We start from the raw sequence: 54416 nt of genomic DNA, 5'->3' as shown, positions 1-54416 counted from the left end.
CACGACCCTGGTGTTGGGCTTGATCAGCGCCGCAATGGCGGCGCCGATGCGGGGATCGTAATATTCGACCTCGACGCCCAGCCGCTTCAGCATCGTGTCGGCGAAGTTGCGGGTCGGGTGATAGACGGAATCGACGATCAGCAGATGGTCGCCGGCCGACAGGAAGGCGAGCAGCGGCAGCACCACTGCCGCCAGGCCGGACGGCACAGCGACCGTGCCGGCGGAGCCTTCCAGCGCGTCGATCGCGCTGGTCAGCGCATCGGTGGTCGGCGTGCCGCGCGTGCCGTAGGTGTATTTCTGGCCGCGTGCCGCCATCGTCGCCGCGTTGGGATAGAGCACGGTCGAGGCATGCACGACCGGCGGATTGACGAAGCCGAAATAGTCATGCGGGTTGTTGCCGGAATGGGCGAGCCGCGTGTTGATGCCCATCTCGCTGCCGTCTTTTGCCATTGCTTTTCGTCCCATGGGTAGGTCGTTAGCCATAGTGCGGCGGCATTGGCCACGCAACCGCGCGGCGCCCGCCAGGCCAAGGTCTCGAATATGCCAATTCAGCAATGCGCCGTAGATCCTCTGGACGGCTGCCAGGTGCGCTTGGCAAGTCACGGTCCGACTTTGCCGGCTTTATTGGCGCGCTGACCAATTTGCGAGCGCGTTTGTCTGCAATTTCAGGCATTTCAGGCGGTTGGTTTTCAAAGTCTTTCGGATTTGGTCATTTCCCTTGACCTCACAGGAATAATCGCCTTCGATGTTGTTCGTGAATGGGAGGCAGCGCGTCGGTTACGATGCGGGATTCCGGTAATGGGCCGGGATACATAGCTGCGTTCACACGGGAAAAAGTCAGGTTCGCCTGGAAAAACAGAAAAGGGTCTGTGGGTCATGAAACACATTGCAATCGGCGTTTTGGGCGCCGCCGCGTTTGGATTCGCGGCTTCGGCGGCTTCGGCGGCCACGCTCGACGATGTCAAGGCGAAGGGCTTCATCCAATGCGGCGTCTCGACCGGCCTGGCCGGCTTCTCGGCGCCGGACGACAAGGGTGAGTGGCAAGGCATCGATGCGGATTTCTGCCGCGCGGTCGCGGCCGCCGTGTTCGGCGACGGCACCAAGGTGAAGTTCACGCCGCTCAGCGCCAAGGAACGGTTTACCGCTTTGCAGTCGGGCGAGATCGACATCCTGTCGCGCAACACCACCTGGACCATCAATCGCGACACCGCACTCGGCCTGAACTTCATCGGCACCACTTATTATGACGGCCAGGGCTTCATGATCAACGCCAAGAAGCTTCCGGGCGTGAACTCGGCGCTGCAGCTTTCTGGCGCGGCGGTCTGCGTGCAGAGCGGCACCACGACCGAGCTCAACCTTGCCGACTATTTCAAGTCGAACAAGATGGAGTACAACCCGGTCGTCTTCGAAAAGCTCGAAGAGGTCAACGCCGCCTATGACGCCGGCCGCTGCGACGTCTACACCACCGATCAGTCCGGCCTCTATGGCATCCGTCTGACGCTCGGCGCGCCGGCCGACCACGTCGTGTTGCCCGAGATCATCTCCAAGGAACCGCTTGGGCCGGCCGTGCGCCAGGGCGACGACCAGTGGTACCACATCGTCAAGTGGACCTATTTCGCGCTGCTCGACGCCGAGGAACTCGGCATCACCAAGGCTAATGTCGACGAGATGAAGAACTCGGACAATCCCGAGATCAAGCGCGTGCTCGGCCAGGAAGCCGACACCAAGATCGGCACCGATCTCGGCGTCTCCAACGACTGGGTCGTCAACATCGTCAAGGCAGTTGGCAATTACGGCGAGATGTTCGAACGCAATGTCGGTTCGGGCAGCCCGCTGAAGATCGCGCGCGGCATCAACGCGTTGTGGACCAAGGGCGGCCTGCAATACGCTCCGCCGATCCGCTGATCGAAAATTGATCCGGAAGGCAGATCGCCTGCCTTCCGGTTTCTCTTTCAGAGGACGGTCGAATGGCATCGCAGGAAGTTCTTCGCGAGGAGCCAAGCCGCGGTTCCTTCATCAATGATCCTCGCGTCCGCGGTATATTCTTTCAAGCAGTGGTCCTCGTCCTGCTGGTAGCGGGGGTCTGGTGGGTTACCCACAACGTCATCGTCAATCTGACGCGCCTGCACATCGCTTCCGGCTTCGGCTTCCTCAAGGGCCGCGCCGGCTTCGACATCAGCGAAAGCGCGATCGCTTATTCGTCGGATTCGACCTATGGCCGCGCCATTTTGGTTGGCTTTATCAACACCGTGATCGTTGCTGTCGTCGGCATCATCACCGCCACCATCATCGGTTTCATCGTCGGCATCGGCCGGCTGTCGCAGAACTGGCTGATCAGGAAGATCTGCACGGTCTATGTCGAGGTCTTTCGCAACATCCCGCCGCTGCTGGTCATCTTCTTCTGGTATTCCGGCGTGCTTGCCGTGCTGCCGCCGCCGCGCGAGAGCATCAATTTGCCGTTCGGCTCCTTCCTCAACCAGCGCGGCTTCTATTTTCCGCGCGCTATGTGGGGCCAGGGCTCCTGGCTGATCTTGGTCGCGCTGCTCCTTGGCATCGCCATGGCCTGGTTCGTCGCCCATAAGGCGCGGCAGCGGCAGATGGCGACGGGTCAGCCATTCCCGGTGCTCTGGACATCCATAGCGTTGATCGTCGGCCTGCCGCTGCTGGCTTACGCGCTGAGTGGCTTTCCGCTGAGCTTCGAATTCCCAAAGCAGTCGACCTTCAACCTGGTTGGTGGCTTTCAGGTCAGGCCGGAGTTCCTGTCGCTCTATCTGGCGCTGTCCTGCTATACGGCAGCCTTCATCGCCGAGATCGTGCGTGCCGGCATCAGGGGGGTCAGCAAGGGCCAGACCGAGGCGGCCGCGGCACTCGGGCTGCGCTCGGGATCGATCCTCAGGCTTGTCGTCGTTCCGCAGGCGATGCGCATCGTCATTCCGCCGTTGACCAGCCAATATCTCAACTTGACCAAGAACTCCTCGCTGGCCATCGCCATCGGCTATCCGGACCTGACGGCGACCGCCGGCACTGTCTTGAACCAGACCGGGCAGGCGGTCGAAGGCGTAGTGATCATGATGGCTGTCTATCTCGCGCTCAGCCTGATCACGTCGGCGATCATGAACGTCGTCAACGCCAGGATGGCGCTGGTGGAGAGGTAGGGCCATGCAGGAGCACGACATGTCCTGGGTACGGACGGAGATGGCGCTGGCGCAGCCGGCGCCGTCGAGCGAGCGTGGCCTCACCGCCTGGATCCGCAAGAACCTGATCGCCACCACGGGCGACACCATCCTGACCATCGTCGGCATCGCGCTGGTCGCTATGATCCTGCCGCAAATCGTCAATTGGGCCTTCATCAACGCCCAGTGGACCGGACCCGACCGCTCGGTCTGCGCCACCGTGGCGCAAGGCGGCGTCCAGCCGGACGGCTGGACCGGCGCCTGCTGGGCGTTCGTCAACGCCAAGTTCGGCCAGTTCATGTTCGGCACCTATCCTATCGAGGAGCGTTGGCGGCCGATCCTGGTGGCCATCCTGTTTGTGGCTCTGCTGGTGCCTTTGCTTATCCCACGCGTGCCGCGCAAAGGGCTGAACGCCATTCTTCTCTTCCTGGTGCTGCCGGTCGTCGCCTTCGTTCTGCTGGTCGGCGGCATGTTCGGCCTGCCGCATGTCGAAACGTCGCGGTGGGGTGGACTGCTGGTGACGCTCAGCCTGTCGTTCGTCGGCATAGCCGTGTCGCTGCCGATCGGCATTATGCTGGCGCTCGGCCGGCGCTCGAAGATGCCCATCGTCAAGACGCTGTGCGTGGTCTTCATCGAGACGGTACGCGGCATTCCGCTGATCACCGTGCTGTTCTTTGCCAGCGTCATGCTGCCGCTGTTCCTGCCGGCCGGTGTCAGCTTCGACAAGTTCCTGCGCGCGCTGATCGGTGTGTCGTTGTTTGCCGCTGCCTACATGGCCGAAGTGGTGCGCGGCGGCCTGCAGGCGATCCCCAAGGGCCAGTATGAAGGCGCCGATTCGCTCGGCCTCGGCTATTGGCAGAAGATGGGCCTGGTCGTCATGCCGCAGGCGCTGAAGCTGGTCATTCCCGGCATCGTCAACACCTTCATCGGCATGTTCAAAGACACCAGCCTGGTCATCGTCATCTCGATGTTCGACCTGCTCGGCATCGTCAAGCAGAACTTCTCTGACGCCAACTGGGCGACGCCGCAGACGGCCAGGTCCGGCCTGGTGTTCGCGGCCTTCATCTTCTGGCTGTTCTGCTTCGGCATGTCGCGCTATTCGATGTACACGGAACGCCGCCTCGACACCGGCCACAAACGCTAAAAAAGGGATCTTGCCATGGCCATAGAAAACGCCGTCAGCGCGGAAGAGATCAAGGTCAATGCCGCCAAGATGCATATTTCCACCACCGATGTCGCCATCGACATCATCGCCATGCACAAATGGTACGGCGAATTCCATGTGCTGAAGGACATCAATCTGAAGGTGATGCGCGGCGAGCGGATCGTCATCTGCGGTCCGTCGGGCTCCGGCAAATCGACGATGATCCGCTGCATAAACCGACTGGAGGAACACCAGAAGGGCAAAATCATCGTCGACGGCAAGGAACTGACCAATGATCTGAAGAAGATCGACGAGGTGCGCCGCGAGGTCGGCATGGTGTTCCAGCACTTCAACCTGTTCCCGCATTTGACCATCCTGGAGAACTGCACGCTGGCGCCGATCTGGGTGCGCAAGACGCCCAAGAAGCAGGCCGAGGAAATCGCCATGCATTTCCTCAAGCGCGTCAAGATCCCCGAACAGGCCAACAAATATCCCGGCCAGCTTTCGGGCGGCCAGCAGCAGCGCGTGGCGATCGCCCGCTCGCTGTGCATGAACCCGCGCATCATGCTGTTCGACGAACCGACCTCGGCGCTCGACCCGGAAATGATCAAGGAAGTGCTGGAGACGATGGTCGGGCTGGCGGAGGAGGGCATGACCATGCTCTGCGTCACCCACGAGATGGGCTTTGCGCGCAAAGTCGCCAACCGCGTGATCTTCATGGACCAAGGCCAGATCGTCGAGCAGAACACGCCGGCCGAGTTCTTCGACAACCCGCGCCATGAACGCACGAAACTGTTTCTGTCTCAGATCCTGCACTGATCCTGTACGCCGGTTTGGACAAGACCGGCAGACCGGGCTCTCTGTCTTGCTCGGGCCTTGCGCGTATTCGACGAGCGGTGATGCTCGGGAGATGAACCAGCGCCTGCGCTGGACGTGTTTGGGCTCATTGGCGCTCATCCCGGGCGCGCTGGTGCATATCGTGCGGCTGCGTGATGGGATCATGCGTGGCATGTTCTTTGGGCGGTCGGGCGCTGCGCCCAGAAGATAGCAAGGTCGCGTGCGACCGCATCGCCGTCCCTGCAACTCGCACGTACGGCCGGCGCGGATCATAAGCGCGCCGGCCGCGTTCATTGCCATTGGGAGTTGTATAACAAGCCGCGTGGGCGAGTGCGGCGGCAGGTCAAGGGTTCATCCTGATGCTCATACAACCGATCGATTATTTTCTTGTCGTTTGGTTCGCGCTGGCGCTGGCTTCGACGCTTTATGTCGGCTTCGACCAATATCGCAACAACCCCGAGCCGGTGGTGATGAAATGGGGTTTCATCCTGGTCACCCTCTATATGGGTCCACTCGGCTTGCTGCTCTACGTGCTCACCGACAAGGAACCCCGACCGGGCGAGCATGAGGTCTTCACCCGGCCGCTCTGGAAGCAGGGCGTCGGCTCCACCATCCACTGCGTCGCAGGCGATGCCACCGGCATCATTCTCGCCGCCGCCATCACGGCGGCGCTCGGCCTGCCGATGTGGATCGACCTGATCGTCGAATATCTCGCCGGCTTTGCCTTCGGCCTGTTCATCTTCCAATCGCTGTTCATGAAATCGATGATGGGCGGCACCTATTGGGAGAACGTGCGCAAGAGCTTCCTGCCCGAGTTCATCTCGATGAACTTCATGATGGCCGGCATGGCACCCGTCATGAGCTTCCTGATGATGGGCCGCGACATGCGCGCGATGGAACCGACGGAGCTTTTGTTCTGGGGTGTGATGTCGATCGGCGTCATCGCCGGCTTTGCGCTTGCCTACCCGGCCAATGTCTGGCTGGTCGCCCGCGGCTTGAAACATGGGCTGATGACACAGCGCCAGCAGACAGCCGGCACGAACGGTCGGGAGCAGGCCGGCCATGGGCAGCACGCGCAGATGCAAATGCAGCAGGCCGACGCCAGTGGCCGCGGCCATCACGGGCGAGGCCACGATATGGCTTCCCACAAAGGCAAAGGCAGCGGCGGTCATCACATGGAGACGGATGCCACGACCCCGCAGGTCGCTGCCCTTGGTGCCGTCTCCCTGCTGGCGCTCGCCATCGGCATGATCGCGCCGGCGAATTGGCTGAACCTGACGCTGTCGGCGCGCGACGTCGGCGGGGTGATCATGCCGCAAGGCATGATCATGGACCGCGACACTCCGGCCGACGCGATGCGCGACATGGCCGCCACCGATCCGCGCCTTGTGGCCGCCTCTTATGATCTGACGACAAAGGGTGACCAGGACCTGCCGTTTCGAATGGAGAACGGCATCAAGGTGTTCGAGCTCAGGCCTTCGGTGGTCCGCTGGCAAATCCTGCCGGACGTTGCGGTCGACGCCTATGCCTATAATGGCCAGATTCCCGGCCCGCGAATTCACATTCGCCAGGGCGACCGGGTCAGGATCAACGTCACCAACGGCCTGCCTGAGGAAACGACGGTGCATTGGCATGGCCTGATCCTGCCGAACCAGATGGATGGGCCAGCCGAAATCACCCAGGCGCCGATCGAGCCCGGGCAATCCTATTCATACGAGTTCACCGCAACCCAGCACGGAACTTATTTCTACCACCCTCATGCCAAGCCCGACCGGACCCAGGCGCTCGGTCTATATGGTGCACTGATCATCGATCCGGCCAATCCCGCCGATGAGGTCGCGGCCGACCATGATTACGTCATCGAGCTTCAGGAATGGCTGGTGCGGGAAGGGCTGACCTACCCGTCGATGCCGATGGACGGCGGCATGCCGAATTTCTTCACCATCAACGGCAAGGCCTATCCCTCGACCGAGACGATCCAGATGAAGGTCGGCGAGACGCTCAAGGTGCGGTTCATCGGCACCAATAACGGCTTCATCCATCCGATGCATATCCATGGTGGACCGTTCGAGGTCGTCGCCCGTGACGGCGAGACGCTTCCCGCATCGGCTCGGTTTCTTGCCGATACGATCAATGTCGGGCCGGGTCAGCGATACGACGTGATCTGGAAGGCGCAGCGTCCGGGCAAATGGCTGATCCACTGCCACATCCCGCATCACACCACGAACAACAATGTCGAGGAGAAGGGCGGTGGCGGGCTCATGGTCGTCATCGACGTCACGTGACCCGCTAGCCGCCTACAAAGGAGCGTCAACGCTCGTGGCCGTGGTTTTCGGCAGCCGCGTGCTCGTGAGGGTGCGGATGGTCGTTCTCTCCACGTTCGGTTGAAAACCGCACGTTCGCCGCAGCCAAGGCTGGCATATACTGGAACAGTTTGTCTTTCAGCGCTGCCGCGATCTTGTTCGCTTCCGACAGCGGCAGAGTTTCGTCTGCGGCAATTGCGATGTCGGCGTGTAATCTATGACCGATCCAGCGCGCTTTGGCATCGACAATATGCGCGCCCGGAACACGCTCGGCGGCATGATGGATTTCCTCAATTACCCTAGGGTCGACGCCGTCCAGCATGCGGGTCAACACCGAGCGAGCCGACTGCCACACGATGCCGAAGATCGCGATCGTGATCAGCAGGCCGACGATCGGGTCAGCCAGCGGAAAACCGAGCCAGACGCCAAACGCACCGAGGACCACGGCAAGGCTGGTAAGGCCCGTCGGTGCGGGCGTGGTAGCCGTCGGCGATCAGCGCCGCGCTGTTGATTTCCCGACCGACCCGAATGCGGAACACCGCGACAGCCTCATTGCCGAGAAACCCGACAATACCCGCCGCGGTCAGCCAGCCGAGATGTGTCACACCTAGCGGATTGAACAGCCTGTCAGTCGCCTGGTAACCGGCGACAATGGCGCTGAACAGGATGATCAGGACGATGATGATCCCGGCCAGATCCTCGACCCGGCCAAGGCCGTAGGTGAAGGTCCGCGATGGCTTGCGCCGGGCCAGCATGAACGCGATCCACAGCGGAATCGCCGTAGTGGCATCCCCGATATTGTGGATCGTATCGGCCAGCAGCGCCACGCTGCCCGACAGCACGACCACGACCATCTGCAATGCCGCCGTGACTGCCAGAATGACGAACGACCATTTTATGGCCCAGATGCCACGATCGGTGGTGGCGATCGTTGCATCGATGACGCCGTGGGTGTGAGCGTGCGAACGGTGATCGCCATGGCTATGGTTATGGGTGGCGGGATCGTGCGAGCCGAAACCAAACCAGTCCAGAATCCGCACTACAATGTCGTTCATAGATACTTCGCCAGCTGCTTGAGCTCCGCCAGCGAATTGCCGCCGGTTTCCGCGCTGTCAGTAAAGGCAATGTTCGATGTGATCGTGGATCAGCTCGCGCTTGGCGCTGCTGATGGCCCTTTCGACGGCATGGAGCTGCTGCGCCAGATCAACGCAAGGGCGATGCGCCTCGATCATGGACAGCACCGCCGCAAGGTGGCCTTGCGCGCGCTTCAGGCGCTTTATGATGGAAGGATGCGAAGCATGGAGGTGATCTGACATGCTTGACGCATATCCTCCGGGGGAGGATATGCGTCAAGCGCTTTTATCAGCCGGTACAACTTCCACAGACACTTCACCTTGAGCATTGCTTGCTCTATGCCTTCCCCATGAAGAAGCTTGCTCGTTTTCTTGGCCTGCTGGTCGTCGCAATAGTCGTTGCGGTGGCGCTTGGCACGCTGCTGCCGCGCCCGCTCTGGCCGGCGGCCGTTGCCGATCCGATCGGCGCAAGCCACCGCATCCTGGTGCTGCAAAATCCGATCCACACCGACATCGCCATCCCGGTCGACGACAATGTGCGCCGGCGCTTCCATTTCCTGGTCGATGCCGGCATTCCGGCCGACATGGCGGAGGTCCGCTACATCGTCTTCGGCTGGGGCGGCCGCGCCTTCTATCTGGAGACGCCGACCTGGTCGGAGCTGAAGGCGGTGCCGGTGCTCAAGGCGCTGACCGTCGACGCCTCGGTGATGCATGTCGACGTTTCCGGCGACATCGCCGAGCTGCATCCCGACGTCGCCGGCTTCGCCATCGGCGATGAGCGCTTTGCGGCGCTGCTCGATTACATTGCAGCAAGCTTCCAGCAGGGACCCAACGGGGCCATGCCGATCGAGAACGCCGCCTATTCCCGCTTCGATCGTTTTTTCGAAGCCAACGGCCATTTCAACGCGCTGGTCGGCTGCAACACCTGGACGGCGGCGGCGTTACGCATAGCCGGGCTGCGCACAGGCTGGTGGAACCCGCTGCCGGCCTCGCTCGGCCTGTCGATGCGGCTTTATGATTGACAGGTGTTCCGGCTGATCAGCGCCGCGATTCTTCGCGCCCCCTCTGTCCTGCCGGACATCTTCCCCACAGGGAGGGAGATTGGCAGCTTCGGCGCTGCGCTTCATCCTGCAACGTTGCAAATTGGCGAAAGCCGAGGTGACGGCCGATTCTCCCCCCAAGTGGGGGAGATGTCCGGCAGGACAGAGAGGGGCGCTGTCCCGCCGGCCTGTCGAGCGTATCATCGCGCGCCACCATCCGGCATCCGCCAGCCATAGAGCCAGTCGAGATCAGCGGTTAGCTTTTCGGACGAGCGCATCGCCAGGAACAGGTTGCGGGCCATCGCCACCGGCCCGGCCGCATGCCAGGCGAGGCGGTTGATGGCGCCGCGGCGGGCGACCTGGGCGACGCGCGGCCGCCGTGCCTGTTCCCAAGCGGCAAGCGCCCCCTCAAGATCGGCTGGCGAAGCGGCAACGAAGCCGGCAAGCGTCGCGGCGTCCTCGATCGCCATCGCCGCGCCCTGTGCGGCAAAGGGCGTCATCGCATGCGCCGCATCGCCGATCAGGGCGATCCCTTCCCGCGTCGTCCACCGCCGCTGCTCGACGGTGTGGATCGGCCATGCCGTCCACGGCGCCGCCTCGCCCGCCAGCCGGACCAGCGCCGGCGCGGTACCGCGCATGGCGCTGGCGAAACTGGCGGGGTTGGCATGCCCCGACCAGCCTTCGGCGATGCGCTCGCCCTTGGTGAAGGCAGCGAGGTTGAAGGCAGTGCCACGTCTGACCGGATAGGCGACCATATGGAAGCCGGGATGGAGGAATGCAGTAACGCAATAGGGCGCGCCGACCGCTGCAAAGGCTTGCCCAGCAGGGCTGCCGGCACCCACGGTGGCGCGCCAGGCAAGCTCGCCCGAGAAGCGGCTTCTGACAAAATCGGCCTCCTTGCGGGCCAGCTTTTCTCGCACCGACGACCAGACGCCATCGGCGCCGATCAGCAAGAATGCCGCGGTTTCGACGGTCGTGCCGGCGCTCTCGATCGTCGCCGTGATGCCATGCGGTCCGGTGGCGGCACTGCCGACGCGGGCACCGGTGACAAGCTCGATCTCAGGCCGCTCGGCTGCTCGCTGCATCAGCGCGGCTTGCAGATCGGCACGGTGGGCGACGAGATAGGGCGCCCCCCAGCGCGTTTCGGCGGCGTGGCCAAGCGGTACGCGCGCCAGCTCGCGCAGCGTGGCGGCATCCTTGAGTACGACCGCCTCGGGCCGCACCGCATTGGGCATCAGCCGATCGAGTACGCCGAGTTGTCGAAGAATGCGCGTCGCGTTGGGCGAAAGCTGGATGCCGGCGCCGACAGCCTCGAGGTGCTGCGCTTGTTCGAACAATTTTACCGAATAGCCGCGCTCGGCGAAGGCCAATGCCGCGGTCAGCCCGGCGACGCCCGCCCCGGCGATGACCACCTGCCGGGACTGCGTTTCTCGCATCAGGCTTGTCGCGGAAGAATCAGGCGGCCTGGTCGATATAGAGGCAGCCCGGCGGCTGCGTTTCCAATGCCTTCAGCTTCGGCGAATAGCGATAGAGCGTCGAGCAATAGGGGCAGACTTTTTCATTGTCGTCGCCCATGTCGAGAAACACATGCGGATGGTCGAAAGGTGGGTTGGCGCCGGTGCACATGAATTCCTTGACGCCGATGTCGATCGCCGGATAGCCCGCATCGTTCTGGAAATGGGGAATGGAACCGCCTGCCATCGTCGTCTCCTGATCTTGTCGATTGCATCTGGATTATAACCCGTCTCTTTGCAAGATCGATGAAATGAAACTGTCGCAAAAGCCTGTCAGAGGATAAGTTAAGCCGGTTAACGCCGTAATCGGCGGACGGGTGTGGGAAGAGCAGGAATCATGAACGAACTGAAGCCGGTCCAGAACGAATTCATCACCGTCGAGGTGGCGAGCCCCGAAGGCGGCAATCCCGACCGCTTCGTCAATCGCGAGTTTTCCTGGCTGCAATTCAATCGGCGCGTGCTTGAGGAATCGCTGAACGCCAATCATCCGCTGCTCGAGCGCGTTCGCTTCCTGTCGATATCGGCCGCCAACCTCGACGAGTTCTTCATGGTCCGCGTCGCCGGTCTTGCCGGCCAGGTGCGAGAAGGCATAGTGCTGAAGAGCCCGGACGGCCGCACCCCCGAACAGCAGCTCGAACAATTGCTGCGCGAGGTCGAACGTCTGCAGGAGGACCAGCAGAACAGTCTTTCGGCGCTGATGCTGCTGCTCAACAAGGAAGGCATCGAGAGCATCACCCGTGATGCGCTGACCAAGGACGAGAAGGTCTGGCTCGAGGACCATTTCCAGGAGCAGGTGTTTCCGGTCCTGACGCCGCTGTCGATCGACCCGGCGCATCCGTTTCCGTTCATTCCCAATCTCGGTTTCTCGATGGCGTTGCAATTGCGCCATCGCAAGAACGGCGAGGAAATGAGCGCGCTTTTGCGCCTGCCGGTGGCGCTGAGGCGCTTCATCCGCTTGCCGGATCGCAAGCACCATGTCCGCTTCATCCCGCTCGAAGAGGCGGTCAGTCTCTACATCGGCAAGCTGTTCCCCGGCTATGAGGTCAAGGGCTCCGGTACGTTCCGCATCATCCGCGACAGCGATATCGAGGTCGAGGAAGAATCCGAGGACCTGGTGCGGCTGTTCGAGACGGCACTGAAGCGGCGGCGCCGCGGCTCGGTCATCCGGATCGAATTCGACCGGCTGATGCCGCCCGAGCTGCGCGACTTCGTCGCCGGCGAGCTTGGCGTCTCGGCAAGCCGCATCAGCGTGCTCACCGGTCCGCTGGCGCTCAGCCAGATTTCGGAGATCGTCGCCGTCGCCCGCGACGATCTGAAATTCACGCCCTACAACCCGCGCTTCCCCGAGCGCATCCGCGAGCATGGCGGCGATTGTTTTGCCGCGATCCGCGAGAAGGACATCATCGTCCACCACCCCTACGAATCCTTCGACGTGGTGGTGCAGTTCCTGCGCCAGGCGATGGCCGACCCGGAAGTGGTGGCAATCAAGCAGACGCTCTACCGCACCTCCAACGACAGCCCGATCGTGCGCGCTTTGGTCGACGCCGCCGAGGCCGGCAAGTCGGTGACGGCGCTGGTCGAGCTCAAGGCGCGTTTCGACGAAGAAGCCAACATCCGCTGGGCCCGCGACCTCGAGCGCGCCGGCGTCCAGGTCGTCTTCGGCTTCCTCGAGCTGAAGACCCACGCGAAAATGTCGCTGGTGGTGCGGCGCGAGGATGGCAGGCTACGCAATTACGTGCATCTCGGCACCGGCAACTACCACCCTGTCACCGCGCGCATCTACACCGACCTGTCCTTCTTCACCACCGCCCCGACGATCGCGCGCGATGTCGCCCAGCTGTTCAACTTCATCACCGGCTATGCCGAGCCGGCCGAGCAGATGCGGCTGGCCATCTCGCCGTTTACGCTGCGCGACCGCATCCTCAAGCACATTTCGGACGAGATCAGTCACGCGCTGGAGAGCAGGCCGGCCCGCATCTGGATGAAGATGAACGCCTTGGTCGACCCGATCATCATCGATGCTCTCTATGATGCCAGCCGCGCCGGCGTCGAGATCGATCTCGTCGTGCGCGGCATCTGCTGCCTGAGGCCGCAGGTGCCCGGCCTGTCGGAGAACATCAGGGTGAAGTCGATCGTCGGCCGCTTCCTCGAGCACAGCCGCATCTATTGCTTCGGCAACGGCCACGGCCTGCCCTCGGACGGGGCGATCGTCTACATCTCCTCAGCCGACCTGATGCCGCGCAATCTCGACCGCCGCGTCGAGACCATGGTGCCGATCACCAATCCAACTGTGCATGAACAGGTGCTCGGCCAGATCATGCTCGGCAACATCATGGACAACCAGCAAAGTTTCGACGTATTGGCTGACGGAACTTCCCGGCGCGTTGTGCTGGAGGAGGGCGAGGAACCGTTCAACGCGCAGGAATATTTCATGACCAATCCGAGCCTGTCCGGACGGGGCGATGCGTTGAAGTCGCATGCGCCCAAGCGCATCGCGCAGTTCAAGCGCCGCAAGAAACAGAACGCAGCGACGGGCTGATGATTTCAGCATCCCAGGGCCGGCTTCAGGACCGCCGACCGCTGTCCATCATCGATATCGGGTCGAACTCGATCCGTCTTGTCATCTATGAGGGGCTGGCGCGCTCGCCGACCTTGCTGTTCAACGAAAAGATGCTGGCCGGCCTCGGCCGAGGCATCGTTTCGACCGGAAAGCTCGATCCCGAGGCGGTGACGCGCTCCATGGAAGAGTTCCGCCGCTTCCGCGCGCTGTCCGACCAGGCCGGCGCCGAGCGCATGTATGTGCTGGCGACCGCCGCCGCTCGTGAGGCGGTCAACGGCCCCGACTTCATCCACCGCGCCGAGGATGTGCTCAAGACCGAGATCCAGGTACTGAGCGGCCGCGAGGAAGCCCATTATTCGGCGCTCGGCGTCATCTCCGGTTTCCACCCGGCCAACGGCATTGCCGGCGATCTTGGCGGCGGCAGCCTCGAACTGATCGACATCGACGGTGAGACGATCGGTGACGGCATCACGCTGCCGTTGGGCGGCCTGCGCCTGCAGGACATGGCGAAGAACTCGCTGGCCCAGGCGGCAAAGATCACGCGCGAGCAACTGGCGCGGGCGAAATTGCTGAAAGCCGGGCAGGGCAGGGCCTTCTACACGGTTGGCGGCACCTGGCGAAACCTCGCCCGACTGCACATGGAAATGACCAACTACCCGCTCGGCGTCATGCATCATTACGAGATCGGCATCGAAAGCGCCGCGAACTTCCTCCGGCAGGTCGCGAAAGCAGAGATCGATAAGGTCAAGGGCATCGAGGGCATCTCCAAGAACCGCCGCTCGCTGCTGCCCTATGGCGCCATCGTGCTGCAGGAGATCATGGCGGCGATGCAGCCGTCGAAGATCATCGTCTCGGCGCTGGGCGTGCGCGAGGGCTTTCTCTACTCGCTGCTCGACAAGGCCGAGCAGAAGGCCGATCCACTGATCTCGGCGGCCGAAGAGCTTGCCCGCCTGCGCTCGCGCTCGGTCGACCACGCGCATGAGCTTGTCGAATGGACCGGCAAGGCCTTCGCTGCCTTCGGCATCAACGAAACCAGGGATGAGGCGCGCTACCGCCACGCCGCCTGCCTGCTCGCCGATATCGGCTGGCGCGCCCATCCCGAATATCGCGGCAAGCAATCGCTCAACATCATCGCCCACGCCTCGTTCATTGGCGTCGACCATCCCGGCCGCGCCTTCCTGGCGCTTGTCAGCCTGTTTCGCCACGAGGGCGTGTTCAATGAAGCCGCTCCGGAAATCCGCGGACTGGCGACACCGCGCTATCTCGAGCGCGCCCGTGTGCTGGCCGCGCTGCTGCGCGTCGTCTATTTGCTGACCGCGGCAATGCCGGGCGTCATGCCGCGGCTGAAATGGGAAAACCGCGGCAATGGCGTGCTGGCGCTGGTCCTGCCGGCGCCGCTGGCCGATCTTTACGGCGAGCGGCCGGCCGGCCGGCTGGCACAGCTGGCAAGGGTCACCAACCGCCGGCTGGTGCTGGCGGTCGAGGGCGGGCCAAGCGTTTCGGTGAAGTAGCTTCAGGCCCGGCGCTGAATTGGATACCAATCGCGACGACTGCACGCTAGGGGGAAGAAGATCGTGAAATCCAGTCAAATCCTGCCGCTGCTGCTTTCCATCCTGCCATTGTTGATTTTCGACGCGGCCAGAGCTCAGACGGTTTCCAAGGTTTCCGTTGCTGCAACAGGCGCGTTTGAGTTTGAGAAGAGTTATCCAAAAGGCGCAGACGGCAAAACACCATTCAATTTGCTCAAAGGTTTTTTAGAACCTAAAAATGGGCAAAAGATAAATTACTTTGTATTTAGAATAAGCGACGAAATGATCAAATTTCAAAGATCGATTTCGATGAACACGTTTTATGCGGACGTTAATCTCTGTCCTGGCGCTGTCGATCGAACCGTGTCCGTTCATCAGCCCCTCGGCAACTTTCTTGAGCCTATCGTGGGCCGAACCGACCTGTTGCCATACGTTAAGAGGGCAAGCCTGATCCAATTGCGCAACTACCTGTATGTCGCGATTGACAGCAATCTTCGGAGCTACTCCCCCAAGGGCGCAGATCAATATGGATATGAATGGCTGCCGATCGCGGTGGAAAGCAGACAGGTTTGCCTGACCATCAGCGTCGGTCGAATGGGGCATGGCGCCTTTCTCTCTCAGCCCATAAACATAACCAGGCTTGCGGAGTTCGTCTTTCTCGACAGCAAATGGGCCGAGCCGGGCGGCAGCTTAGCCAGTCCCTGCAGCCATCCCGCCGTCGGCCGACCATGCACCCGCGCCAGCCATCGCCAGCGCCAGAAAACCGCCTGATATCGCGATGTCCTTCATCAGCATCTGCGAATGCATGAAGGTCAGCGTCGGATCGCCGCCGCCCTGGCCATAGTGGCCGATGAACGCTGTCGCGACGCAAAAGGCGGCGAGCAGCAGCGCCACGATCGGCGTCTTGAAGCCGACGAGGATGAGCAGCCCGGCGATCAGTTCGAACAGCCCCGTGCCCCAGGCAGCGAGCGTTGGCAGCGGCAGGCCGAGGCCGGCGAAATAGCCCGATGTGCCGGCGATGTCGGCAAGCGCATGGAAGCCGGACGGCACGAACAGTGCGGCAAACAGCAGCCGGGAAAGCAAAAGCAGCGCATTGCGGGGCATCTTCACCTCCGTTGTCGACGGCCGCTTGGCCTGGCGCCCGATCTTAGCAGGTTTTCCGTCAGCGGACCGAAGGGCACAAACCGACAACGAAAAAGGGGCGCGGAAAATTCCGCACCCCTTTTGTCCAAGCAATGCTGGACTGCTTCAGCCGCGCTTGGCGTCGATCGAGTAGGCTCCGGGGCCCGAGGAGGCGAGCACGAGGAAGCCGCCGGCAATCGCGACGTTCTTCAGGAAATTGATCATCTGCATCTGATCGGCCCAGCCGGTGTGGGCAACCAGTGCGGTGGCGACGGTGAAGATCGCCATCACCCAGCCCACGATCCGGGTCTGGAAGCCGACGAGGATGGCGAGACCGCCAAGCAGTTCGATCAGGCCGACGACAATGGCGGTCACCATCGGCAGCGGCAGGCCGAGGCTGCCGAAATAGCCGGCCGTGCCGGCAATCGCCGTCAGCTTGCCGAAACCGGAAAGCAGGAAGATGACCGACAGCAGGATGCGGCCGAGCAGGATCGTGCCCGAGGCGCCGGCGGCGGTGCCGGAACCGGCAAACGAAGTGTTGGTGGACGTGTTGGTGGACATGGCGGTTACTCTCTCCAGAAGGGTTTGGAATACCCGTCCAGTTAGCGCAGGCCGACTGTTCACCAAAGACGCCGGATTGGTTACGGATTGTTCACCGAGGTAACGTTTTCGCGATCAACATAGGTGTGTTGAGATTCAGGGATATCAACATACCTTAGCCCGGATGCGTCATGTCCTCCGGCCGCACCAGCCGCTCATAGTCGGCTTCGCTGACCAGCCCGGTGGCCAAGGCTTCCTGGCGCAGCGTCGTGCCGTTCTTGTGCGCCGCCTTGGCGATCTTGGCCGCGTTGTCGTAGCCGATCGTCGGCGCCAGCGCGGTCACCAGCATCAGCGAACGGTCGAGCGCCGCCTTGATGTTGTCTTCGCGGGCCTCGATGCCGACGACGCAATTGTCGGTGAAAGAGATGGAGGCGTCGGCGAGCAGCTGCACCGACTGCAGGAAACAATAGGCCATCAGCGGATTGTAGACGTTGAGCTCGAAATGGCCCTGGCTGCCGGCGAAGCTGATAGCCGCATTGTTGCCGAACACCTGCACGCAAACCTGCGTCATCGCTTCGCACTGGGTCGGGTTGACCTTGCCCGGCATGATCGAGGAGCCCGGTTCGTTTTCCGGCAGCGACAATTCGCCGAGGCCCGAACGCGGGCCGGAACCGAGCAGACGGATGTCGTTGGCGATCTTGAACAGCGCCGCCGCGCAGGCATTGATGGCGCCGTGCGAGAACACCATGGAATCATGGGCGGCGAGCGCCTCGAACTTGTTCGGCGCAGTGACGAAATCGATGCCGGTGATCGCGGCGATACGCGCCGCCACCTTTTCGGCAAAACCGACCGGCGCGTTGAGGCCGGTGCCGACCGCGGTGCCGCCTTGCGCCAATTCCTGCAGGCCGGGCAGCGTCATCTCGATGCGCTTGATCGACGAGGCGACCTGCGCCGCATAGCCGGAGAACTCCTGGCCGAGCGTCAGCGGCGTCGCGTCCTGCGTGTGGGTGCGGCCGATCTTGACGATGTGGGCGAAAGCCTCGGTTTTGGCCTCGAGCGCCGCGTGCAAATGCCTCAGCGCCGGCAGCAGATCGTGGATGATGCGCTCGGCGCAGGCGATGTGCATGGCCGTCGGATAGGTGTCATTCGATGACTGGCTCATATTGACGTGGTCGTTGGGATGCACCGGCTTCTTCGACCCCATAATGCCGCCCAAAAGCTGGATCGCCCGGTTGGAGATCACCTCATTGGCGTTCATGTTGGACTGGGTGCCCGAGCCGGTCTGCCAGACGACCAGCGGGAAATGGTCGTTGAGCTTGCCGTCGCTGACCTCCTGGGAGGCCTCGACAATGGCCTTGCCGATCGCCGGATCGAGCCGCTTCAGCTCCATGTTGGCTTCGGCGGCCGCCCGCTTGACGATGCCCAGCGCCCGCACGATCGAGGCCGGCTGCTTTTCCCAGCCGATCTTGAAATTGGCCAGCGAACGCTGCGCCTGCGCGCCCCAATAGCGGTCGGCGGCGACCTCGATGGGACCGAACGTGTCGGTTTCGGTTCTTGTCTCTGGCGCGCTCACGAGGTCTCTCCGGTTTGCAATTTGCAAACGGCGTATCGCGTTGCACAAATGCCTTCAAGCGGAGATTGCGGGTGGGAGCGATGCAAATCGGTTGAAGGAGTGGCGCCTTTCCTTCTCCCCTTGTGGGAGAAGGTGGATCGGCGCGTAGCGCCGAGCCGGATGAGGGGTGTTGGACGGAATGCGGTGGTGTCAAGCTGGAACACCCCTCATCCGACCGAGCTTCGCTCGGCCACCTTCTCCCACAGGGGGAGAAGGAAGAGGCGCTCCTCTCACCCCGCCGTGTACCCGCCGTCGATGGCAAAGATGCCGCCGCTGGTCCACGCCGCCTCGTCGCTGGCGAGATAGACCGCGATGCCGGCAAGGTCGGTGGTCCGGCCGATGCGGCCGAGCGGATAGCTGCGCTCGACATAGGCCTTGAGCTCGGCTTGCGCGGCTTCCGGCAGGTTTTCGATCGACCTGCGCCGCATCGCTGTGTCGACCGTGCCGGGCGCGATGGCATTGACCCTTATGCCGCGCGGCCCGAGCTCGAAGGCGAGCGACTTGGTCAGCGAATTGAGCGCGCCTTTCGACAGCGAATAGAGGCTGGACGGCCGCTTCGGGATCATCTTGTGCGCAAAATAGGACGAGATGTTGATCACCGAAGCCCCGCTTGGCGCGAGATGCGGCAGCAATCCCTGGGTGAGGAAAAACACCGCCGTCACATTGAGCGCGAACGACTGCTGGAACTGGTCCTCGCTGACGGTTTCGAACGGCACCAGGAACGCCACGCCGGCATTGTTGACGAGGATATCGAGAGGTGGGCCGCGCTTGACATGCTCGACCACGGCGTCGATGCCGGCGCTGGCCGACAGGTCGGCCGACAGCGTTTCGACGTCATCCCCGAGCTGCTTGCGGGCGGCCTTGAGCTTCCCGGCATCGCGGCCGACGATCAGCACGTCCGCGCCTTCGCGCAAGAAAGCTTCGGCGATCGCCAGCCCGATCCCGTCAGAGCCGCCGGTGACCAGCGCCCGTTTACCGTGAAGTCTCATTCAACGCTCCCGCGCGCGTGCCGCTTCCGCCGGCGGCATGCACCCCAGAGCAGCGCTGCCTGCACTCCGGGTCAAGTCGCCTGCCTATCCCAGCGTATGAAACTTCGCCTCGTGTCACCGCCCAAGCAGCGACTGTGAGGTTGGCGACAGCCGCAAAGTCTCAGTCGGCTTGGCCATGCGTGACTGGACGCTTTGCCGGAAGGCCTGCCACTCCGGGGATGCGGCCAAGGCTGCCTCGTGGCGGGCATGGGCGTCCGCGCTGTCGAAACCCGTGACGCTGATGAAGACGTTTTCACTGGCCCGCACCGGCAGCCGCGGAAAGCTGTTTTCGGCATGTTCGCTGACGAAGGCGGCGAGTGGCCGTGCGCCAGATGCGGCGAGCACTGGAAGAGCTCCGGTCTGGAAGTCGTTGGCGAAGCCGGCTTCCAGGCCCGGTCGCAAATGATGAATCCTGATGACAATGATTGCCTGCAAATCACTGCTTGCGCTCGGCTTTTCGAGATCCTGCAAGGCTGTCCGGCGCAGTCCCGAGAGGTCGAAGCCGGCGTCCGGCCAAGCCGGCCTCAGCATCAGCACGTCGTCGGATGAGATCATCGTGGCGTTGGCGGCGTCGCGCCAGGCAGCCCATACCGGCCCATCATAGAAGGCGCCCAGCGCGTGCTTCCGCGCTTCCATGTCATCGAAGCCGCGCAGCCAGACGAACATGTCCGGCCGATCGAGATCGCGGAACTGGCCGATGATGGTCATGCCTGCCGTTTCCTGGCCCTCGATCAAATGATTGTCGAAGATGCCGATCAGCGTCTCGCGCCGGCCGGGTTTCAGCGTGTATTGCCGGAGTTCGACGATGGGCGAGGCGAGCAGGTTGGGCACGGCGTTCAAAGGCAGGTTCATCGCTCGATCTCCAAAACAGGGCAGTCATCCTGTTTTGCAAAACAGACCAGTTGTCCTGTTTTGTCAATCTGCTATCGTGTGAAAGATTGGTGCTCGCCCGAGCGGGCTCGAAAACGCGCCAATGATCTGAGGCATGCGCAAGAAAGTGCTCGGTGTGAAGCAGCCAAAAGCGCCGGCAAGAGGCCTCGAAGAAGAATACGTTGAGGCTGCCATATTGCACCGTCAGCTACTTGAAATGGGGGATGTCAAAGGATCGAATGCGGCTCACGACCGCTTGATCCGCGCAATAAGGGAGATCAGGAACCGAACTGATCGCGGGCGATCTTTTCTATTGGGAATCCTGAGGCATACAGACGAAAATGTCAGGCTCTGGAGTGCCGGGCACCTTTTGCCGCTCGAGGAAAAACTGGCTCTTGCTGAAATGAAGCGACTCTCAAGAGACGCGAAATCGTGGGTGGTTAGTTCAAGCGCCGATGTGACCGCAACGGAGTGGCGAAAAGGCACGTTGGATATTGATTGGTTCATGAAAGAGTAGAAGCTCAGTATCTGCCATCATAAGCATAATCCGACGTGAACATCCCTTATGATTCTAAGCCGGCGGCCGGCCATGCGGCCTCAGCAGCGCGTCGTCCGAATCCGATCACCGTGGCGTTGGCGGCGTCGCGCCAGGCAGCTCCCAAATCGGCTATTTGACAAAACAGACCGGTTGTCCTGTTTTGTCAATCTGCTATCGTGTGAAAATGTCAGCTGAGATTGCCGCTCGCGCAAAGGCGCGGCCTCAAAAACGCACCAACAACCCCGAAGGCATGCGCAAAAAGGTGCTCGATGTCGCCGAGGAGGCGTTTCAGGCGCGCGGCTACCACGCCTCAAGCATGGGCGACCTGATGGCGACGGCGGGCGTCACCGGCGGTGCGCTGCACCACCATTTCCCGACCAAGAAGGCGCTGGCGCTTGCAGTGATCGAGGAGCGGGTCGCCGCCGCCGTCGAAGAGACATGGATCGCGCCGGTGCGGATGGCCGGCTCGGCGCGGGAGGGCGTGCGCTCCGTGTTTGCGGCCGTCGCGGCGGAGCTGGAGCAGCAGGGTTTCGTGCGCGGTTGCCCGCTCAACAATCTGGCGCATGAATTGTCGCTTGCCGATCCGGATTTCCGCACGGCCCTTGCCGGCATTTTTTCGGCCTGGCGTCAGGCGATCGCCGACAAGCTCAGGGTCGACCAGCAGGCGGGCCGGGAGCAGGGCACCGATCCGCAGCGCTTCGCAGCGCTCGCCGTCGCCATCTATTCCGGCGCCATGTCGATGGCCAAGACCGCACAGGACGCAAGCGTGCTGCGCGACTGCCTGGTGGCGTTGGAGCAGGGAGCTACATCGTCCAAGACAGGAGCGAGGCGACGTCGCAGGATACTGCACAGAGCCCTTTGACGCCGGCAGGACAGAGGCGCCGCCGCCGCTGATGTCACGACCAAGGCCGGAAGGCCGGTGTCCTAATTCGGCAGCGGCTTGATCAGCTCGTAGCCGACCACGCTTTCGGCACTGGTGCCCTCGTCATAGCGCCTGGCCACAACCGCCTGCAGGTCGGGTGCGTAAAGCGCGGTAAACTCGTCCTGCGTCTCGCCGGCTTCGCTCCTGATCGTCTGCTTGACCGTGAGCACGGAGTATTTGCAGTCGCCGAGGCTGAACGTCTCTTTGCCCTTGACGTTGATCTCCAGCGTCTCGGTGCCCTTCGGCGGCTTGTTCGGCGCGAGGCGAGCAAACACGGTCTTGCTCTTTGCCCCCGGCTTCAGCGGAAACAGCTTTCTGAGATCGGAATACGGGATCATCGCCAGCTCGCCCGTGCTGCTGTCGCGAAACACCTCGATCAGCCCGCCGAACAGGAACTGCGACTGTGGCGATTGCGACTGGTATTTGTTGGCGACGGCCACCATTCCGCCTGCCGCCGGACGAAATTCGCTGTGGATGCCAGGCCTTTCGAGAATGAAGCCGGCCTTGGCTGATTTGGCGTCGATGCATTCGGCGCCATGCGCTGCGCTCGTCACCGCCAGAATGGCCAATATCATGCCGATGGTTACAGTTTTCATGGCGTCCTCCTCTGCCCGCGCAGGTTGAATGCTGAAAGCAATGCCAGACCGAAGGCAGCGTGTCGACATGCCGTGCGAGAGAACTGGACTGCAGGCGTCTGTCATGCTGAACTTTGATGCATGATGAACCGTATCCCGGCTCGACCGGTCTCCCGGCGCAGGTTCCTGATGCACGTAGCGGGCCTTGCCGCGGCCGGCGCCGTTTCGCGTCCGGCCTTCGGCCAGACCGGGCAGCGCATCCCGCCCATCGACGCTACCTTCCTGTTCATTGCCGATGTCCATGCTTGCCGCACGGAGAGCGGGTTGAGCCCGCATTGCGAGCAGGAAGGCAAGACCGACGCCGCCCTGCTGCGCAATGTCGCTGCACTCAACGGCATCGCCGACAGACAATGGCCGGCTGAAATCAACGGCGTCGCCACCGACCTGCGCTCAAAAGGCAGCATCGGCACGCCGCTCGGCCTCGTCGTTGGCGGTGACATCACCGATGATGGCGGTGGCCAGATCACCCAGCCCAGCGAGGGCACGCAGCTGCTCCAGTTCAGCCAGCGCTACCAGCAAGGCGTCGGCCCCGACCGCGTGCACATGCCGGTCTATGTCGGCCTCGGCAACCACGACCTCGACCAGAACGGCCCGCGCTCGCATGTCGACTGGTACCGCCGCGAAATGCGCGACTACGTCGAGGTCAACCACCGCCCCGGCGTGTTCTTCAAGCCGCCCGCGCCGGCGACCGACTACAACGTCGAGACCGACTGCTATTCATGGGACTGGGGCGGTCTGCATCTTGTCCAGACGCACCGCTTTGCCGGCGACACCGGCCATGGCGCCGCCAGCAGCCTGCCATGGCTGAAGCAGGATCTGGCGACCTATGCCGGCGACGGCCGCCCGGTTATCCTGTTCCAGCATTATGGCTGGGATACTTTCTCGATTGAAAGATGGGACGCCGCGGAGAGAACCTTCGACGACAGCGGCACGGGTCCGCCGCATTGGTGGAGCGAGGCGGACAGGCAGGCGCTGCTGGCTGTTCTGAAAGGCTACAATGTCGTCGGCATTTTCCATGGCCATCAGCACGCGACGCCGATGATCTATCATCGTGGCGGGCTCGATTTGTTCAAGCCGAAGGCCGCCTTCATGGGCGGCTTCGCGTTGGCGCGGGTGACCGGCAACAGCATGGATGTGGTACTGGGCGAAGCCGCCGGAGATCATGGCGAGGTCACCTTCACCAACGCGTACAGCAAAAATCTGACTTTCTGACGGGTAAGAGACGGCGCAAAAAAAGGCGGCCGAGCCGCCTTTTTCCTGGTTTGCGAAGGGCCAGCATCAAAGCGCCTTCTTCACCTTGTCCTTCACGTCGCCGTAAGCCTTCTGTATCTTGCCGGTGGCCTTGTCGACATCGCCTTCAGCCTCGGTGCGCCTGTTGCCGGTGGCCTTGCCGGCGGCCTGTTTGACCGAGCCCTTGGCTTGCTTGGCGACGCCCGCAACCTGATCCTTGTTCACCATCGCGCATCTCCTGAACCGTTCGCCTAAAGAAACGGTCGCCGATCGCTTAGGTTCCGGCTTCGGCCGGTCGATTTGGGCCGGCTTCCGGCCGCGAAGCGGACAGGATAGGGTGCGCCAGAAAGCCCGAGCAGGCAGGGCCGGAGAGGGACAATGGCTGAATTCACGCTCTTCATCGGCAACAAGTGTTTTTCGTCGTGGTCGCTGAGGCCATGGCTGGCGATGAAGCATCTGGAGATCCCGTTCGAAGAGGGTTTTGTGCGCCTGCGCACGCCCGAGACCGCCGCCAATCTGGCCAGGATATCGCCGACCGGCCAGGTGCCGGTGCTGAACCATCGGCTGTCGAATGGCGAGGTCCTGATCGTCTGGGAAACCCTCGCCATCCTTGAATATCTTGCCGACCTGTTTCCCAAGAAGCAGCTCTGGCCGGCCGATATCGGCGCCCGCGCGCTGGCCCGCTCGGCGGCGACCGAGATGCATTCCGGCTTTCGCGAGGTCCGCTACGGCTGGCCGATGAATTTGCGCCGGCCGAAAGGCCACAAGCCGCTCGACGCCGACGGTGAGGCGCAACGGGCGCGCATCGAGGAGCTGTGGCGGCAATGCCGTGAAAAATACGGCAAAGGCGGGCCGTTCCTGTTTGGCCATTTCACCGCGGCCGACGCCATGTATGCGCCGGTCGTCACCCGCTTCGACACCTATGGCGGCACGCTGGCGCCCGACACCCGCGCCTATGTCGACGCCGTGCTTTCAATGCCGGCGATGCGCCACTGGTATGCCGAGGCGGCAAAGGAGCCATGGCCGGAGCCCGGCCCCGACGAATAGAGCCGGGTAACCGACAGCCGGTCTTTCACATCGCGGCCCGCGGCCTATCTGGAAGGTCGGGCAGGGGTTTTGGAGACTTTACAATGACATCTGTTTCCTCCGCACTGGCCGGCAAGATTGCGCTGGTCACCGGCGCATCGTCGGGCATCGGCGAGGCGACGGCTGCGGCGCTGGCCGCCGCCGGGGCAAAGGTGGCGATTGCCGCACGCCGCGCCGATCGCCTCGAAGCGCTGGGCGCGCGTATCGAAAAGGCCGGCGGCACGGCGCTCCGCATCGAGACCGACGTCACCAGCAACGACGATGTCACCGCGATGGTCGACAAGGTCGTCGCCGAATGGGGCCGCCTCGACATCCTCGTCAACAATGCCGGCGTCATGCTTTTGTCGCCGGCCTCCGAGGCGGCTCTCGACGACTGGCGCCGCATGATTAGCTCAACCTGCTGGCGCTGATGGGCGTTACCAAGGCGGCGCTGCCGCATCTCAGGGCCGCCAAGGGTCACATCGTCAATGTCTCGTCGATTGCCGGCCGCGTCGCCAATCCCGGCGCCAGCGGGTACGCGGCGACCAAGTTCGGCGTCGTCGGCTTTTCGGAGTCGCTGCGCCGCGAAGTCTACGCCGACAAGGTTCGCGTCACCGTCATCGAGCCCGGCCTGGTGCATACCGAGCTCGGCGACCACATCACCAATCCGGCGTTCAAGGCTGATCTGGATAAGCGGCTCGCCGCCATGGAGGCGCTGACCGCCGAGGACATCGCCGCGGCCATTCTCTATGCCGTGAGCCAGCCGGCACACGTCAACGTCAACGAGATCGTCATCCGCCCGACCGACCAGGAACGGTGAATGACGTCTTTTCGCTACACCTCGAATCCCGCCCGCAGGAAATCGCCACACTCCTCGACCAGCCGGGATGGGTCCTTCGCGATGTAGACGCCGAAATCCGCCGTCGGCGCCGGCGGCAGGTTGAAGCGTCCATTGAGGCTTTGGCAGTCGGGCGGCAATCCTTCCTGCAGCAGAAGCCCGATGCCAAGCCCGGCCCTGAGCGCCGACATCAGCGTCGCGAAGGTCGACACGCGGCAGCCGACCTTCCAGCCGATCCCGGCCTCTGCGAGCGAGGCCAGCATTCGGTCCTGCCAGGAGCAGGCACCTTCGAAGATGATCAAGGGAAGCTCGACCTCGTCATCGATCTCGATCATGCGGCTTGCCGCCCAGACCAGCTGTCGCGACAGATGGCCTCGCGGCGCTTTTGCGAAGCGCGCCGGATCGGCCATGACGATGTCGCATTTTTCCTCGCCTAGCGACTTGCTGAGATCGGTGCTGCTGGCCGATGTCAGCTCGATCTCCACGGAAGGGTGCCGGCGTCGGAAGTCGGCGATGATCAGCGGCAGCCGCGTCACCGCCAAATCCTCGACGATGCCCAGCCGGACACGGCCGACCAGCCTGCGGCCTTCTATCTCGCGCCTGGCATCCTCGCCGATCGCGATGGCCTTGCGGGCGAAGGCGAGCAGGATCTCGCCGGCCTCCGTCAGCGTCACGCCGCGCGGCGAACGGCGCAGCAGCTCGGCGCCGACTTCGCCCTCTAGGCGCTGAAGCTGCATGCTCACCGCCGCCTGGGTGCGGGCAAGCCGATCGGCGGCCCGGCTCACCGTTCCCGTATCGGCCACGGTGACGAAGGCGCGCAGCAGCCTGACGTCGATATCTCCAGTCATAAGAATTCCTGATAGCTGTGTCAGCACTATCAGGCTATCCCAAAGGCCGGTCTAAATTCAAGGTCCGCTCGCATCAACGAAACAGGAGCAGCCTCCTTGTCCTACAGAAGAAGATTTGAAGAGCTCGGTGTCGCCTGGCCGTCGCTGTCGCGGCCCGCTTTGCCGTTCTCGCCGACGGTTCGCGTCGCGGACATCGTCTATGTCTCCGGTGAGATACCGGAGATTGGCGAGGAGATCGCCGCGATCGGCCAGGTCGGCAGAGAGATCGATCTGGCTGCGGCGCGGAGCGCCGCCCGGCTTTGCGCGGGCAACATCGTCTATTGGCTGGACAAGGAACTGGACGGCAATCTCGACCGCGTCGTCAAATTCGCCAAGCTGACCGTCTATGTGAATGCGGCGACGGGCTTTTCGGCCTATTCGGAGGTCGGCAACGGAGCGTCCGAATTTCTGCTCGATATTTTCGGCGAGCGTGGCGAGCACGCCCGCTGCTCACTCGGCATGGCCGGCTTGCCGGCCAATGTTTCGGTCGAAGCCGACGCCATCGTGCATGTCCGCTGACGCATGTCGCCCAAAGCATGCCCTCGGGCCTGACCCGAGGGTGCGCAGTGAAACCAGAAGGAGGCTTGGCTTGATGGCTGCAAATCTTGAGGGGCGGAAGGCGCTGGTTCTCGGCGGAGGCAAGGGCCTCGGCTTCGGCGTCGCTGAAGCGCTCGCGGCGAAAGGCGCCGAAGTCATCCTGGTCGGACGAGGGGAGGAGACCCTGGATGCGGCGCGGCGCGCGATCGGGGCCGCCGGCCGCGTCTGCTCGACCTTCAGCGCTGACCTGTCCGACAACGATAGCGTCTCCCGGCTGTTCCGTGCCGTCGAGGAAGAGCATCAGCGGATCGACATCGTCCTGCTCAATGGCGGCGGCCCGCCACCCTTTGCGGCCAGCGTCTTCGATGCGAGCGTCTGGGAGAAGCAGTTCACCAGCATGGTGCTGAGCCAGATGCGCATTGCCAGTTCTTTCCTGCCCGGCATGCGGGCGCGGTGCTGGGGGCGCATCATCGCCGTTTCCTCGACTTCCGTCCGTGAGCCGATCCCCGGCCTTACCGCTTCGAACGCGTTGCGTGCGTCGCTCGCTGGCTGGGCCAAGACCCTGGCCGGCGAAGTGGCTGCGGACGGCGTCACCGTCAACCTGTTGCTGCCGGGCCGTTTTGCGACGGACCGGACGAAAGAGTTCGACGCCATGGACGCAGCCGACAGGGGTGTCGACGCCGCCGTGATCGCCGCCGAGAGTCAGGCCGAAATCCCGGCAAAGCGTTATGGAACCCCCGCCGAGTTCGGCGCGGTCGCTGCATTCCTGGCCAGCGACGCCGCCGCCTATGTCACCGGCGTGGCGTTGCCGGTGGATGGCGGACTCAGCCGCGGCATGCTGTGAGGGGCAGGGTGATGTGACGGCACGATTGCTTGCATCTCACAGGAACGCCCCTCGTGCCTTTTATCTGCGCGGGGGGCGTCCTGTTTGTCGTCCGCCTTTCTCAAGATCGCTCTTCGAGAACGGCTTTCGACACTGAAAAAAATGCCCCGGCGCCAAAATGGTTCCCGGCTAAGTGGTTTTTTCGGCGGGCAATAGCCCGGCGCTGTCGGAAGTGCCTGCACGGGCAGCCGCCACGCGTCTCTGCGAGTGTGGCAAATCAAAAAAATTGACACAACGCGCAAAGAAGTCTATAAGAACTTTGTCGATGTTTGTTTGACCGACTTTTGTTATCCGCGTGCCGAGGCGCGCCTTTGACGAACTTCCCCATCAAAATCGAGACAAACGTTGTTATGCATCCGCATGACAGCGAACGAATATTTGCCATGGAAAGGGTTCGTTATGAGCACAGGCACAGTTAAATGGTTCAATGCCACCAAGGGTTTTGGTTTTATTCAGCCTGACGACGGTTCTGCCGACGTTTTTGTCCACATCTCAGCCGTCGAGCGCGCCGGAATGCGCGATATCGTCGAGGGCCAGAAGCTTGGCTATGAGATGGTCCGCGACAACAAGTCGGGCAAGATGTCCGCCGACCAGTTGAAGGCGGCCTAAAACGGAATTAAGCCTCACCGGTGACCACGGATGTACTGGCACCGGTGAATGGCAAATTCCAGCGCATGATCGCGGGATGTTAAATCTCGGAACGGATCATGTGCATTGAGAAGAACGTTTCTTTGCGCGTCTCTCGGGATGCGCAGGCGCTCTTATGGAAGGTCAGGCAGTGCCTGGCCTTTTTCATTTTTGCACTTCGACCGCCGAAAGAGCGCTGCTCGACGGCCCGGACGTGCTAAGGACGTTTCAGCAATTTGAAACCGGCTGCCGTATTGCTTTGTGCGGGATCCTGGCCGAAAGACCAGTCTCGCCACTTTTCGGCGGCCCGCTCCGAACCGGGAGAAAGACCTTGACCGCAACTTCAAAGAAACCCCGCGACCAAGCCGAATCCATTTTTAGCAAGACCCGGACCCAGTCAATGTCGCTCGACCGCATCATTTCCGAACGGGATGCCGTCAGCGAGGCCCGCGAAGCCAAGACCGCGCGGCTTCGCGAACTGCGCCTGGAAAAGGAAGCCGACGAGATGGCGGCGGCCGTTGCGCTCGCAGCCTCGCCGAAACGCGCAGGCAAACGCTGATGGCCACCAAACGTGTGCCTCAAAAGGCGATCGCCGCCGATTCGACCATCGCCGATGTCGTGGGCGAGCTCGACAAGCCGGTCGAATATGTCCGGCGCGTGCTTGAAAAGCTCGAGCGCTGCAGGCGTGTCCACGGCGATGCCCAGGTGCGGCTCGGCGTGCGCGGCCGTGCCGAATGCCCCAATTATCTGATCGAATACGTCCGGGAAAACGCTAAGACCCACGAGCGCGTGACCTATCAGGATGCCGCCTATAGCGGCAGCACGCATCGCGAGCTGGCGCCCCGGCACATCGAGGAGGCCAGGAACTGGTCGCCCGAAGAGATGAACATCACGGCCGTTTCGGCGCTCATCGGCCGCCTCCGCAATCCGAATGCGCCATCATCGCGTTTCTCTGACGAGGATTGATATGGCCATCAAGTTTTCCGCCAAAGACCAGCCGGCAGCGCCTGCTGCCGCCGTAAAGCCGGCCAAGCCGGCGGCCGCGCCGAAGACCGGCGAAGCCGCCGAAGCGGGCACCGATCTGTTCAGGTCGCCGGCCGAAGCGCCACCGCGCAAGCCGAAGAAGAAATAGCGCCTTTGCAGCAAAATACCGGCCGGAAATCTGCGCCAAAGCTGCTTGCCTTGGCGGTCGCAGAGGATTGTTCGTCGCCACAAGACGGCGCCGACCCGGTTGCCTTCGATTGCCAGACCTGTGGCGCCTGCTGCGCCTACTCGTCCAGATGGCCGCGCTTCTCCACCGAGGATGACGCGCAACTCGAGCTGATCCCGCAAAAATACGTGGCTGCCGACGAAGCCGGCATGCGCTGTGACGGCGCCCGCTGTTCGGCACTGTGCGGCGAGGTCGGCAAGTCGACTGCCTGCGGCATCTACGAGATCCGCCCCGACGTCTGCCGCGCCTGCATGCCAGGCGATGACGACTGCCTGATGGCGCGCCGGGCTCACGGACTGCCGACGCTGTAATGACGGCCCTCGGGCTGGCGTCTCAGTTTGAATTTCCACCTTGTGCCAAAGAGCGGACATTCTCAGTCAGATGATCGCTGCGGTAGAGGCCAGGCGATCGTCCGGTCAACCGTTTGAATGCCTGCGAGAACGACGGCACCGATTCATATCCGACGGCGCGCCCGATCTCGCCAATGTTCTGGTTCGTTTCGCGCAGAGCCTTGGCGGCAAGGTTCATCCGCCATCGAGTCACATAGGACAGCGGCGGCTGTCCTATAAGTTGGGTGAAGCGACGCGCGAAAGTGGCCCGGGACTGTGCCGCGCCGCTGGCAAGGGAAGCGATGGTCCAGGGATTACCCGGCCGCTCGTGGATTAGGCGCAAAGCTTGCGCAATGCCTTTATCGCGTAAGGCCCCAAACCATCCCCCTGTTCCGAGAGGCTGATGTTCTATCCAGGCACGCAGCAAGAAGATCAACGTGCTATCGAGAAGGCGTGGGGCGACAATATCGTGGCCGCCGAGATTGTCTTTCGCTTCGACCTGCAGAAGTTTCAGGACAAGCCGCAGCGGCTCGCTGGTGTCTATCTGATTTCGGGTCAAATGAATCAGCGGAGGAAGCAGCGAAACCATCGGATATGGCCCCACGCCGTCGAGTGAATATCTCGCACAAAGAAGAGTTGTCGCGCCGCCCTCGCTTTTCGGTTCCGGTCCGCTCCGATTTGCGGAAAGGACGGCAGATATGGATGCCGTCGGTGCATCCGCCGGATTACAAAGAGTATGTCCGACTCCGCTCGCGACAAGGATGACGTCTCCCTCGCCTAAGCGGATCGGCTCCTTTTGACCAGTCAGCCGCAACCAGCATTCGCCGTTCTGTATGACGTGGATGGCGGCATTCCTTGTCGGATCGACTGAAATACCCCACGGCCGATGTAGGATCGCGCTGCCGATCATGGCGCTGCCAAATCTCAGCGAAGCAAGAACTTCGGACAAGACGTCCACGAGAACACATCCTCCGATAATGCATCAGGCGACGATATTAGACGATTGGATAAGAATCCAGCGGAATAGCGTATCGACCATCTCACAAGCGCGACAGATTATGTTGGCAATGTCGGCGTGCGGACGCTCCTGTCCACAACAGGCAGAAGCAGGCACCTGAAGGAGCAAAACATGCGTGAACCATCAAATCCATTTCCAGCCAAGATTCATAATTCGCTGGAGACCAACAAGATGATCGTCCTGGACTTCATCGACAAAGCAGTAAACCAAGGGAACATCGAAGCTGCTTCGATGCATTTTGGCGAACGCTACATCCAACACAATCCGAACATTGCGGATGGTGCGGACGGTTTCAAAGCCTATCTGCATCAGCTCAAACAGTCATTTCCCCTCGTGAGAGGAGAGGTGAAGCGGATTTTTGCTGAAGGGGATTTCGTCATCGTGCACATGCACGCAAAACGCGAACCCGAAGAGGAGGGCTTGGCCATCGTCGACATTTTCAGGCTGAAGGACAGCAAGCTCATCGAACACTGGGAAGTTCGGCAGCCCATTGCGGATAGCAAGCTGCATGCCAATAGCATGATCTGAATGCGGATAGACGGCAGCGTAAGGAGCCAACTCGCGCTGCTGGAAGGTGCAGCCTCGGTTGTGGGCGAAAATTTCGAAATGAGACATTACCTGCTCTCAGGCTGGCTTGTCCCCAAGCATTTCGCTGGTTACGCTGCCAGCGGCAGGGCCAGCACCGGGAGACCATCTGTGAGCCTCGAATTCTTGTTGACGTCGCTGATTGTCGTGGCTTCGCCCGGCACCGGCGTTCTCTATACGCTGAGCGCCGGTCTGTCGCGTGGTGCGCGCGCCAGCGTCATTGCCGCTTTCGGCTGCACGCTCGGCATCATTCCGCACATGGCGGCCGCCATCACCGGCCTCGCGGCGCTGCTGCACACCAGCGCGGTCGCCTTCGAGACGCTGAAATATCTCGGTGTCGCCTACCTGCTCTACATGGCCTGGAACACGCTGAGGGAGAAGGGCGGCCTGAGCGTCGACGAAAATGTCGCGCCGCGCTCGGCCGGCAAGGTGATCACCTCGGGGATCCTCATCAACATCCTCAATCCGAAGCTGTCGATCTTCTTCTTTGCCTTCCTGCCGCAATTCGTCAGCACCACCGAACCGCATGCGTTGTCGAAGATGCTGGAGCTCAGCAGCGTCTTCATGCTGCTCACCTTCGTGGTCTTTGTCGGCTACGGCATTTTCGCGGCGTCGATCCGCAGCCATGTCGTGTCGCGGCCAAAGGTGCTGACCTGGATGCGTCGCACCTTCGCCGGCGCCTTTGTCATGCTCGGCGCCAAACTGGCGCTGGCGGACCGGTAGGCAGCCTTATCCCTTCACGTAGCCCATTGCCTCGACGATCTGCCCGTCCGCTACGCGCATCAGATTGACGCCACGGATGGAGTTACCGTCGGCGCGCCAGTAGCGCCAGCGGATCGTTGCCCGTTCGCCGGCCACGTAAGTTTCCTCGAGGTCGAAGCGTGTGCCGGGTTCGGTCGCGATCGCCGACCATAGCCTGATGCAGGCATCACGGCCGATATGACGGGCGCCATCCGGTGCCGGCGTCGTGTTTTCGATGACGCAGTCCTCGGCCACCAGGCCCGGGAGTGCCGACGGATCATGAAGCTGGAACACGTCGTTGAAGCGTCGCATGATCTCGGCCGTCTGTCTGGATTGATCGTCTGGATGGACGACGATGATGCTGTCCTGTTTCATTTCAGTATCTCGATTTCATTTTTCCGCAGCGGCCGCGATCAGCTCCGCGTTGAGCGTGATCTCAGCCACGCCGGCCAAAGCGCGCGAGACAAGGCATGTCGTCTTGGCGGATTGGGCAAGGCGCTGGAATTCCTCGGACTCCAGCCCTGGAATCTCGGCTTCAGTTTCGAGGTCGATGCGGGTCAGCGTCGGTCCAGCCGCGCTGGTGCCGAGATGCACCTTGGCGAGGGTGCGGATCCACACCGGAACATGGCCGTCTCTGCCCAGTATGGCGCTCAGCGCCATCGAGAAGCAGCCGGCATGCGCTGCCGCAATCCGTTCCTCGGGGTTGGTGCCGGGACCGTTCTCGAAACGCGACGGGAAGGAGTAGGCGCCTTCGAAGACGCCGCTGCCGAGCTTCAGCCGGCCCGAACCTTCTTTCAACGGTCCCTGCCATTGGGCTTCTGCTTCACGAATGGTCATTGCATCTCTCTCCATTGGTTTGAGGGGGGTCGATTAGTCAGGCGCCGTCGACGACCACTTTCCCGAAGACGTCGCCTTGCTGGAAATAGCGGTAGGCGTCTTTGGCCTCGTCGAAGGCGAACACCTTGTCGATGACAGGCTTAAGGCGATGCACCGAGATGGCGCGCAGCATGGCTTCGAGGCCGGTGCGATTGCCGACGAAGAGGCGGCTGATGGTGGCGAGGCTGCGCTGGTAGACGGGGCCGGGAATTTGCACCGTCCCGCCTTTCGCGTCCTGTATGGTGAGAAGCACGATGCGCCCGTAAAGCGCGCAGGCGATCATCGATTGCGCGAAAGTCGGCGGGCCGCCGGTCTCGATGACGAGGTCGATGCCACCGGTTTGCTCGCGCACCGCCGCACCCCATTCCGGCGTGTCGGCGGTGGAGACGACGAGGTCGGTGCCCAGCGCCCGCAGCCGGTCCACCTTCTCGCTGCGCGAGGTAACCGCCACAACACGGCAGCCGAGCAGCTTGGCGAATTGCAGTGCAAAACAGCGCGACGCCGCCCGAGCCGATGACCAGAACCCATTGGCCTGGCTTCGGCATCTCGGCCCCCGTCACCGCATTCCAGGCGGTCAGGCCGGCGCAGGTCAGCGTTGCTGCTTGATGCCAGTCGAGATGATCGGGAAGCCGCACCGCCCATTGCTCGTCGAGCATCGCGTATTCGGTCAGCATCCCGTCCAGCGTGCAGCCAAGCTGGTCGATCAGCCCGGCATTGATGCGGCCGTCGATCCAGCGCGCGATATAGCTGCCGGTGATGCGGTCGCCTACGGCAAAGCGGGTGACAGAATCGCCGACGGCAACGACTTCACCGGCACCATCACTCAGCGGGACGACGCCTTGGCGCGGCGTCAGCGGATAGGTGCCGTAGAGGATCATCGTATCGCGACGATTGAGCGAGGTGGCGCGGACGCGCACGACGATCTCGTGCGGCTTCGGCGTCGGCGGCGTCCCGTCGCGCATCACCAGGCACTTGGTCACGCCGGTTCCTTCAAGACGATAACTGCGCATTTGCCTCTCGTACTATGTAGACTAATCTACATAGTAGATAGACCGGTTGTCATATTCGAGGCAAGGCCTATAATGCTCACTCCTGACAGAGGTTGACATGGCGAACGACACCCGCATCCGCATACTCGAAACGACGGCGCTGCTGCTGAGGCAGCGCGGCTACCACGGCACGTCGCTCAACGACATATTGAGTGCCTCAGGCGCACCGAGAGGCTCGCTCTACTTCCACTTTCCGGGCGGCAAGGATCAGCTGGTCATCGAGGTGACGCGCGACAGCGTCGACGAGGTGACGCAGAGGCTTGGCGCCGCGCTCGCTGCCGAAAAGGATCCGGCAGTCGCCGTCCACCACATTTACCAGTCGATCGCCCGCATGCTGGAGGACAACCAGTTCACGCTCGGCTGCCCGATCGCGCCCGTGGTGCTGGACTCGCCGACTGACATGCCGGAGCTGGCCGAATTGTGCCGCTCGGCTTTCGAGCAATGGATAGGCTTGCTCAGGGCGGCCTTCGTCAGGGCAGGGGTGCCCGAGCGCCGCGCGCATGCGCTGGCGCTGCTGGTCGAATCATCACTGGAAGGGCTGATGGTGATCGCACGCGCCACCCGCGACCGCGCCCCGGTGCTGGCGGTGGCCGACGAAGTCGCCGCGGTGATTGAAGGTGCATTGCCGGCAAAGCTCTCGCCCTCGCGGCGTATTGACGCCGCCGTCTGAGCGGGCAACCCGCTAAACAAAGCAAACAAAAAGGGCGCCTTTCGGCGCCCTTTCTGTATCTCAAGGCTGATGGGTTGGATTAGAAATCCATACCACCCATGCCGCCCATGCCGCCGCCGCCCATGCCGCCAGGCATGCCGCCGCCAGCCGACTCCTTCTTCGGAGCCTCCGCGATCATGGCTTCGGTGGTGACGAGCAGGCCGGCGACCGAGGCCGCGTCCTGCAGAGCCGTACGCACAACCTTGACCGGATCGACGATACCCATGGCGATCATGTCGCCATATTCGCCGGTCTGGGCGTTGTAGCCGAAGGTCGCGCCCTTGTTCTCGAGGATCTTGCCGGCGACGATAGATGCTTCCGCACCGGCGTTGGCCGCGATCTGGCGGGCCGGAGCCTGCAGCGCGCGACGCACGATGCTGATGCCTGCGGTCTGGTCGGAGTTGGCGCCGACAGCCTTGATGCTCAGCGAAGCGCGCAGCAATGCGACGCCGCCGCCGGGAACGATGCCTTCTTCGACGGCCGCACGGGTCGCGTTGAGGGCGTCATCGACGCGGTCCTTCTTTTCCTTGACTTCCACTTCGGTCGCACCGCCGACGCGGATCACGGCAACGCCGCCCGCCAGCTTGGCGAGACGTTCCTGCAGCTTCTCCTTGTCGTAGTCCGAGGTGGTCTCCTCGATCTGCTGCTTGATCTGGGCAACGCGGCCCTGGATCTCGGCCTTCTTGCCGGCGCCGTCGACGATGGTGGTGTTCTCCTTGGAGATCGACACCTTCTTGGCGCGGCCGAGCATGTTGAGGCCGACATTCTCGAGCTTGATGCCGAGGTCTTCGGAAATGACCTGGCCACCGGTGAGGATGGCGATGTCTTCCAGCATGGCCTTGCGGCGATCGCCGAAGCCCGGCGCCTTGACGGCGGCGATCTTCAGGCCGCCACGCAGCTTGTTGACGACCAGCGTGGCCAGGGCCTCGCCTTCGACGTCTTCCGAGATGATGACCAGCGGCTTCGAGGTCTGCACGACAGCCTCGAGGATCGGCAGCATGGCCTGCAGGTTGGAGAGCTTCTTCTCGTGGAGAAGGATGTAAGCGTCTTCCAGATCCGCAACCATCTTCTCGGCGTTGGTGACGAAGTAGGGCGAGAGATAGCCGCGGTCGAACTGCATGCCTTCGACGACTTCGAGCTCGGTCTCGGCGGTCTTGGCTTCCTCAACCGTGATGACGCCCTCATTGCCGACCTTCTGCATCGCTTCCGCGATCATCGAGCCGACCGAAACATCGCCATTGCCGGCGATGGTGCCGACCTGGGCAACCTCTTCCGAGGTCTTGATCTTCTTGGCGTTCTTGATCAGCGTTGCGACGACGTCGGCGACGGCGAGGTCGATGCCGCGCTTGAGGTCCATCGGGTTCATGCCGGCGGCAACCGCCTTGTGGCCTTCCTGGACGATCGACTGCGCCAGAACGGTCGCGGTCGTGGTGCCGTCGCCGGCGATGTCGTTGGTCTTCGACGCCACTTCGCGGACCATCTGCGCGCCCATGTTCTCGAACTTGTCTTCAAGCTCGATTTCCTTGGCGACGGTGACGCCGTCCTTGGTAATGCGCGGCGCGCCGAAGGACTTGTCGATGACGACGTTGCGGCCCTTGGGGCCGAGTGTGACCTTCACCGCGTCGGCGAGGATGTTGACGCCGCGCAGCATGCGCTCACGAGCGTCACGGGAGAATTTTACGTCTTTGGCAGCCATTTTTAGCTCCTGGCAGGGGCTTGGATTGAGCCCGAAAATTCAGTTGAGGGTGAGGCCGGTATTCAGCCGATGATGCCCATGATGTCGGATTCCTTCATGATCAGAAGGTCTTCGCCATTGAGCTTGACTTCGGTGCCCGACCACTTGCCGAACAGGATGCGGTCGCCGGCCTTGACGTCCAGCGGGACGAGCTTGCCGGCTTCGTCACGGGCGCCGGAACCGACGGCGATGATCTCGCCTTCCTGCGGCTTTTCCTTAGCCGTATCGGGGATGATGATCCCGCCCGCGGTCTTGGATTCGGATTCAACCCGGCGTACGACCACGCGGTCATGAAGCGGGCGGAACTTCGACTTTGCCATTTTTTATTCCTCGATGAGAATGGTGAGAACAGTTCCTCCGTCCGGCGGCGCCGGACATGTAGTTAGCACTCATCTTGGGGGAGTGCTAACGTGGCGCTGAAATAGGCTGGTGGCTCACGCGAGTCAAGGCGCCCAGTGAGCATCACCAGGACAATTGCTTCAAACATATACTTGACTAAGTCAACTAAATGGCTGATCTTGCCGGCAGGAGGATGCCATGACGATTCATCATCACCCAGGCAAGGAGCGGATCGACGCGGTGCGGGCCTTCAACCGCTTCTATACCCGCCAGATCGGGTTGCTCGACGAAGGGCTGCTGAAAAGCACCTTCTCGCTGACCGAAGCGCGGGTGCTCTATGAACTGGCGCATCGCGATGGCCTGACCGCCACCGATCTTGCGCGCGATCTCGGCCTCGATGCCGGTTATCTCAGCCGGCTGCTGAAGAAGTTCGAGGGGCGTGATCTGGTCGAGCGCGCCACGATCGAGGCAGATGCGCGGCGCTCGTCGATCGCGCTGACCCAGGCCGGGCAGCAGGCCTTCGCGCCGCTGAACCAGGGCTCGCACGATCAGGTCACAGCTTTGCTCGACCGGCTTTCGGTCCCCGAACAGGACAGGCTGGTCAAGGCCATGCAGACGGTGCAGCGCCTGCTGGGCGGAAGCGCCGAGCCCAAAATTCCCTATATGCTGCGGCCTCTGCAGGTCGGCGACATCGGCTGGATCATCCATCGGCAGGGCCTGCTCTACGCGCAGGAATATGGCTGGGACGAGAGCTATGAGGCGCTGGTCGCCGAAATCCTCGGCGCATTCGTCAAATCCTTCGATCCGAAATGGGAACGCAGCTGGATCGTCGAGCGGGAAGGCGAGGTCGTCGGCTCGGTGTTCGTCGTGCACCAGTCGGACGAGGTGGCGAAGTTGCGCCTGCTCTATGTCGAGCCTTCGGCGCGCGGGCTCGGCATCGGCAAGCGGTTGGTCGAGGAATGTGTCGGCTTTTGCCGCGCCAAGGGTTACAGGACACTGACGCTGTGGACCAACGACGTGCTCACCTCAGCGCGCCGCATCTATGAGGCGGCCGGGTTCAAGCTGGCCGACGAGGAGCGCCACCATTCCTTCGGCAAGGATCTGGTCGGCCAGAACTGGAACCTGGAGCTGTAGCAGCGCCGCAGCATTTCGAGCATCGGCCTGCGCCGGCCGCGGCGGAAATCGCTTAGGTGGTTGGCCTGATGTTCTGGTTCAAGCGGAAGAAATTGGTGGGATCATATTTGTTTTTTAGTGCGGCCAACCTCGGGTAGTTTTCGCCGTAAGCTGCCAGAACCCGGTCCGTGCCTTCCTCGCCGAGATTATTGGCGTAGACGCCGCCGGTCGAGAAAGGTCTCATCGCATCCCACAGGTCGCGCGCCCATCGGATGTGCGTTTCGTCATCAGCCGGATTGTCCCAGATCGATATCGGGAAGCAATCATAAAGCGCATCCCTGTTGGCATAGGGCGTTTCGTCCATCGGTACTCGCGAGATGGCGCCGCCAACCTGCTGCAGGACCAGAAGCGATTCGCGGGGTGCAGTCATGTAAGCCGCAAGCATCGTATCGATCGCCTGGTCTGTAATTTCGCGCATGAACTGCGCCTTCCAGTAGTAGCGCCGCCCGCGCGGAAAGAGGCTGTCCCCCGCCGATTGGATTTGAAGATACTGCACAGGAGCAATCCGGCGCTCAACCGGCGTGCCATACTCTCTCAATGGCTGGACGATTTGCTCGCCCTCGTCGAGTGGGCCGATGTAACACGCCGAGATGCTGAAGAAGCGTTCGCCCGAGGGCGCCGTCACAAGTGCTGCATCCAGGCTCAGCTCATCCGGGGCGCTGCTCGAGTACGCACGGTAGAACCGCATCGCTTTACGTGCCTCGTCGTAGCGGTATAGCACCGACCCCGCGATGAGCAGCGGACCCACGGGATGAAGCGTATATTCGAAGCTCGTGACGACCCCGAAATTGCCGCCGCCACCCCGAATGCCCCAGAACAGATCCGTATTTTCGGCCGCGCTTGCCTTGAGTAACCGGCCGTCCGCCGTCACGATTTCGATGGCGACAAGATTATCGCAGCTCAGTCCATGTTTGCGGCCAAGTTTGCCGAACCCGCCGCCGAGTGTCAGTCCGGCTATGCCGGTATCCGCGTTGACACCCATGGTCGTCGCTAGACCATGGGCCTGTGTGGCTGCGTCGAACTCGCCCAGGTTCAAGCCGGCCTCTGCGCGCGCAACACGGCGGACCGGGTCGACTTCGATCCGCTTCATGCGTGACACATCGATCACCACGCCGCCGCCGCATACCGAGCTGCCGGCGACGTTATGGCCACCGCCGCGGACGGCGACAAGGAAGCCTTGCGATCGGGCAAAGTTGACGGCCGTGACGACATCGCTGGATTCCGCGCAATAGAAGACCGCCGCCGGCCTCTTATCGACCATTCCATTCCAAACTCTGCGTGCCTGGTCATAGCCAGGGTCGTCCGGAAGGATCAGATCGCCGCGAATTGCCTGCCTGAGCCGCGCGATATCTGACGCCTGCAACGCCGGCTCGGAACCGTCTATAAGCTTGAACATGCTCATCGAGGGATACCCTTCGTGATCCGGCACGGTTGGACAAGCAGCTTTCGTTCATTGTCATGTGTCTACCATGATGATCTCATGCACCGTCATTCGCTGCAAAATCGAATATCTCAGTCGCTGGATGAGCTAAATTCATCTAAACTGCCTGGATGAGAAAACTTCCGCCGCTCGGGTCGCTTCGTGCGTTCGAAGCCGCTGCCAGGCTGATGAGCTTCAGAAAGGCCGCGACGGAACTCGGAGTGACACCCACGGCCATCAGCCACCAGATTCGATTGCTGGAGGAGGTCTGTGGGCAACTGCTTTTCCGGCGGCGCCCACGGCCGCTCGTGCTCACGGGCGTGGGCGAACGGCTATTCCCGGTCGTTTGTAGCGGCTTCGACGCTTTCGCCGCGGCAATTGCATCAGCTTCGGCCGGTGTTGGCCAACGCCCGCTGCGCGTGACGAGCCCAAATGCATTTGCCAGCCGATGGCTGGTTCCGCGCCTGTCGAAGTGGCGGGAAAAGCATCCGAACATTCCATTGGAGATTATCGGGACAGACGCCGTTCTGGACCTGCGAGCCGGTGACGCCGATGTCGCGATCCGCTATGCGCGCAGGATGCCGCGGGACGTTCCCGCCCAGGAAATTTTTCGGGACGCATTTTTTCCGGTATGCAGCCCGGAGCTGTTGGCAGGAGGCGACCGACAGATCGAGCGCGCCGCCGATCTGCTGCAATACCCGCTCATCCATTTCGATTGGACGAACCGCGACCCCGAAGCGCCGACCTGGCAGCGATGGCTGGCGATCGCGCGCTCGGTCGATCCCGGCATCCCCGATGCCAACGAGGCATGGGACTTAAGCTTCCGCGAAGAGCTGCATGCGATCGACGCGGTCGCGGCAGGCCAAGGCATCGCTATCTGCAGCGACGTGGTCGTCAGTGGCGAACTCGAAGCTGGCAGGCTGGTCAAGGCACATGATCTCTCTCTCCCAGGCTACGGCTTTTATCTTGCCTGCGTAGCCAACCACCCTCGACAAGCGCATATCGAAGCCTTTTTTGCCTGGATGAGATCGATGGCCTAAGCAACGCCGATTTCCCGCCATCCTCATCACCAGGGACCTGGCGTAACAAATTGCTAACCATAAGCTCATTGCATGGCTGCCATGCACGTTTGCCGGCGTCTGGTCCAAAGCGGCTTCTTGAATCATAAGCACGCTCATTATATATGTCGCTCATGGTTTCCGACGGCATCGACAGATTGGGCTTCTTGATTCACGACGTGCAGCGCCTGATGCGCAAGCGCTTCGAGGCGCGCGCCAGCGGCTTCGGCCTTTCCTCGGCGCAATGGCGGCTTCTGGTCCGCGTCGCCAAGGAAGAGGGTGTCGCGCAAGCGCGGCTCGCCGAACTGCTCGAAATCGAGCCGATCAGCGTTTCGCGCCTTGTCGATCGCATGGAGGAGGGCGGCTGGATCGAGCGCCGTTCCGACGCAACCGACCGGCGCGTCCGCATGATCTTCCCGACCGCCAAGGCGAGCGCGGCCTATGCCCACGTCAAGAGTCTCGCCGGCGAAGTCTATGAGGAATCGCTTGTCGGTGTTTCGCCGGAAGATCGCCGTGTCCTGGTCAGGGCGCTGGATACGATCGTGCAGAATCTAGCGGACGGCGAGACGTCGTCCTTGGAAAAAGTGAAGAATACAGAAGGCGCAGCAGCATGAACGCGGTAGCCAAGATAAACCAAGATGCGACCAAGCTGGAGATGGAAGCTCCCGCGCAGCCGGCGCCGGTAACCATTGCCCCGCAGGTGCAGCCCGCACCGGTGGCACCAAAGAAGAAGCGCCGCGCCGGCCGTTTCCTTTTGATGGTCGCGCTGCCCGCGGCGTTGATCGCCGGCGGCAGCTATGTCTGGGTGACCGGCGGCCGCTATCAGGAGACCGAGAACGCCAATCTCGAGCAGGCCAAGGTGTCGATCGCTTCGGACACGGCAGGCCGCATCGTTCGGGTCGACATTGCCGACAACCAGCTGGTCAAGCAGGGCGACGAGCTGTTCGCCATCGACCCCGAACCTTATCGGATCGCACTGGCCCAGGCCGACGCGGCGGTGGCCGGCGCGCGCCTCAATGTCGAGCAGCTGCGTGCCGCTTACAGCCAGGCTGTGTCGCAAGAGAGATCCGACGAAAGCCAGGTCCAGTACGCGCAGTCGCAATATGACCGCGCCGCCGACCTTGCCCGCAAGGGCATCAACGCCAAGTCGTCGCTGGATGAGGCCAAGAACGACCTCGACAAGGCCAAGCAGCAGCTGGCCGTGGCCCAGCAAGGGATCGTCAGTGCCAAGGCGGCACTTGGCGGCAATCCCGACATCGAGACCGACAAGCATCCGACGGTGATGGCGGCGCTCGCTGCACGCGACAAGGCGGCCTACGATCTGGTCCAGACCACGGTCAAGGCGCCTGCCGGCGGCATCATCAGCCAGGCCGCTTCGTTCAAGGTCGGCCAGTATGTCGGTTCGGGCACGCCGCTGTTCTCGCTGGTCGAGACCGGCGACACCTGGGTCGACGCCAATTTCAAGGAAACCCAGCTCACCAACATGAAGCCGGGCCAGAAGGCCGAAATCGTGGTCGACACCTATCCGGGCAAGACGTTCGAAGCCATTGTCAAGGCGATCGGCGCCGGTACCGGGGCCGAGTTCTCGCTGCTGCCCGCGCAGAACGCCACCGGCAACTGGGTCAAGGTCACGCAGCGCATTCCGGTTCGCCTGGAGTTGACCGACGCCGACGCCAAAATGGCGCTGCGCACCGGCATGAGCGCGACCGTCACGGTGGACACCGGCGTCTCCCGCGGGCTGCCGAGCATTTTCGGCCACGCCACCGCAGGCGAGGCCAAGTAAAGAGGCCAACTAGAACAGCGGCCGCATAGCGAGCTGGATGCAGGTGACAGGATTGGTCCGAGGGAAGCGCAGGAAGAGTTGAATGCGTAGACGGGCTGCGCTGCGGCCTGCTTAAACCAGACAACTCTGCGCAGGATCTTCGGTCCTCAGGTTTCCGGGCGGCAGGCGCCCGTATGTCGAGACGCTCAGTCGATGTAACCCCCACATCGATGGCCGCGTCCCACCGCGATGAGGGTCTCCACAGCGAGGGCCTCGCCGCCCGGAAACCTAATGTACACGTTTTTGTTACCTGCTGGAAGTTTTACATCATGAGCAGCCCAGAACCCTTTCGCGAATTACCGCACCGCGGCCTGATCACCGTTGCGCTCATGCTGGCGACGATTATGCAGGCGCTCGACACCACGATCGCCAACGTCGCGCTGCCGACCATGACCGGCGATCTCGGCGCCTCCCCCGACAACATCAACTGGGTGTTGACCTCCTACATCGTTGCCGCCGCGATCATGACGCCGGTGACCGGCTGGCTGGCCGACCGCTTCGGTCGCAAGGAGCTGTTCCTGACGGCGGTGGTCGGCTTCACCGTCTTCTCCATGCTGTGCGGCATCGCCTGGAGCCTGGAGACCATCGTTTTCTTCCGGCTGATGCAAGGCGTGTTCGGCGCGGCCATCGTGCCTCTGTCGCAGACCTTCCTGCTCGACATCAATCCCAAGGAACGCCACGGCCAGGCCATGGCCATCTGGGGCGCCGGCATCATGCTGGGACCGATCCTTGGCCCGACGCTGGGTGGCTGGCTGACCGAGAATTTCAACTGGCGCTGGGTGTTCTTCATCAACCTGCCGGTCGGTATCATCGCTTTCCTCGGCATGGCCGCATATCTTCCCAGTGTTGCCCGGCGGGTGCGCAGCTTCGATTTCTTCGGCTTCACCATGCTCTCGCTTGGCGTCGGCGCGCTGCAGCTGATGCTCGATCGCGGCGGCGAGGTCGACTGGTTTTCCTCGATCGAGATATGGATCGAGCTTGGTCTTTCCATCACCGGCTTCTGGGTATTCATCATTCACACCCTGACGGCGGAGCACCCCTTCATCGACCCGAAGATCTTCCTCGATCGCAATTTCGTGACCGGGCTGGCGTTCATCTTTGTCATGGGCGTGCTCATTTTGGCGAGCATGGCGCTGCTGCCACCAATGCTGTCGACCATCTTCGGCTATCCGACCCTCACCATCGGCATCGTCTTAGGGCCACGCGGTGTCGGCACGATGATTGCGATGCTGTTCGTCGGGCGGATCATGCACAGGATCGATGCCAGAATCCTCGTCGTCATCGGCTTCCTGCTGACCGCGCAATCGCTCTACACCATGTCCAGCTTTTCGCCGCAGATGGACAACTGGCTTATCCTCAGCTCCGGCGTCATCCAGGGCCTTGGAATGGGAATGGTGTTCGTGCCGCTGTCCACCGTGGCCTTCGCCACGCTCGACGCACGCTTCCGCACCGATGCCACGGCGTTATTCAGCCTGGTGCGCAATCTTGGGTCGTCGATCGGCGTATCGGTGGTGACGGTTTTGCTGGTACGCAACACGCAGATCAATCACGCTGAACTCTCGGCCTATATCAATCCGTTCAATCCCAACCTCTGGGGGGCGTCGCCGGCAGCGGCGGGCGGCGACCCGACGGCGCTTTCCCTGATGGATGGCATGGTCAATATCCAAGCGATGATGATCTCTTACGTCAATGACTTCAAGCTGCTGATGATGATGACGCTGCTCGCCGTCCCGTTCGTTTTCCTGCTGCGCAAACCAAAGGCCGGTCCTGCCGCCGGTGGGGCGCCCGCGGCGCATATGGACTAGGCTGCGAATGTGCGGCGGCCTGAATGACGATCGAGAGGTACGCTGCGCCGCTTCCGGCAGGCGAAATCTGCTCTAAGCCTCAGCTGTCCATGCCGTTCGCGCCGGCGTCGAACCGGTTCATCTACCATTAGTATATCCAGACCAATATGCAGTCGCTTTTGGGTTGAAGGCGAGCCTCTCTGCTTGCCTCAAACATCAGCAGGGAGGAACTGTGTTTGGCCACGAAATCATCCAGGCAACCCGCCGAAGCACCCGAATCCGCCAATCTAACGACGCTGGCAAAACTGGCGACTGCCTCGTACGAAGCCCTCGAACGCGAGCTGCGCGCCACGATTGCAGCACTCGAGGACCAGGCACTGCGGTTCCAGACCGCGATCGAGAACATCTCGCAGGGCATCTGCTTTTTTGACGCCGATGAACGGCTGATCCTGTGCAACCGACGCTATGCGGAAATCTATCGGCTTGCGCCGGAGCAATTGCAGCCGGGCCTGGCGCTGCGCGAAATTGTCGAGCGTCGCGTTGCTGTCGGGACGTCGCCGACGAACGCAGACGCCTATCTGGCCTTGGCGCGGGCAGTCAATTCAGGCGCGGCTTCGGGAAACTGGTCAGCCGAGCTCGCCGATGGCCGGACAATTCAGGTCTGCCACCAGCCAATGCCTGACGGGGGCTGGGTGGCCACGCATGAGGACATCAGCGAACTCAGCGCCAATCGCCTGATCATCGACGAGCGCATCTCGTTGCAGACGCTGATCGACCTGGTACCTGACTACATGTGGGTGAAGGACACCGAAAGCCGCTTCGTCGTCGCCAACCGGGCCATTGCGTCCGACAGCGGTCAGGACAGGACGAGCGACATGATCGGTCTGACCGATTTCGACCTTCATGCTCCGGATCTTGCGCAGAAATTTCGTCTCATTGAGCAGAAACTGATGCGCGACGGACAACCGATGATCGACGAGGAGGAGTTCGTCATCGATGCGTCAGGCACCGGCAAATGGTTCCTGTCGACGAAGCTGCCGTTGCGCAACGTTCAAAACAACATTTTCGGCCTCGTCGGCATTGCCCGCGACATCACTGCGCGCAAGCAGGCCGAAATCCTTCGCGACGGGCAGGCGCATATCCTGGAGATGATCGCAAAGAGCGCCCCACTTGAAGACGTGCTCGAGCGGCTCATGCATCTGGTCGAGTCCCAGCTGGCGGGGATATCCGGTTCGGTCTTGCTACTCGACAAGGATGGCAGCCACTTGCGCCACGCCGCCGCGCCGAGTCTGGCAAAAGACTACACCAACGCCGTCGATGGCGCCGTGGTCGGCCCCAAGGCAGGGTCTTGCGGAACCGCGGTCTATCGGCGCGAGCCGGTCATTGTCGCCGACATCATGCAGGACCCGCTTTGGGACGACTATCGTGATCTCGCCCAGCGCCATGGTTTGCGTTCATGCTGGTCGACGCCGATCCTGTCGCATCAGGGCGCCGTGCTCGGCGTCTTTGCGATGTATTCGATGACGGTGCGCGAACCGACAGAGGCCGAGACTCGCCTCATCGACTTCACGACGCGCATCGCCGGAATTGCCATCGAACGCAAACAGGCTGAAGACCGGATCCACTTCATGGCCAACCATGACGTGCTGACCGGGCTTCCCAATCGCGCCTTGCTAGAGGATCGGCTTTCCCAGGCGGTCTTGTACGCTCAGCGATACGATCGCTGGGTGACGGTGGTGTTCATCGATCTGGACAATTTCAAATTCGTCAATGACACGCTCGGCCACAATGCCGGAGACGAGCTCCTGAAGATCGTCGCAAGTCGCATGGTCGAGTGCGTAAGGGCAACCGATACCGTCGTGCGGCTTGGCGGCGACGAATTTGTCATCGTGCTGTTCGACCAGCCGACGAATGTCGATCTCGTCTCCGAGACCTTGCAAAAAATCCGAGCGGCGATCGCAGAGCCGGTTCAGCTTGGAGGCCATCTTGTGCGGGCGACAGCCAGCATCGGCATTGCCAGCTATCCCAAGGATGGGGCGGCTCCCGATGTGCTGCTGGCAAACGCAGATGCGGCCATGTATCGCGCCAAGGAGTCCGGTCGCGACAATTTCCAATTTTACACTCCGGAGTTCAACACCAGGGCGCATGAGAAATTCGTGCTTCAGGAAGAGCTGCGAAACGCCTTGGAGCGTTCGGAATTCACTCTGCTCTACCAACCGCAAGTGGACCTTCGGTCAGGTCGGGTTTTTGCGGTCGAGGCATTGATACGCTGGAACCATCCGACCTTGGGCACGATAATGCCGATGATGTTCATCCCGACCGCCGAGGAGACAGGTCTGATTGTACCGATCGGCGACTGGGTTCTGCATGAGGCCTGCCGGCAAAACAAGGCCTGGCAAGATGCCGGCCTGCCGCCAATGACCGTTTGCGTGAATGTCTCAGCACGGCAATTCAGGGAACGGAACCTGATCGATCGCGTCATAAACGCGCTGAAGGACAGCAGCCTGGAGGCCAGATACCTGGAACTTGAGGTGACCGAAAGCCTCATCATGCAGGACATCGACCTGGCTGTCGCGACGATGAACGCACTGCAGAGCCTGGGCGTCCAGATCTCGATCGATGATTTCGGCACAGGCTATTCCAGCCTGAGTGCGCTTAAGACATTTCCAGTGGCGCGGCTGAAGATCGATAAGTCCTTCATCACGGATCTGGCCGCCGACGAGAACGACCAGGCTGTTGCCAGCGCCGTGATTTCATTGGGTCAAAATCTCAACCTGAGGGTCATCGCCGAGGGCGTTGAGACAGACGATCAGGTAGCCTTCCTGCGCAGGAACAATTGCGACGAAATGCAGGGCTATCATTTCAGCAAACCGGTTTGCGCGCAGGACATCGAGGAATTGCTCGGCGGCCGCAAAGACTGACGGGTCGGTCATCCGGCAGGCTTCCGCCGACCAAATGGCGGAAGCTTATCTACCGAGCACAAGGCACCAGTAGCGGAGCGTGCTGTCGCGGCCATCGCGCACATAGGCGAGGCCGAAGCGGGCAAAACGTGGGTCGAGCATGTTGCCGCGGTGGGGCGCCGAATGCATCCAGACGTCGAACAGCTTCTGCTGGTCGAAGCGGCCTTCGGCGATGTTTTCGGCGGCAGCGCCGGCAATGCCATTGTTTTTGACGCGCGAGGCAAAGTCCTTGCCCCAGCCGGTGGTGTGGTTCATGCGGCCGCCGCGCGCCATGTAGCCGGCCTGCTGCAGCGCCGCCCGTTCGAGCTGTGCATCGGGGACAAGCGGCCCGAGACCCGCCGAGGCACGGATGCCGGCCAGAATGCCCGTGGCCGCGGAAGAGACCCCGGTGCCTTCGCCGGTGGGCAGCACGGTGACGCAAGCAGCGAGCCCGGCCAGTGCGCCAAGGCCGGCAGCCCTGAGCAGTACGCGCCTGTTCAGGCTTGATCGGCCTTCATAATTTTCGATTTTCGCAGCGGTCATGCCCGCCTGACATAGCGGTGATCATGGCTTTTGCCGGGCGAGTGAGAATATCGCTCGCACAATCTGCGGATTGTCGTCTTAGGCCGCCTTGCCGAGATCGGATTTTGGGGGTCGACGACGCCGGGGCGGCCCGATCTTGTTCGGTATGTTCCCACCAGGCGCCAAGCGCGTCGATGAGCGGCACAAGCTTGAGACCGGGCTCCGTGAGGTCGTAGTCCACATGCAGCGGATAGCCCGAACGCGCCGTTCGCCGAACGATCCCTGCTTCCTCCAGCTTGCGCAGTTCGAGCGCCAGGATGCGGTGCGACACTGTCGGGTTGTCACGCCTCAGGTCGCTGAACCGCTTGGTGCCGTCCTTGAGATAGTAGAGCAGCAAGGTGGCCAGCGACCGCTGAGCACACGCATGGTCTCTTCGATCGGGCAGCGTGAGACGACATCTTTCATGGCGGGAACCTGGTTACAGAATAGTGCGTAATTTACATGGGCCGCCCGGTGTTTAGGGTCAAGTTTCGCTGCGCAGCGTGATCCCTAAATCATGGAAGAGACAAAGAAAATGGAACCTATTCTCCTTTATGGCTTCCCGGCGGGAAGTTCGATGGGGCTCGTCGCTGCCTTTGAACGCGTTGGACAGCCCTATCGCCTGTGTCGTGTCGACATGCTGGCCGACATGAAGAACGATGCCTATGCCAGCATCAACGGCCGTCAGGAAACGCCGGTGTTGATCACCGACGAAGGCAGGGTGCTCACCGAGACCATGGCGATTGCCGCGTGGCTCGAAGTCCGCGATACCCAACGTCGTATCAGCTTCGAGCCTCGCTCGCCGGAAGCCGACCGGATGCACCAGCTGATGGCTTTCGTGAACACCGGTTTCACCGCTGCTTTCAGTCCGCTCTGGGCCGCACTTGAAATGGAATCGGCCGAACCGGTGCTGCTGGCGACCTTGCGTGACTTTGGCCGCAAGGTCGTTACCCAACGCCATGACCAGCTTGAGGCGATGATCCTCGACACTGACTTTCTGGTCGGCGATCGGCTGACACTGGCGGATACCACGCTGATCGGCGTGGCGCGCTGGGCGGAGTTCCACCAGGCGGTCGATGGGGCCGCCTATCCCAAGCTGGCGGCGCTGCGCTGCCGCATCGAAGCAGATCCGGCCGTGCGATATGCGCTCGCTGTCGAGGCTGGCGAAAAGCCCGCCGGCTCAGGCGCTTGCCTCGGTCACGTTCCGCTGGCCGAGGTGATCGATCGCTTCGCGACCTAATCTCGTCCTGTTCGTTCCGCCCCGGCGCCCCGGCGCCGGGCGGTGGCGACAAGCGCGCCGAGATCGGCTATCATACGGTCGTTCTTGAAGTGGCAGCTGCGGGCGGCCATCCTGGCGATGACCGCCCCGACACACGGGAGAAAGGTTATGGCCGGCTTTCATGTCATGGCGGATGCGCGTGGAACGCATGTACAGCCGACGGTGCGCCGCATCAGCACCGCGGATCTGATCGATGCGCTCCGTCTCGGCGTAGAGGATTTCTGGGCCAAGCCGTCGCATTATGTGTTCCTGTGCCTGATCTATCCGGTGGTCGGCCTGATCCTGACGGAGTGGACGTCGGGCTCGAACGCCATCCAGCTCATCTACCCCCTGATGTCCGGCTTTGCTTTGGTCGGCCCGTTCGCCGCAATTGGCCTTTACGAAATCAGCCGCCGGCGCGAGTCCGGCATGGATACGTCCTGGTGGCATGCGCTCGACGTGCGCCACTCGCCGGCGCTGCCCGCGATTGCGGTCATCGGCATCATGCTGCTGGTACTGTTCCTGCTCTGGCTGTTTACCGCGCAATCGATCTACACCAGCCTGTACGGCAATCAGCCTCCGGCCTCTATCGTTGGCTTTATTCGCGAGGTGCTGACGACCAGCAAGGGCTGGACGCTGATCCTGCTCGGCAACGCGGCTGGGTTCGTCTTCGCCGCGATCGTGCTGGCGACGACTGTCGTCGCCTTTCCGCTGCTGCTCGACCGCGACGTCGGCGCCGTCTCTGCAGTCGAGACGTCTGCGCGGGCAGTTATGACCAATCCGCTGCAGATGGCGCTGTGGGGCCTGATGGTCGCCGTGCTCCTGGTCCTCGGCTCGATCCCGCTGTTTGCCGGGCTTGCCGTCGTCATGCCCGTCCTTGGCCACGCGACTTGGCATCTCTACCGCAGGGTGGTCGAACCGGAGCGGGCCGAGCAGGTCAGGCGGCCGATGTAGGACCGATCAGCGTTGCGCGTCAGTTGCCATCTTGATGGCCAGCGCCGTCAGCACCGTGCCCATCATCCAGCGCTGGATCACCAGCCATAACGGCCGCCCGGCGAGGAAGACGGCGATGGAGCCGGCCGTCACCGCGATGATCGCGTTGACGGTCAGGCTGATCGCCACCTGGGTGGCACCGAGCACCAGAAGCTGCGACAGGACGTGGCCCTTGCCGGGGCTGATGAACTGCGGCAGCAGCGACAGATAGAGCACGGCCACCTTCGGGTTGAGCAGGTTGGTCATCAGGCCCATGGCGAACAGCTTGCGCGGCCTGTCCCTCGGCAGTTCGCGGATAAGGAAGGGCGAGCGCCCACCGGGCTTCACCGCTTGCCAGGCGAGCCACAGCAAATAGAGCGCGCCGGCAAGGCGCAGCACATCATAGGCGAAGGGCACGGCGAGCAGCAGCGCGGTGATGCCGAACGCCGCCGACAGCACATAGAATAAAAAGCCGAGCGCCACGCCACCCAGAGAGATCAGCCCGGCCTTCGGCCCTTGCGACAGCGAGCGCGAGATCAGATAGATCATGTTCGGGCCAGGCGTCAGCACCATGCCGAGGCAGACCAGCGCAAAGGCGAGATGGTTGGCGGGTTCGGGCAAGAGCGCATCTCCGGATGGCGGTGAGGACAGTCACCACAGGCCTTCATCACCCGCAAGAGCATGAGGGCAGGAGCCTTTGCGCCAGCGCCGCTGTTAGCGATTCTTCGCGCGCCCCCTCTGCTTAAGTTACCGATCCCGTCGCCTTCAGCCGACGATGCGCAGGTTCGACAATTCGTTGACGATTTCCTTGAAATTGTAGGACAGCGTCGCGCCGGTCGCATTCCAGAACAGCTTGGCCGGCTTGCTCGGGTCGGTCGGATCCTTGCGGAAGCGCGAATCCGAGGAACACGCCTTCAGCGCATCGATCGCCTTCTTGTCGCCGGTATCGGTGGTCGACAGGTCGAGCGCGACCGTCATCACGAGAATGTTCGAATTCTTTGCATTGGCGCAGAGCGTTTTCATTTGCTCGTCGAGTGTTGCCGTGTAGTTGGCACCGGAATAGGTGGTCTTGCCGATATCGGTGCTGGTATTCATGAACAGACGGGTCACGCTTCCAGATCGTTCAAGATCGGTACGGGTTTTCAAACCTCGTTAACCATGCGTCCGCCATCGGCAATGCTGCTACGCGTTCTCTGCGGCAAAGCTCCTTAAAAGGGGGACACGGCGCTGAAAAAGAAAAGCTTTTCGCCATCACGACCTCGCCGGCACTACCGAGCGACAATCTTGACGCAACGAAAGCTGGTGACAGGGTGAAACGCTTCGGTTAATCCGAACCGGTCGCGGCGGACCGTCGGCCGCGACGCTTGCAAGCATCACGATACAGGACAACGGCATGGCGGATTCGCCCGACATCATCGGTTCGCTCGCAGATCTGTCGGGAGCCTATTCAGCCATCCTGTGCGATGTCTGGGGCGTGGTGCACAATGGCGAATGGCATTTCCCTGCGGCGGCTGCCGCGCTGATCGCTGCTCGCGCGGCGAAAATACCTGTCGTGCTGATCACCAATTCGCCGCGCCGCAGCGCCGACGTGGTGACGCAGATGAACGCCATCGGTGTTCCTCCCGCCGCCTACGATCGTGTCGTCACTTCCGGCGACGTAACGCGCGACCTGATCGTCGAAGGGCCGCGAAAGATCTTCCATATCGGTGCCGATCGGGATTTCACACTCTATGACGGTCTCGACGTCGAACTCGTCGAGGAGTTCGAAGCGTCCGGTGTGGTCTGCACCGGCCTATTCGACGACGAGGTGGAGAAACCGGAAGATTATGCCGATCTTCTGCGGCGGCTGCGTGCAAGGAATCTGCCCTTCATCTGCGCCAATCCCGACATCATGGTCGAGCGCGGCGAGCGCATGATCTGGTGCGCGGGGGCATTGGCCCGCGACTACGCACAGCTTGGCGGGCGCACGCTGATCGCCGGGAAACCTTACGCACCGGTCTATGACGTCGCCATGAAAGAGATCGCCGACATTCTCGGCCGCCCGGTCGAGCGTTCGCAAGTTCTGGCCATCGGCGACGGCATGATGACCGATATCAAGGGCGCGGCCGACAATGGCTTCGACGTGCTTTACGTATCGGGCGGCATCCATGCCCGCGATTACGGTGAAGCGCTGCAGCCGGATCCGGCCAGGCTCGCGGCCTTTCTCGAAAAATACGGCTACAGGCCGGTCGCGGTCATTCCCAGACTGCAATAGGTTCAAGCCATGACGGCAATGTCCGAACGCATTTCCGCAACCGCGCCGCTGCCGGCCCATCTGCGCGGCGGCGTGGTGGCGATCGGCAATTTCGACGGCGTCCACCGCGGCCACCAGGCGGTGCTCGAACGCGCGCGCGCCGAAGCGGAGCGTCGCGGCGTACCTGCCCTGGTGCTGACCTTCGTGCCGCATCCGCGAAAAGTTTTCAGGCCGGACATGCCGCTGTTCGTGCTGACGCCGCCGCCGATGAAAGCACGGCTGTTGTCGCATCTGGGTTTTGCGGCACTGGTCGAGCAGCCGTTCACACGCGAGTTCGCCTCCTTGTCGGCGGAGGCTTTCGTCACCGGCGTGCTGGAGCGCAACCTCGGCATAAGTCACGCAGTCACCGGCTTCGATTTCCATTTCGGCAAGGACCGCCAAGGCGGCCCGGCCTATCTGATGGCGGCCGGCGAGCGCCACGGCTTCGGCGTCACGCTGGTCGATGCCTTTCGCGACGAAAGCGCCGAGGTGGTGTCATCGAGCCGCATTCGCGCGCTGCTGTGCGAAGGCAATGTGGTCGAGGCCGCCGGCCTGCTCGGCTACCGCTTCACCGTCGAGGCCGAGGTGATCGGCGGCCAGCAACTCGGCCGGACGCTCGGCTTTCCGACTGCAAACATGAGACTTTCGCCGGAAGCTACTCTGAAGGAAGGAATTTATGCTGTCCGCTTCCGCCGCGCCGACGGCTCGCTTCATGATGGCGTCGCCAGCTTCGGCCGCCGGCCGACGGTCGACGACAATGGCGCGCCGCTGCTGGAGACCTTCGTCTTCGACTTTTCCGGCGACCTCTATGGCGAGATTTGTGCCGTGTCCTTCTTCGGCTACCTGCGTTCGGAGGTGAAGTTCGACGGGCTTGACGCGCTGGTCGCCCAGATGAAGCGCGACGAGGCAGAGGCGAAGGCACTGCTCGCCGGCGTCAGGCCGCTTTCCGGGCTCGACGCTGCCATAGCTTTTTAGAGCATGGTCCCGAAAAGTGGGAACCGGTTTTCGGAAAAGATCATGCTCAAACCAGAATTTATTTCTTCAGCGCCAAGCCGACGGCAATGAAGGTCCAGCCCTGGAAAATCAGGTCGACGGCCAGGAACAGGCCGAGCACCCACACGCTGTTGACCGGCCAGCCCATTGCGATGACCAGTCCCGCCAGCGCGCTGATGACGCCGGCCGCGACGACCCAGCCCCAGCCCGGCTGCGGCCGGTGGCTGTAGCCGACCCAGGCCCTGAGCACGCCTGAAGCAAGGAGCGCGACCGCCAGGAGGAAGGTCAGCACCGTCGAGGCGAGGACCGGATTGCCGAAGGCAAAGAAGCCGGCGACGGCGTAGAGAAGGCCGCTGAGCAGCCAATAGAAGAAGCGGCCCCATGTCTTCACACCGAAGGCATGGATGATCTCGACAACGCCGGCCATCAGCATCAGCCAGCCCACGACAAAGACGGAGGCGACGGTTGCGATGAACAGATTGCCGAAGGCGATGCCGCCGAAGATAAGCAGCAGCACGCCAAGCGCGACGAACCATCCCCATTTCGCCCGCGTCTGGCCAATGGCGTCTTTCATGGCATCGCCGCGCAGTGTCATTGCCGCATCTCCCTCAAGGGTTGCCTGGCATCTTCATTCTAGAAGGTAGCGCCGATCGCCTTGGCCGTCCAGCGAGCAGGCTGCGAGCGCCACACCCCCGAGCGATCCCCTTGCCAGATGTCCTCTGTGGATGGCTCCCGCGATGCAAGAGGTAATTCGACATTATGGCGCGTTGGTCGGGTGCAGTCTTCTGTGCGGCCTGTTGATGCAGCCATTCGAGACTGCTGGCCCTGATGGGGTCGGCGAACTGGGTCCCAATCTGCTTTGCAGGCTATGATGCCTCCGACATCGCATGGGTTGTCCCTGTTCCCGGCCTGACCGGTCTCGCCATCACATCGCGTCGCTCTCACAACCTCATGGAGCCGATCGATCGGCTCGATCTGATTTCTGCTTCAGTGTCTCGTCTTCTGCGCAACTTACGCTGCAAGGTTCGGAGCATGACGCGCCTGATAGGTTTCGCCGCGCGCCATG

At 62.2% G+C, this 54416-nt stretch carries 57 protein-coding genes and 5 pseudogenes (1 of these 62 running past the window's edge); 35 read left to right on the top strand and 27 right to left on the bottom strand.

The genetic code is table 11. The features are described 5' to 3' along the window. Positions 1-450, bottom strand: the beginning of a protein-coding gene (locus NKI85_RS26500) for a cystathionine beta-lyase (RefSeq protein ID WP_352529347.1). Its footprint begins 720 nt before the window's first position; 450 of the gene's 1170 nt are visible here — the first part of the coding sequence; it begins with the start codon at positions 448-450; the stop codon falls past the left edge of the window. Positions 451-876: 426 nt separating this feature from the next. On the opposite strand from NKI85_RS26500, the gene NKI85_RS26495 reads away from it, so the two are divergent. The 5 genes from NKI85_RS26495 to NKI85_RS26475 all read left to right on the top strand — a co-directional run bounded on the left by NKI85_RS26495 (position 877) and on the right by NKI85_RS26475 (position 7439). Beyond that, entirely contained in the window at positions 877-1905 is a 1029-nt protein-coding gene (locus NKI85_RS26495; protein WP_352529349.1) for an amino acid ABC transporter substrate-binding protein, read from the top strand. A gap of 62 nt (positions 1906-1967) precedes the next feature. Beyond that, the gene (locus NKI85_RS26490) at positions 1968-3155 is read left to right on the top strand and encodes an amino acid ABC transporter permease (protein WP_352529351.1); all 1188 of its coding nucleotides are present in this window, start codon (positions 1968-1970) and stop codon (positions 3153-3155) included. Positions 3156-3159: 4 nt separating this feature from the next. After that, positions 3160-4317 carry an amino acid ABC transporter permease gene (locus NKI85_RS26485; RefSeq protein ID WP_352529353.1) on the top strand — a complete coding sequence of 386 codons (1158 nt, stop codon included), beginning with the start codon at positions 3160-3162 and terminating at the stop codon, positions 4315-4317. 69 nt (positions 4318-4386) lie between these two features. Beyond that, positions 4387-5136 carry an amino acid ABC transporter ATP-binding protein gene (locus NKI85_RS26480; RefSeq protein ID WP_502896133.1) on the top strand — a complete coding sequence of 250 codons (750 nt, stop codon included), beginning with the start codon at positions 4387-4389 and terminating at the stop codon, positions 5134-5136. A gap of 377 nt (positions 5137-5513) precedes the next feature. Next, positions 5514-7439 carry a multicopper oxidase domain-containing protein gene (locus NKI85_RS26475; RefSeq protein ID WP_352529357.1) on the top strand — a complete coding sequence of 642 codons (1926 nt, stop codon included), beginning with the start codon at positions 5514-5516 and terminating at the stop codon, positions 7437-7439. A 25-nt stretch (positions 7440-7464) separates the two neighbouring features. Here NKI85_RS26475 and NKI85_RS37960 read toward each other — a convergent pair whose 3' ends face one another. The 3 genes and pseudogenes from NKI85_RS37960 to NKI85_RS37955 form a co-directional block, all read right to left on the bottom strand. Continuing rightward, a complete protein-coding gene (locus tag NKI85_RS37960; RefSeq protein WP_502896132.1) occupies positions 7465-7902 on the bottom strand; it encodes a cation transporter dimerization domain-containing protein in 438 nt (145 codons plus the stop codon). Then, positions 7856-8512 carry a cation diffusion facilitator family transporter gene (locus NKI85_RS26470; protein WP_502896131.1) on the bottom strand — a complete coding sequence of 219 codons (657 nt, stop codon included), beginning with the start codon at positions 8510-8512 and terminating at the stop codon, positions 7856-7858. The genes NKI85_RS37960 and NKI85_RS26470 overlap by 47 nt, the downstream gene beginning before the upstream one ends. Beyond that, positions 8509-8773, bottom strand: a pseudogene (locus NKI85_RS37955) (metal-sensing transcriptional repressor). The gene NKI85_RS26470 and the pseudogene NKI85_RS37955 overlap by 4 nt, the downstream one beginning before the upstream one ends. Positions 8774-8880: 107 nt before the next feature. On the opposite strand from NKI85_RS37955, the gene NKI85_RS26460 reads away from it, so the two are divergent. Next, positions 8881-9552 (top strand): TIGR02117 family protein, encoded by a 672-nt coding sequence (locus NKI85_RS26460; RefSeq protein WP_352529361.1) that lies wholly within the window; start codon positions 8881-8883, stop codon positions 9550-9552. A gap of 218 nt (positions 9553-9770) precedes the next feature. Here the strand turns inward: NKI85_RS26460 and NKI85_RS26455 are convergent, their stop codons facing one another. Continuing rightward, positions 9771-11006, bottom strand: coding sequence for an FAD-dependent monooxygenase (locus NKI85_RS26455; RefSeq protein WP_352529363.1), 1236 nt, complete (start codon positions 11004-11006; stop codon positions 9771-9773). A gap of 19 nt (positions 11007-11025) precedes the next feature. After that, a complete protein-coding gene (locus NKI85_RS26450; RefSeq protein WP_254820632.1) occupies positions 11026-11271 on the bottom strand; it encodes a zinc-finger domain-containing protein in 246 nt (81 codons plus the stop codon). Positions 11272-11421: 150 nt separating this feature from the next. Here NKI85_RS26450 and NKI85_RS26445 point away from each other — a divergent pair, with 150 nt between their 5' ends. From NKI85_RS26445 to NKI85_RS26435, 3 genes are all read left to right on the top strand, one after another. After that, the gene (locus tag NKI85_RS26445; RefSeq protein WP_352529365.1) at positions 11422-13623 is read left to right on the top strand and encodes an RNA degradosome polyphosphate kinase; all 2202 of its coding nucleotides are present in this window, start codon (positions 11422-11424) and stop codon (positions 13621-13623) included. Further along, the gene (ppx, locus tag NKI85_RS26440) at positions 13623-15155 is read left to right on the top strand and encodes an exopolyphosphatase (protein ID WP_352778803.1); all 1533 of its coding nucleotides are present in this window, start codon (positions 13623-13625) and stop codon (positions 15153-15155) included. Before NKI85_RS26445 ends, ppx begins: the two co-directional genes overlap by 1 nt. A gap of 63 nt (positions 15156-15218) precedes the next feature. Beyond that, complete coding sequence (locus tag NKI85_RS26435) at positions 15219-15944, top strand: hypothetical protein (protein WP_352778801.1); 726 nt, start codon at positions 15219-15221, stop codon at positions 15942-15944. Here the strand turns inward: NKI85_RS26435 and NKI85_RS26430 are convergent. The 5 genes from NKI85_RS26430 to NKI85_RS26410 all read right to left on the bottom strand — a co-directional run bounded on the left by NKI85_RS26430 (position 15864) and on the right by NKI85_RS26410 (position 20327). Continuing rightward, on the bottom strand, positions 15864-16277 hold the full coding sequence (locus NKI85_RS26430) for a DoxX family protein (RefSeq protein WP_352778799.1): 414 nt from the start codon (positions 16275-16277) through the stop codon (positions 15864-15866). The two genes, NKI85_RS26435 and NKI85_RS26430, sit on opposite strands and share 81 nt — an antisense overlap. 144 nt (positions 16278-16421) lie before the next feature. Next, the gene (locus NKI85_RS26425) at positions 16422-16856 is read right to left on the bottom strand and encodes a DoxX family protein (protein WP_023677622.1); all 435 of its coding nucleotides are present in this window, start codon (positions 16854-16856) and stop codon (positions 16422-16424) included. Between the two features lie 154 nt (positions 16857-17010). Continuing rightward, on the bottom strand, positions 17011-18408 hold the full coding sequence (gene fumC / locus NKI85_RS26420) for a class II fumarate hydratase (RefSeq protein WP_352529372.1): 1398 nt from the start codon (positions 18406-18408) through the stop codon (positions 17011-17013). Positions 18409-18677: 269 nt separating this feature from the next. Then, positions 18678-19436 carry an SDR family NAD(P)-dependent oxidoreductase gene (locus tag NKI85_RS26415; protein WP_352529374.1) on the bottom strand — a complete coding sequence of 253 codons (759 nt, stop codon included), beginning with the start codon at positions 19434-19436 and terminating at the stop codon, positions 18678-18680. Between the two features lie 114 nt (positions 19437-19550). After that, the gene (locus tag NKI85_RS26410; RefSeq protein ID WP_352529376.1) at positions 19551-20327 is read right to left on the bottom strand and encodes an NIPSNAP family protein; all 777 of its coding nucleotides are present in this window, start codon (positions 20325-20327) and stop codon (positions 19551-19553) included. Positions 20328-20460: 133 nt separating this feature from the next. Between NKI85_RS26410 and NKI85_RS26405 the strand changes: the two genes are divergently transcribed. Further along, the gene (locus NKI85_RS26405; protein WP_352529378.1) at positions 20461-20862 is read left to right on the top strand and encodes a hypothetical protein; all 402 of its coding nucleotides are present in this window, start codon (positions 20461-20463) and stop codon (positions 20860-20862) included. A 271-nt stretch (positions 20863-21133) separates the two neighbouring features. Continuing rightward, positions 21134-21745 (top strand): TetR/AcrR family transcriptional regulator, encoded by a 612-nt coding sequence (locus tag NKI85_RS26400; RefSeq protein ID WP_352529418.1) that lies wholly within the window; start codon positions 21134-21136, stop codon positions 21743-21745. 62 nt (positions 21746-21807) lie between these two features. On the opposite strand, the gene NKI85_RS26395 is transcribed toward NKI85_RS26400, so the two are convergent. Further along, entirely contained in the window at positions 21808-22401 is a 594-nt protein-coding gene (locus NKI85_RS26395; RefSeq protein ID WP_352529380.1) for a hypothetical protein, read from the bottom strand. A 120-nt stretch (positions 22402-22521) separates the two neighbouring features. Between NKI85_RS26395 and NKI85_RS26390 the strand changes: the two genes are divergently transcribed. Further along, complete coding sequence (locus NKI85_RS26390; protein ID WP_352529382.1) at positions 22522-23652, top strand: metallophosphoesterase; 1131 nt, start codon at positions 22522-22524, stop codon at positions 23650-23652. A 66-nt stretch (positions 23653-23718) separates the two neighbouring features. Here the strand turns inward: NKI85_RS26390 and NKI85_RS26385 are convergent, their stop codons facing one another. Continuing rightward, on the bottom strand, positions 23719-23898 hold the full coding sequence (locus NKI85_RS26385) for a CsbD family protein (RefSeq protein ID WP_352529384.1): 180 nt from the start codon (positions 23896-23898) through the stop codon (positions 23719-23721). A 150-nt stretch (positions 23899-24048) separates the two neighbouring features. Here NKI85_RS26385 and NKI85_RS26380 point away from each other — a divergent pair, with 150 nt between their 5' ends. After that, positions 24049-24717: a glutathione S-transferase family protein gene (locus NKI85_RS26380; protein WP_352529386.1), complete on the top strand. Its 669-nt coding sequence runs from the start codon at positions 24049-24051 to the stop codon at positions 24715-24717. A gap of 83 nt (positions 24718-24800) precedes the next feature. Next, positions 24801-25555, top strand: a pseudogene (locus NKI85_RS26375) (SDR family NAD(P)-dependent oxidoreductase). 14 nt (positions 25556-25569) lie between these two features. Here the strand turns inward: NKI85_RS26375 and NKI85_RS26370 are convergent. Next, complete coding sequence (locus NKI85_RS26370) at positions 25570-26421, bottom strand: LysR family transcriptional regulator (RefSeq protein ID WP_352529388.1); 852 nt, start codon at positions 26419-26421, stop codon at positions 25570-25572. A gap of 96 nt (positions 26422-26517) precedes the next feature. On the opposite strand from NKI85_RS26370, the gene NKI85_RS26365 reads away from it, so the two are divergent. From NKI85_RS26365 to NKI85_RS26335, 7 genes are all read left to right on the top strand, one after another. Beyond that, positions 26518-26979, top strand: a complete 462-nt coding sequence (locus NKI85_RS26365) for a RidA family protein (protein ID WP_352529390.1) — start codon at positions 26518-26520, stop codon at positions 26977-26979. Positions 26980-27052: 73 nt separating this feature from the next. Then, complete coding sequence (locus NKI85_RS26360) at positions 27053-27841, top strand: SDR family oxidoreductase (RefSeq protein ID WP_352778794.1); 789 nt, start codon at positions 27053-27055, stop codon at positions 27839-27841. A 438-nt stretch (positions 27842-28279) separates the two neighbouring features. Beyond that, positions 28280-28489, top strand: a complete 210-nt coding sequence (locus NKI85_RS26355; protein ID WP_010915421.1) for a cold-shock protein — start codon at positions 28280-28282, stop codon at positions 28487-28489. Between the two features lie 349 nt (positions 28490-28838). Next, a complete protein-coding gene (locus NKI85_RS26350; RefSeq protein ID WP_352529420.1) occupies positions 28839-29066 on the top strand; it encodes a hypothetical protein in 228 nt (75 codons plus the stop codon). Further along, positions 29066-29473, top strand: a complete 408-nt coding sequence (locus NKI85_RS26345) for a hypothetical protein (protein ID WP_023722751.1) — start codon at positions 29066-29068, stop codon at positions 29471-29473. Before NKI85_RS26350 ends, NKI85_RS26345 begins: the two co-directional genes overlap by 1 nt. Position 29474: 1 nt before the next feature. Beyond that, positions 29475-29639, top strand: coding sequence for a hypothetical protein (locus NKI85_RS26340; protein WP_352529394.1), 165 nt, complete (start codon positions 29475-29477; stop codon positions 29637-29639). Between the two features lie 50 nt (positions 29640-29689). Then, positions 29690-30028 carry a YkgJ family cysteine cluster protein gene (locus NKI85_RS26335; RefSeq protein ID WP_352529396.1) on the top strand — a complete coding sequence of 113 codons (339 nt, stop codon included), beginning with the start codon at positions 29690-29692 and terminating at the stop codon, positions 30026-30028. A gap of 22 nt (positions 30029-30050) precedes the next feature. Here the strand turns inward: NKI85_RS26335 and NKI85_RS26330 are convergent, their stop codons facing one another. Continuing rightward, positions 30051-31004, bottom strand: a complete 954-nt coding sequence (locus NKI85_RS26330; protein ID WP_352529398.1) for an AraC family transcriptional regulator — start codon at positions 31002-31004, stop codon at positions 30051-30053. Between the two features lie 171 nt (positions 31005-31175). Between NKI85_RS26330 and NKI85_RS26325 the strand changes: the two genes are divergently transcribed. Continuing rightward, on the top strand, positions 31176-31592 hold the full coding sequence (locus tag NKI85_RS26325; protein ID WP_352529400.1) for a nuclear transport factor 2 family protein: 417 nt from the start codon (positions 31176-31178) through the stop codon (positions 31590-31592). Between the two features lie 168 nt (positions 31593-31760). Beyond that, complete coding sequence (locus NKI85_RS26320) at positions 31761-32372, top strand: LysE family translocator (RefSeq protein ID WP_352529402.1); 612 nt, start codon at positions 31761-31763, stop codon at positions 32370-32372. A 6-nt stretch (positions 32373-32378) separates the two neighbouring features. On the opposite strand, the gene NKI85_RS26315 is transcribed toward NKI85_RS26320, so the two are convergent. From NKI85_RS26315 to NKI85_RS26300, 4 genes and pseudogenes are all read right to left on the bottom strand, one after another. Then, the gene (locus tag NKI85_RS26315; protein WP_352529404.1) at positions 32379-32765 is read right to left on the bottom strand and encodes a nuclear transport factor 2 family protein; all 387 of its coding nucleotides are present in this window, start codon (positions 32763-32765) and stop codon (positions 32379-32381) included. A 15-nt stretch (positions 32766-32780) separates the two neighbouring features. Next, on the bottom strand, positions 32781-33227 hold the full coding sequence (locus tag NKI85_RS26310) for an OsmC family protein (protein ID WP_352529406.1): 447 nt from the start codon (positions 33225-33227) through the stop codon (positions 32781-32783). 37 nt (positions 33228-33264) lie between these two features. After that, the gene (locus NKI85_RS26305) at positions 33265-33717 is read right to left on the bottom strand and encodes a zinc-binding dehydrogenase (protein WP_352529408.1); all 453 of its coding nucleotides are present in this window, start codon (positions 33715-33717) and stop codon (positions 33265-33267) included. Positions 33718-33946: 229 nt separating this feature from the next. Continuing rightward, positions 33947-34144 (bottom strand): annotated as a pseudogene (locus NKI85_RS26300) (alcohol dehydrogenase catalytic domain-containing protein); the annotation flags it as partial. 229 nt (positions 34145-34373) lie between these two features. Here NKI85_RS26300 and NKI85_RS26295 point away from each other — a divergent pair. Next, the gene (locus NKI85_RS26295; protein ID WP_352529410.1) at positions 34374-34985 is read left to right on the top strand and encodes a TetR/AcrR family transcriptional regulator; all 612 of its coding nucleotides are present in this window, start codon (positions 34374-34376) and stop codon (positions 34983-34985) included. A gap of 79 nt (positions 34986-35064) precedes the next feature. Here the strand turns inward: NKI85_RS26295 and groL are convergent, their stop codons facing one another. Both groL and groES read right to left on the bottom strand, forming a co-directional pair. Then, the gene (gene groL, locus NKI85_RS26290) at positions 35065-36720 is read right to left on the bottom strand and encodes a chaperonin GroEL (RefSeq protein ID WP_352778790.1); all 1656 of its coding nucleotides are present in this window, start codon (positions 36718-36720) and stop codon (positions 35065-35067) included. A 62-nt stretch (positions 36721-36782) separates the two neighbouring features. Then, positions 36783-37079, bottom strand: a complete 297-nt coding sequence (gene groES / locus NKI85_RS26285) for a co-chaperone GroES (protein WP_006203049.1) — start codon at positions 37077-37079, stop codon at positions 36783-36785. Positions 37080-37296: 217 nt separating this feature from the next. On the opposite strand from groES, the gene NKI85_RS26280 reads away from it, so the two are divergent. Continuing rightward, entirely contained in the window at positions 37297-38232 is a 936-nt protein-coding gene (locus tag NKI85_RS26280; RefSeq protein ID WP_352532034.1) for a bifunctional helix-turn-helix transcriptional regulator/GNAT family N-acetyltransferase, read from the top strand. A 52-nt stretch (positions 38233-38284) separates the two neighbouring features. Here the strand turns inward: NKI85_RS26280 and NKI85_RS26275 are convergent, their stop codons facing one another. Beyond that, a complete protein-coding gene (locus NKI85_RS26275) occupies positions 38285-39673 on the bottom strand; it encodes an FAD-binding oxidoreductase (RefSeq protein ID WP_352778787.1) in 1389 nt (462 codons plus the stop codon). Positions 39674-39822: 149 nt separating this feature from the next. On the opposite strand from NKI85_RS26275, the gene NKI85_RS26265 reads away from it, so the two are divergent. The 5 genes from NKI85_RS26265 (at position 39823) to NKI85_RS26245 (ending at position 47276) form a co-directional block, all read left to right on the top strand. After that, the gene (locus NKI85_RS26265) at positions 39823-40731 is read left to right on the top strand and encodes a LysR substrate-binding domain-containing protein (protein ID WP_502896129.1); all 909 of its coding nucleotides are present in this window, start codon (positions 39823-39825) and stop codon (positions 40729-40731) included. Between the two features lie 152 nt (positions 40732-40883). After that, positions 40884-41363, top strand: coding sequence for a MarR family winged helix-turn-helix transcriptional regulator (locus NKI85_RS26260; RefSeq protein ID WP_352532059.1), 480 nt, complete (start codon positions 40884-40886; stop codon positions 41361-41363). Next, complete coding sequence (locus tag NKI85_RS26255; RefSeq protein WP_352532038.1) at positions 41360-42532, top strand: HlyD family secretion protein; 1173 nt, start codon at positions 41360-41362, stop codon at positions 42530-42532. The genes NKI85_RS26260 and NKI85_RS26255 overlap by 4 nt, the downstream gene beginning before the upstream one ends. Before the next feature lie 308 nt (positions 42533-42840). After that, entirely contained in the window at positions 42841-44376 is a 1536-nt protein-coding gene (locus tag NKI85_RS26250; RefSeq protein ID WP_352532040.1) for a DHA2 family efflux MFS transporter permease subunit, read from the top strand. A gap of 215 nt (positions 44377-44591) precedes the next feature. After that, positions 44592-47276 carry an EAL domain-containing protein gene (locus NKI85_RS26245; RefSeq protein WP_352532042.1) on the top strand — a complete coding sequence of 895 codons (2685 nt, stop codon included), beginning with the start codon at positions 44592-44594 and terminating at the stop codon, positions 47274-47276. 45 nt (positions 47277-47321) lie between these two features. On the opposite strand, the gene NKI85_RS26240 is transcribed toward NKI85_RS26245, so the two are convergent. Together NKI85_RS26240 and NKI85_RS26235 are read right to left on the bottom strand one after the other, a co-directional pair. Continuing rightward, positions 47322-47837 carry a CAP domain-containing protein gene (locus tag NKI85_RS26240; RefSeq protein ID WP_352532043.1) on the bottom strand — a complete coding sequence of 172 codons (516 nt, stop codon included), beginning with the start codon at positions 47835-47837 and terminating at the stop codon, positions 47322-47324. A gap of 124 nt (positions 47838-47961) precedes the next feature. Continuing rightward, positions 47962-48281 (bottom strand): annotated as a pseudogene (locus tag NKI85_RS26235) (winged helix-turn-helix transcriptional regulator); the annotation flags it as partial. A gap of 109 nt (positions 48282-48390) precedes the next feature. Between NKI85_RS26235 and NKI85_RS26230 the strand changes: the two are divergent. Together NKI85_RS26230 and NKI85_RS26225 are read left to right on the top strand one after the other, a co-directional pair. Further along, the gene (locus NKI85_RS26230; protein ID WP_352532045.1) at positions 48391-49095 is read left to right on the top strand and encodes a glutathione S-transferase family protein; all 705 of its coding nucleotides are present in this window, start codon (positions 48391-48393) and stop codon (positions 49093-49095) included. Positions 49096-49242: 147 nt separating this feature from the next. Continuing rightward, positions 49243-50067: a DUF2189 domain-containing protein gene (locus NKI85_RS26225; protein WP_352532047.1), complete on the top strand. Its 825-nt coding sequence runs from the start codon at positions 49243-49245 to the stop codon at positions 50065-50067. Between the two features lie 6 nt (positions 50068-50073). Here the strand turns inward: NKI85_RS26225 and NKI85_RS26220 are convergent, their stop codons facing one another. Next, the gene (locus NKI85_RS26220) at positions 50074-50706 is read right to left on the bottom strand and encodes a LysE family translocator (protein ID WP_352532049.1); all 633 of its coding nucleotides are present in this window, start codon (positions 50704-50706) and stop codon (positions 50074-50076) included. 144 nt (positions 50707-50850) lie between these two features. Beyond that, positions 50851-51198 (bottom strand): annotated as a pseudogene (locus tag NKI85_RS26215) (hypothetical protein); the annotation flags it as partial. A 280-nt stretch (positions 51199-51478) separates the two neighbouring features. Between NKI85_RS26215 and NKI85_RS26210 the strand changes: the two are divergent. Next, on the top strand, positions 51479-52339 hold the full coding sequence (locus NKI85_RS26210; RefSeq protein WP_352532051.1) for a TIGR01459 family HAD-type hydrolase: 861 nt from the start codon (positions 51479-51481) through the stop codon (positions 52337-52339). A gap of 9 nt (positions 52340-52348) precedes the next feature. Further along, positions 52349-53332: a bifunctional riboflavin kinase/FAD synthetase gene (locus tag NKI85_RS26205; protein WP_352778782.1), complete on the top strand. Its 984-nt coding sequence runs from the start codon at positions 52349-52351 to the stop codon at positions 53330-53332. Between the two features lie 58 nt (positions 53333-53390). Here the strand turns inward: NKI85_RS26205 and NKI85_RS26200 are convergent, their stop codons facing one another. Then, on the bottom strand, positions 53391-53945 hold the full coding sequence (locus NKI85_RS26200; RefSeq protein WP_352778780.1) for an HdeD family acid-resistance protein: 555 nt from the start codon (positions 53943-53945) through the stop codon (positions 53391-53393). 233 nt (positions 53946-54178) lie between these two features. On the opposite strand from NKI85_RS26200, the gene NKI85_RS26195 reads away from it, so the two are divergent. Then, positions 54179-54416 (top strand): hypothetical protein (locus NKI85_RS26195; protein WP_352778778.1); only part of this gene is annotated, 238 nt, incomplete at its 3' end.

The sequence above is a fragment of the Mesorhizobium sp. M0571 genome, from assembly GCF_040320985.1.
Taxonomy (GTDB): domain Bacteria; phylum Pseudomonadota; class Alphaproteobacteria; order Rhizobiales; family Rhizobiaceae; genus Mesorhizobium.
Note: the sequence above shows the minus strand (reverse complement) of the source record. Positions and strands in the feature narration are given on the sequence as shown.

What these genes read in the sequence shown, in the direction of transcription:
- NKI85_RS26480 (WP_502896133.1), top strand. Translation starts at nt 4,387, where the DNA reads ATGCATATTTCCACCACCGATGTCGCCATCGACATCATCGCCATGCAC.
- NKI85_RS26315 (WP_352529404.1), bottom strand. Translation starts at nt 32,765, where the DNA reads ATGAAACAGGACAGCATCATCGTCGTCCATCCAGACGATCAATCCAGA.
- NKI85_RS26295 (WP_352529410.1), top strand. Translation starts at nt 34,374, where the DNA reads ATGGCGAACGACACCCGCATCCGCATACTCGAAACGACGGCGCTGCTG.
- NKI85_RS26395 (WP_352529380.1), bottom strand. Translation starts at nt 22,401, where the DNA reads ATGAAAACTGTAACCATCGGCATGATATTGGCCATTCTGGCGGTGACG.
- NKI85_RS26425 (WP_023677622.1), bottom strand. Translation starts at nt 16,856, where the DNA reads ATGTCCACCAACACGTCCACCAACACTTCGTTTGCCGGTTCCGGCACC.
- NKI85_RS26370 (WP_352529388.1), bottom strand. Translation starts at nt 26,421, where the DNA reads ATGACTGGAGATATCGACGTCAGGCTGCTGCGCGCCTTCGTCACCGTG.
- NKI85_RS26400 (WP_352529418.1), top strand. Translation starts at nt 21,134, where the DNA reads ATGCGCAAAAAGGTGCTCGATGTCGCCGAGGAGGCGTTTCAGGCGCGC.
- NKI85_RS26310 (WP_352529406.1), bottom strand. Translation starts at nt 33,227, where the DNA reads ATGACCATTCGTGAAGCAGAAGCCCAATGGCAGGGACCGTTGAAAGAA.
- NKI85_RS26240 (WP_352532043.1), bottom strand. Translation starts at nt 47,837, where the DNA reads ATGACCGCTGCGAAAATCGAAAATTATGAAGGCCGATCAAGCCTGAAC.
- NKI85_RS26445 (WP_352529365.1), top strand. Translation starts at nt 11,422, where the DNA reads ATGAACGAACTGAAGCCGGTCCAGAACGAATTCATCACCGTCGAGGTG.
- NKI85_RS26460 (WP_352529361.1), top strand. Translation starts at nt 8,881, where the DNA reads ATGAAGAAGCTTGCTCGTTTTCTTGGCCTGCTGGTCGTCGCAATAGTC.
- NKI85_RS26345 (WP_023722751.1), top strand. Translation starts at nt 29,066, where the DNA reads ATGGCCACCAAACGTGTGCCTCAAAAGGCGATCGCCGCCGATTCGACC.
- NKI85_RS26360 (WP_352778794.1), top strand. Translation starts at nt 27,053, where the DNA reads ATGGCTGCAAATCTTGAGGGGCGGAAGGCGCTGGTTCTCGGCGGAGGC.
- NKI85_RS26205 (WP_352778782.1), top strand. Translation starts at nt 52,349, where the DNA reads ATGACGGCAATGTCCGAACGCATTTCCGCAACCGCGCCGCTGCCGGCC.
- NKI85_RS26490 (WP_352529351.1), top strand. Translation starts at nt 1,968, where the DNA reads ATGGCATCGCAGGAAGTTCTTCGCGAGGAGCCAAGCCGCGGTTCCTTC.
- NKI85_RS26380 (WP_352529386.1), top strand. Translation starts at nt 24,049, where the DNA reads ATGGCTGAATTCACGCTCTTCATCGGCAACAAGTGTTTTTCGTCGTGG.
- NKI85_RS26450 (WP_254820632.1), bottom strand. Translation starts at nt 11,271, where the DNA reads ATGGCAGGCGGTTCCATTCCCCATTTCCAGAACGATGCGGGCTATCCG.
- NKI85_RS26415 (WP_352529374.1), bottom strand. Translation starts at nt 19,436, where the DNA reads ATGAGACTTCACGGTAAACGGGCGCTGGTCACCGGCGGCTCTGACGGG.
- NKI85_RS26355 (WP_010915421.1), top strand. Translation starts at nt 28,280, where the DNA reads ATGAGCACAGGCACAGTTAAATGGTTCAATGCCACCAAGGGTTTTGGT.
- NKI85_RS26485 (WP_352529353.1), top strand. Translation starts at nt 3,160, where the DNA reads ATGCAGGAGCACGACATGTCCTGGGTACGGACGGAGATGGCGCTGGCG.
- NKI85_RS26340 (WP_352529394.1), top strand. Translation starts at nt 29,475, where the DNA reads ATGGCCATCAAGTTTTCCGCCAAAGACCAGCCGGCAGCGCCTGCTGCC.
- NKI85_RS26280 (WP_352532034.1), top strand. Translation starts at nt 37,297, where the DNA reads ATGACGATTCATCATCACCCAGGCAAGGAGCGGATCGACGCGGTGCGG.
- NKI85_RS26470 (WP_502896131.1), bottom strand. Translation starts at nt 8,512, where the DNA reads ATGAACGACATTGTAGTGCGGATTCTGGACTGGTTTGGTTTCGGCTCG.
- NKI85_RS26495 (WP_352529349.1), top strand. Translation starts at nt 877, where the DNA reads ATGAAACACATTGCAATCGGCGTTTTGGGCGCCGCCGCGTTTGGATTC.
- NKI85_RS26275 (WP_352778787.1), bottom strand. Translation starts at nt 39,673, where the DNA reads ATGAGCATGTTCAAGCTTATAGACGGTTCCGAGCCGGCGTTGCAGGCG.
- NKI85_RS26260 (WP_352532059.1), top strand. Translation starts at nt 40,884, where the DNA reads ATGGTTTCCGACGGCATCGACAGATTGGGCTTCTTGATTCACGACGTG.
- NKI85_RS26200 (WP_352778780.1), bottom strand. Translation starts at nt 53,945, where the DNA reads ATGACACTGCGCGGCGATGCCATGAAAGACGCCATTGGCCAGACGCGG.
- NKI85_RS26385 (WP_352529384.1), bottom strand. Translation starts at nt 23,898, where the DNA reads ATGGTGAACAAGGATCAGGTTGCGGGCGTCGCCAAGCAAGCCAAGGGC.
- NKI85_RS26405 (WP_352529378.1), top strand. Translation starts at nt 20,461, where the DNA reads ATGCGCAAGAAAGTGCTCGGTGTGAAGCAGCCAAAAGCGCCGGCAAGA.
- NKI85_RS26265 (WP_502896129.1), top strand. Translation starts at nt 39,823, where the DNA reads ATGAGAAAACTTCCGCCGCTCGGGTCGCTTCGTGCGTTCGAAGCCGCT.
- NKI85_RS26475 (WP_352529357.1), top strand. Translation starts at nt 5,514, where the DNA reads ATGCTCATACAACCGATCGATTATTTTCTTGTCGTTTGGTTCGCGCTG.
- groL (WP_352778790.1), bottom strand. Translation starts at nt 36,720, where the DNA reads ATGGCTGCCAAAGACGTAAAATTCTCCCGTGACGCTCGTGAGCGCATG.
- NKI85_RS26430 (WP_352778799.1), bottom strand. Translation starts at nt 16,277, where the DNA reads ATGCCCCGCAATGCGCTGCTTTTGCTTTCCCGGCTGCTGTTTGCCGCA.
- ppx (WP_352778803.1), top strand. Translation starts at nt 13,623, where the DNA reads ATGATTTCAGCATCCCAGGGCCGGCTTCAGGACCGCCGACCGCTGTCC.
- NKI85_RS26325 (WP_352529400.1), top strand. Translation starts at nt 31,176, where the DNA reads ATGCGTGAACCATCAAATCCATTTCCAGCCAAGATTCATAATTCGCTG.
- NKI85_RS26390 (WP_352529382.1), top strand. Translation starts at nt 22,522, where the DNA reads ATGATGAACCGTATCCCGGCTCGACCGGTCTCCCGGCGCAGGTTCCTG.
- NKI85_RS26225 (WP_352532047.1), top strand. Translation starts at nt 49,243, where the DNA reads ATGGCCGGCTTTCATGTCATGGCGGATGCGCGTGGAACGCATGTACAG.
- NKI85_RS26250 (WP_352532040.1), top strand. Translation starts at nt 42,841, where the DNA reads ATGAGCAGCCCAGAACCCTTTCGCGAATTACCGCACCGCGGCCTGATC.
- NKI85_RS26210 (WP_352532051.1), top strand. Translation starts at nt 51,479, where the DNA reads ATGGCGGATTCGCCCGACATCATCGGTTCGCTCGCAGATCTGTCGGGA.
- groES (WP_006203049.1), bottom strand. Translation starts at nt 37,079, where the DNA reads ATGGCAAAGTCGAAGTTCCGCCCGCTTCATGACCGCGTGGTCGTACGC.
- NKI85_RS26410 (WP_352529376.1), bottom strand. Translation starts at nt 20,327, where the DNA reads ATGAACCTGCCTTTGAACGCCGTGCCCAACCTGCTCGCCTCGCCCATC.
- NKI85_RS26455 (WP_352529363.1), bottom strand. Translation starts at nt 11,006, where the DNA reads ATGCGAGAAACGCAGTCCCGGCAGGTGGTCATCGCCGGGGCGGGCGTC.
- NKI85_RS26255 (WP_352532038.1), top strand. Translation starts at nt 41,360, where the DNA reads ATGAACGCGGTAGCCAAGATAAACCAAGATGCGACCAAGCTGGAGATG.
- NKI85_RS26230 (WP_352532045.1), top strand. Translation starts at nt 48,391, where the DNA reads ATGGAACCTATTCTCCTTTATGGCTTCCCGGCGGGAAGTTCGATGGGG.